The sequence below is a fragment of the Haloterrigena alkaliphila genome (assembly GCF_017352155.2).
GTDB lineage: Archaea > Halobacteriota > Halobacteria > Halobacteriales > Natrialbaceae > Haloterrigena > Haloterrigena alkaliphila.
The window spans coordinates 1,062,256-1,117,942 of record NZ_CP071462.1 but is presented as its reverse complement, the minus strand read 5'-3'; the positions used below and the strand labels follow the sequence as shown (position 1 = coordinate 1,117,942).

Sequence of the window (55,687 nt, the reverse complement as noted above, 5' to 3'; positions counted from 1 at the left end):
TCCGCTCCGCGAGCAATCGGTGCCCTGACGCGAACGATCAGCGCCGCGCCTCGAGTTCCGTCTCGAGGTCCGCGAGGTCCATGTCCTTCATCGAGAGCAGGACCAGCAGGTGGTAGACGATGTCGGCGGCCTCGTAGGCGATCTCGTCTTCGTCGTCGTCCTTGGCCGCGAGCACGAGTTCCGTCGTCTCCTCGCCGAGTTTCTCGAGCACCGCATTCTCGCCCTTCTCGTGGGTGAAGAGCGAGGCGGTGTAGGAGTCCTCGGGCAGCGTTTCCTTGCGATCCTCGATTACGGCGAACAGCTCCTCGAGCGTGTCGTCCATTTACATCTCACCGGAGACGTCGCGGATATCTTGCAGTTCCGAAAACTTCTTGCTGTCGTCTCGCCCGTCGGCGAAGACGTCCTCGGTGACTTCGATCGCGGCGTTCGTCCGGGCCGCCAGCGCCAGCGAGTCGCTCGGTCGGGCGTCGATGACGGTCTCGCCGCGGGGCGTCTCGACGTGGAGGTCGGCGATGTAGGTCCCGCCCTGCCCGTCGTTGCGTTGTTCGATCTCGTTGATGACGACGCGCTCGATCCGGCTTCCCAGCTCCTCCATGACGTCCAGCAGGAGGTCGTGGGTCAGCGGGCGACCGATGTCCTCGGCCTCGAGGCCGCGGGCGATGCTCGTCGCCTCGTTGAATCCGATGAAGATCGGGACCACGTCGTCCTCGCCGTCGACGGCGAGGACCACCACTGGAACCGGTCCCTGCGGAGTGCCCGCGACGCGGACGGCGTCGATAGAAGCCTGCATATCGTAACCCTCGCCTGCGAGGGAGAAAACATGTCCGGTCGCGAATGCATGCACGACGATGACGTTCCGATGTGCGATTCGTGCAGTCCTCGAGTTTCGCGGATGACCTCGAAGCCGAACGACGTGCCAGTACTCCCACTACGTCGCCGGTACTCGCCACTCGAGGGTGCGAATCGAGTACGCTGCTCACACTGGCAACGGGGATTTCCACACCCTCCCCAGCCGATTCGCTCGCTCCGCTCGCTCATCCCTCGCGCACTGTCGTCGCCCGACTTCGCTTTCGCTCAGTCGGCCGACAGCGCGCGCCTCCGCATACGGTTCTCCGGTCCGATCGACCTGCCCCCGAGCCTCCTACGCGTCCTCGAGCGGGGGCACCGCCGCGTCGTCGTTCTCGAAGAAGGCCAGCCCGTGGATGCGGCTGTCGGGGGTCAGTTCGGGGTGGAAGGCGGTGCCGACGACCGGGCCCTGTTTCACGGCGACCGGGCGGCCGTCCCACGAGGCGAGCACCCGGGCGTCCCCGCCCCCGACGTCGTCGATGGCCGGCGCGCGGATGAACACCGCCGGATAGGGGTCCTCGAGGCCGTCGACTGCGAGCGGCGCCTCGAAGCTGTCCTTCTGGCGGCCGAAGGCGTTGCGCTCGACGCTCACGTCGAGCAGGCCGAGTTCGTCGACCCGGTCGTCGTTCGCGTCGCTCGAGGCGACGATCAGGCCGGCGCAGGTCGCGAGCAGCGGTTTCCCGGCCGCGACGTGGTCCCGGATTTCGGGGGCGATGCCCTCGCTGTGAACCAGTCGGGAGATGGTCGTCGACTCCCCGCCGGGCATCGCCAGCAGGTCGCAGTCGGGGACGTGCCCCGCGTCGCGAATCTCGCGGACCGTCACGTCGCGGCCGCGGGCCTCCGCGGCGCGTTCGATGGCGGCGGCGTGTTCCTCGACGTCGCCCTGGACGGCGACGACGCCGGCGGTCAGTGACATGGCCGCCGGTAGGGATGGCTCTCCCAAAAAGGTCGCGTCCCCCGACGACCGATACGGACCGATCCGACAACGCGCGGTGGCGCGCGCTGTGTCGCGCTGAGTAGAAGCGAAGCGCGACACGAAGCCGTGCGAGGGATGAGCGAACGGAGTGAGCGAATCGGCTGGGGAGGGCGTGGCGATTCCTTGTTGCCACGATAGCAGAACGCTTCGTTCCGCGTTCAGCAACACTCCCTCTCGAGTCCTAGTCCGCTCGAAGCCGAATCCGGATCCCGTCCGAATCGGTGATCTCGAGGCCGTCCTCGAGGTCCGTACCCGAGACGCCCTCGCCCTCCAGCCGGGTCCGAATCGACTCGAGTGCGTCGTTCGAGGGCACGACGAGTTCGAACCACTCGAGTCCCCGATGGCCCTCCGCGACGGGACTCGAGCGCCCGTTCCAGGTGTTCACCCCGAGGTGGTGGTGGTAGTCGCCCGCGGCCAGAAACACCGCCTGCGGAACGCTCGTCTTCACGTCGAAGCCGAGCGTCTCGACGTAGAACGAGCGCGCGGCCTCGAGCGAGGCGACCTCGAGGTGGACGTGACCGACCGTGGTCCCCGACGGCACTGCGTCGCTCGAGTCACCGCCGGCGGCCGCCGCGACGGCCTCGAGGTCCAGCGGCCACGTACCGATTCGCGGGTCGCCCGCCTCGTCGCGGGGCCACTCCGCCCGCGGCCGGTCGCGGTAGATCTCGACCCCGTTCCCTTCGGGATCGCGCAGGTAGAGCGCCTCGCTGACGCCGTGGTCGGAGGCGCCCGTGAGTTCCCAGCGGTCCCGGATTCGCTCCAGCGCGTCGCCCAACGCCTCGCGGCTGGTGACCTCGAACGCGGTGTGAAAGAGCCCGGCCGCGTCGTCGGGTCGCGGGGACGCGTCGGGGTCGTGGCGCACCTCGAGCAGCGGCGTGCCACCGGCGCCGAGCGTCGTCGTCGCCGACTCGCGGTTCAGCACGGCGAGGCCGACGACGTCGCGGTAGAACTCGACGGTCGCCGTCAGATCGGCGACGACCAGCGCGGCCCGGCCGAGACGCGTCGCGGCCGGCAACAGCCCGGGAGACTCGTTCATACGGACGATAGGCACTGCCAGCATATAGGCGAACTGCCCGAGTCGTCGGGGGAGAACGGGTCGACGCCGCCGCTGGCCGCGAAACTGGGTCTGAAAAGCGATAGCGGTGCCGGTCTACGCGACGAACGTCAGGAGCTGGACGATGACGCCGACCATGACCCCGGTCGCGATGACCGTCTTGGGGTCGATCTTGATCGCGTTCGAGTCTTCGGAGTCGAAATATCGGACGAGTCCGGCACTCGACATCAGCCCGCCGCTGTTCTGTCCTCGGTCCATACCCGCCACTACGGACGTGGGGAACTAAATCTTTCGTCCCGCACGGTACCGCAGTGCCAGCACGCCGACGCATCGATGCTGGCGCGTCGGCGCCGACGCACGTGAGCGGTTCACTGACGCGTCGACGATCACGGCAAGCCTACCCCGGTGGGAAACCCTTATGCGCGACGCGTCGGAACTAGCGGTGAACCGATGACTGTCACACTCAAGGATTTCTACGCGGACTGGTGTGGCCCCTGCAAGACCCAGGATCCGATCCTCGAGGAACTCGAGGACGACTGGGAGGGCCGATTCGAGGTCGAGAAAGTAAACGTCGACGAACAACAGGATATTGCCAACGAGTACCAGGTGCGCTCGCTGCCGACCCTGATCATCGAGAACGACGACGGCATCGTCGAACGCTTCGTCGGCGTCACGCAGCGCGACGACATCGAAGACGCGCTCGAGTCGGCCGGAGCGTAAGCGCCGGTTCGCTCGAGGCGATCGTTTTCAGCGAATCAGTGAACGCCCAGCGGCGGCACCGATGGTGAACAGCAGCGCTGATAGTGAGTGGCCGCCTTAGTGGTGAAACGGCAGCGCGGGTGGTGAGCGACAGCGACGGCGGCCTCTACGGTTCGTCGGGGTCGACGTCGTCGGAGTCCTCGTCGAACCCGAACTCGTCGTCGGCATCGACCTCGTCGTCGGCTGGCGGCTCCTCGGTGGCACCGAAGACGTCGTCGTCCGTCTCGTCGATAGCGTCCGGCTCGTCGATAGCGTCCGGCTCGTCGATAGCGTCCGGCTCGTCGATAGCGTCCGGCTCGCCGCCAGCGTTTGTCTCGTCGCCGGTATCCGGCTCGTCGTCTATCTCGACGGTCGTGACGGTATCCGTCTCCGCCGTCGCCGACTCCTCGAGGTCGAACTCGTCGGTCGCGAGTTCGTCGCCGCCGACGCTGACGCTGCCCTCCTGAATCTCGATGACGACCTCGTCGCCGTCCGGGGGCGCGTCGGTGGCGAACAGCCCGGTCGCCGCCGACTCGACCTCCTGATTGACCGACCAGATAAAGCGCAGGACCGACTCGAGTTCGGTGCCGGCCTGTCGAACCCCCCGTTGGGGCGAGAGTTCGCCGATGCTCTGGGCCCCTTCGGGGTGGAGGTACTGGATTGGGTGGTTGTTCGGCACCTCGCGGAGGTCGACGTCGAACGACCAGAGGTAGGGGAGCAACTGGACGGCGTACCCCTTCGGTTTCGGCGCTTTGCGCCCGGCGGCCGTCAGGGCCACGCCGAGGGCGGTCGTTCCCGTATCGGTGTCGTAGTAGACGCCCTCGAGGCCCGGAACTGAAACGCGCATACGCGAGGTGAGGTGCCAGCCACTGGTGAGTCTGCACCCGGCACCTGCTACCCGCGTTTTAGGGGGAGAGGGGCGGACGATCGCCGACTACCGTAGGCCCTCGGCCGACCGCCGTCGATTCCCCCTCAGAAGCTGTCGGCGAACTTGTCCCGGCGGTTGACGTCGATCTCGCTCAGACTCGAGCGCTCCCGACTCGCGGCGAAGGTGATGACCTCGGCGACCTCCTCGGGTTCGCTGACCTCGCCTTCCTCGAACGTCTCAGCGAAGGTCGATCCGTCGCTCGTCTCGAACTCCGAGCGGACTTCGGCGGGGTTGACGACGGTGACGCCGACGTCGTCGTCACCCAACTGCGCCGCCACGCTCTTGGCGAACCCGCGGACCCACCACTTCGAGGCGGCGTAGACGGGGTTGAACGACCGCGGGTACTGGCCCGCGAAGCTCCCGACGAAGATCAGGTGGCCGTCGCGCTCGCGGACGTGGGGGATGGCCGCCCGCGTCGCGTAGAAGACGCCGTCGACGTTGGTCTCCTGCATCGTCTCGTACTCCTCGGTGCTCATCGATGCGACGTCGCTCCCCCGCGAGAGGCCGGCGTTGTTCACCAGCACGTCGATTCCGCCGAACGTCTCGACCGTCTCCTCGATCAGCGCGTCGACGTCGCCCTCCTCGCGGACGTTCGTCGGCACCACCAGCGTCTCGACGCCGTGGTCAGCCTCGAGGTCGTCGGCGAGGTCGGACAGCCGGTCCTCGCTGCGGGCGGCGAGGACGACGTTTGCTCCTTCTGCCGCGAGGGTCCGACAGGTCGCCGCGCCGATTCCCGAACTCGCGCCCGTAACGATCGCCGTTTTCCCCGTGAGTGCGTCGTCGGTCATACCCGGAAATCACGTCCGCCGACCCCTAAAACGCGCGGGTTCCGGGACGCTCGTCGGCGCGTGGTGGTATCGTGCCGACATTCTGGCCGTTCAGGGCTGCTTCAACGCTCGGCTCGCGATAGTTGTTCCAGTAGACGTATATAGAAGAAATCCGAACTGTCTCGTACAATGGGGGGCCATTGGGGGACGAGCAGCAGCGCCAGCAGCCGCAGTACCGTTCGCGCGTCGCCGGTCGCCGACGCGCTCGAGAACTGGACCTACTCGACCAGTCCGTCCGACCGGGACGCCGTCGCGCGGCGGCTCTCGGCCGCGTTTCCGGAGGCCGACGTGCGCCGGGGCGACGGCTCGAGGGCCCACGACGCGGTCGTCGACGACGTCCGCGTGCTCATCGTCTCCCGGCTGGATTCGGCGTTCCGGCGGGACTTCTACACGCTCGCCGATCGCTTCGACGACGTCGTGGTCTTCTCGACGACCTGTCACGCGTCGACGCCGAACGAGTGGCGCGAGTTCAAGCACCGCAACCGCGGACGCACGGGCGGGGCGCGAGTCCGGTTCGCCCACCGGCGCGACTCGAGCGAGGGGGACGGTCCGAGCGTCGTCCGGACGCTCGCGGAGCTGGCGGTGCCGGCCGTCGGCATCGTCGCGCTGCTCGCGGCGTCGCTGGGGCTGTTCGGAACGGGCGGGTCGGCGGTGGCCGCGCTCGAGGGGTACGCGCGTGCCGTTGGGACAGTTACCGTTCTCGCGAGCGTCCTGACGATCACGGTCCTGCTGACCCGCCGTCGGGTCTGTGCGTCGGTGCTGCGCCGGATTCCGCACACCTGATCGCGCGACTGGGTCCGCGGTATTTTGTTTTCGGTGGCTCGAGCCGCGTGCGTACCTGTGGCTTCGCTTCGGACCGGCAGACCAGAGTGCGGTGGCGCGCGCTGTGTCTCGGTGAGCGAATAGCGAACCGAGAGACGAAACTGCGCGAGGGATGAGCGAAGGAGCGCAGCGAGTGAGCGAATCGGCTGGGGAGGGCGTGGCAATTCCCTGATGCCACGATAGCAGCACGCTCGCCGTTACTCATCCCGCTACTACGAGACTCGAGGCCGTCACTCGCTCCGCCACTACGGGACTCGAGCGCCAGCCATCGACATACCACACCCCTCCGGTTCGATCTGCGCACTCTAGCCACAACCTTGATCGCCGCGCTCTCGAAACGATGGCGCAATCAATGAGCGGCGACCATTCTACGGGCCGAACGCCGCGACTCGAGGACCCGCTCCTCGAGGAGTACTGGGACTGGGTCGCGGTCGCCTTGTTCCTGTGGCTGGCCGTCGACCTGCTGACCTCCCTGTCGGCGGCGGCGACGGTCGGCCTCGAGGCCGAACTGAATCCGCTGATGGCGTGGCTGCTGGCCCGCCACCTCGCGGTCGTCGTCGCGGCCCATCTGGCGATCGCCGTAGCGGTCGCCGGGCTGTTCGCCGTGCTCTTCGCTCGCGCACAGGCCGTCCCGCGGCGGTTTCAGTGGGCCGTGCAGGTGGGGATCGAGGGCTTTCTGGGAACGCTCGTCGCCGTCGGCCTGTTCGCGTTCGCGAACAACATGACGGTGATCGTTTTCGGTCAGGGGCTGTTCTGATCGCGAAAGACGTGCTTCCGCGTCGCAATCGTTTGCTCGAGGAACGACTGTCTGAGAACGATAGCTCGAGGAACGGTCTCGAGCGTGCTGCTATCGTGGCAACGGTGATTTCCACACCCTCCCCAACCGATTCGCTCACTCGCTCCGCTCCCTCGCTCATCCCTCGCGGTCATCGATCCGCGGCTCACTGTGCGTTCGCCGCGGATCCGCGCGCCCACGAGAAAAGCTGACCCGAGCGAAAAACGCGCCCGAACGTCGCCTCGACGAGTCAGTATTAGTTGAGCCCGTACAGCTCGCCGTACTTCGACTGCACGTACTCGAGGAAGGGATCGGCCGTCAGTTCCTCGCCGGTGGCGCGCTCGATCAGTTCCTGCGTCGTGTACCGTTTCCCGTGCTGGTGGACGTTCTCGCGGAGCCAGCCGTTGAGTTCGTCGAAGTTGCCCTCGCGGATGTCGTCGTCGAGGTCGCCGAGTTCGTCTTCCGCAGCGGCGTACAACTGCGCCGCGAGCACGGACCCCAGCGAGTACGTCGAGAAGTAGCCGAAGGAGCCGTGGGACCAGTGGATGTCCTGCAGGCAGCCCTCCGCGTCGGTCTCGGGGCGGACGCCCAGGTACTCCTCGTACTTGTCGTTCCAGACGTCGGGGACGTCCTCGACCTCGAGGTCCCCCGAGATCAGGTCGCGTTCGATCTCGAACCGGATCGCGATGTGGAGGTGGTAGGTGAGTTCGTCCGCCTCGACCCGGATCAGGTTGTCGTCGTGGACCTGATTGGCGGCCTCGTAGGCCGCTTCGGGCGAGACGTCCTCGAGTTCGGGGAAGCGCTCGCGGGCGATCGGGAGGAAGTGCGCCCAGAAGGGACGGGAGCGCCCGACGTGGTTCTCCCAGAGCCGCGACTGGGATTCGTGAACCGAGAGGTCCCGCGCCTCGCCCAGCGGGGTGCCGTACCCCTCGTCGGGGAGGCCCTGCGTGTAGTTGGCGTGGCCGAACTCGTGGATCGTCGACGTGATCGAGCCCAGCAGGTCGTCCTCCTCGAAGCGCGTGGTCACGCGGGCGTCGAACTGCGTCCCGGAGGAGAAGGGGTGGGGCGCGGTGTCCAGGCGGCCGCGGCCCCAGTCGTAGCCCAGCGAATCGAGGACGTCCCGCGCGAGGGCCTCCTGATCGTCGTCCTCGAACGTGCCCGCGAAGGCGTTCGTTTCGATCTCGGCGTCGCTATCGTCGATCGCGTCGATCAGCGGCACCAGTTCGTCGCGCAGGCGCTCGAGCACGCGCTCGGCCGTCTCGAGGTCGATGTACGGCTCGTAGTCCGAGAACAGCACCTCGTAGGGGTCGGCGTCGGGATCGATGTGGTTCGCGTACTCCCGCTTGAGTTCGACGAGTTTCTCGAGCGTCGGCGCGAACGTCTCGAAGTCGTCGTTCTCCTTGGCCTGTTTCCACTTCGGGTGGGCGTTGGCGGTCGTCTCCGAGATCTCCTCGACGAGTTCCTGCGGGACGCTGGTCTCGCGGTCGTAGCGCCGCCGGACCTCGCGGACGACCGCGGCCCGCTCCTCGTCGAGGTCGCTACTCGCGGTTTCACCGCTCGTTTCTCGAGACGACTTCGTCGTCTCGCCTCCCTCCAGTTCCGCGAGCAGCTCGCCGGTCTCGTCGGCCGTCAGGAGTTCGTGCGCGATCGAGGACAGCGTCGAGAGCTGCTGCGCTCGAGCGGGGGTCCCCTCGTCGGGCATCACGACCTCCTGATCCCACTGGAGGATCCCGGACGCGTTCGAGACGTTCGCGATCCGCCGGACGCGCTCTTCGAACTGCTCGTAGGTGTCGTCGGCCGCCTCGCTCTGGGCCTGATCGGTCGACATGGCCATACCCTAGGCGGGCTCCCGTATCAACGTCGTGGTTCCGGCGGTCTCGAGGGTGGTCGGCGGCGTTCGCGGGTCGACCGAACGGACTCGGGTCAACCGAACGGGCTCAGGTCGATTCTCTCCGTCGCGTCGACGGTCGACCGTCGGGCACCGTGGAACGCATGTCGAGATCAATGACTGTGATACGGTCGGAATCGTGCCGGCTGACGGTCTCTATCGACAGATCTACCGTTCCGGTGATAGCGGTACAGAACTCGCAAGCAGTGGACTGTTCGGGCTTTCTGACGTGTATTCCGATACGATGGTTGTATCCAGTCCAATCGCATCCGCGATCGTGTTCATCGTGAGCCTGCTGATCGGCGCGCTAGGCATCTACGTCGGCGCGCGTATCATCGTCGGCGCCAACGACTACGACCACGCGATCGTCACCGCGGTGATCGGGGCGATCGTCTGGGCGGTCGTCGGCTTCGTCGTCGGATGGATCCCCTTACTGGGGCCGCTGCTGGCGCTGTTGGCGTACATCGCGGTGATCAACTTCCAGTATCCCGGCGACTGGACCGCCGCGGCGATGATCGGTCTCGTCGCCTGGGTGACCGTCCTGGCCGTGCTGTACGCCCTCGCCGTCCTCGGGGTTACCGGCTTCGAAGCGGTCGGCGTTCCGGGCGTCTAACCGGGGTCTCCGTGCGGTTCCGTGACTCCGCGCGGTTCCGTGCTCGATCGTCCCGCGAGCGACGAACGGACAGTCCCGTGCTGATCGGGCGGGAGCGACGACTCGAGCGATCGAACCCCGTGAAACGGGCGTCCGTGGGACCGACGCCGCTCCGTCGGTCGCGAATTTCGTTCACGTCCGCGTCCCCATACTTGTAAGCGGATCCACAACCAAACCCACCACATGACCACTCGCATTCTCGTTCCCACCGACGGGAGCGATTCCGCGACGGCGGCCCTCGAGCACGCGCTGGACGTCGCCGCCGATCGAGACGCGACCGTCTACGTCCTCAACGTGGCGGATACGAACGAGCCGAGCCTCACCCGACTCGGCACCGACGTCGTCGACACGTTAGAGCAGGAGGGCCAGGAGATCGTCTCCGAGGCCGCCGAACTGGCCGCCGACCGCGGCGTGGCCGTCAGCACGCACGTCGTGCAGGGCGAGCCGCGCGAGGTGATCGTCGAGTTCGCGACGACCGGGGTCTCCGAGCCACGGTCGGATGGCTCGGAAGACGGCGGTGTGTCTTCCGGTGTTTCCGATGGACAGTCAAACGACGAGGACGAGACGAGCGTCGCGTTCGACCTGATCGTCATGGGCGCCCACGGTCGGCGCGGCCTGAGCGAGTACGTTCTCGGTAGTATCACGGACTACGTCGTCAACCGGAGCGAGATTCCGGTCCTGACGGTTCGTTCGGCCGACGATGCGACCCGACCGTTGCCGTACACAGACGTGCTGGTTCCGACGGACGGGAGCGTCCACGCGACGGCGGCGGTGGAACTGGGCGCGTCGGTGGCCGCCAGACACGACGCGACGCTACATTTGCTGTCCGTCGTGGACGAACTGCCCGAAGTGCTCGAGGCGGAGGATTCCGAACTCCCCGAAGAGGTCCGGGAGGACCTGCAGGCGACCCTCGACGAGGACGCGGCGACCGCCGAGCGAGCGGGGGCTACCGACGTCACGACGGCGATCGCGACCGGGTCGGTGCCCCGTGAGGTCCTCTCCTACGCCGACGCGAAGGGGATCGACCTCATCGCCATGGGAACGCACGGCCGAACGGGGATCGATCGCCACCTGCTCGGAAGCTTCACGGAGCGAGTGATCCGCACGTCGCCGGTTCCCGTCCTCACGACGCGTCGGGCCGAGGAGATGGACTGAGGCCGCTCGTCGAAAATCGGTTCGCCCGCTGAACAGGTCGGAAAATTGGATATTCTTCTACATCAGGTCCGACAGAGTGGACGAGAAGACCTATAAGCGGACCGGACAGCGACATTCGTAACTTACGGGCGGGGATACCCCGTCGTTCTACCGATGACCACGCGAACGAATGCGAACGGAGGTGAGCGGCTATCGAGCGACAGACGCTGATCGCGCTCGGGGCGGTGGCCGCCGTGTTCGTCGTCCTGGCCCTCGGATCGGTCGCCGCCACGTCGCCGGGCGACGGCGCGAGCGATCGACGGCAACCGATGGTGTCGGCCGGCGACGATTCGTCGCTGTGGCCGTACACGAGCCCGACGACGGCGTTCGAGGACCGGACGCTCGCGATCAACGTGTTGGTCAGCGGCGATCCGGCGGAGACGCGCCGGCACCTGGAGGAGCGAAGCGACGGCGAGTGGAACGAAACCGCCCCCGAAGAGGAAGACGTGAGCGACGCGGGGACCGACGAACGCGTCGGCACGTCGACGGCCTGGGGGACCGCCGACGGCTCGACGCGGTACCTCTACGCCACCACCGACGGCGACCCGTCCGGCGGGCGCTGGATCGACGAGAGCTACCAGCTCCACGACGGCGACTACCTCGGCTCGCGACACCACATCCGGGCCTACGAATCGCCCGATCCCGACGACGAGTGGACCGCGATTCAGGCCCACGGCGAACACTGGGACTGGTTCCGACTCAGCCACACGGTCGACAGCGTCGAGCGCTCACAGCAGTACGTCGAACGCGAGTTCATGGGCCGCCACTACGTGACGGACGTCACGCGCGTCCACCTGGGGAACGACCGCGGCTCCGACGCCGACGGCTGGGTGACGATCGTCGACCTCGACGGCGGCGATCCCCCGTTCCACCTCGCGTTCCTCGGTCTCCTTCCGGGCGCGATGCTGGCGACCCGGGTCTCCTCACGGAACCCGCTCGACGCGCTGGTCGCCGCTCGAGTCCCGCGCGCGCTGCTGTTGGCGGGGTCGCTGATCGCGCTCTACTTCTTCGTCCGGTTCGGCGCGATCGCCGTCGAGACGCGGCTTCACGGCGTGGACCCGCGGTTCATCGCGGGGGCGTTCTATCCGTTCCTCGCCGTCGGTCTGCCGGTCTGTACGTACTACTTCGCGCGGTCGCTCGATCGGCCGACCGCCTTCGCCGCCGGGTCGATCGGCTTCGCGACCGCGATCCTCCTCGATTACACCGTGCTGGGCGTGACGCGACTCCCGGTCAACGTCTTCGTCCACCGGTTCTCGACGGCGATCGCGCTCGGATTCATCGCCGTCGGTGCCTCACACACCGTGCGGGTCGACCCGGAAGACCACGATTTCGTCCGACTCGGTGCGCTCCTCTGGATGGTGACGTTGCTCGTTCCCCTGCTGCGATTCCTGTAGCTCATCTCCTCACTCGGATTCCTGAAACCCGTTCCTTCGTTCGAATTCCTGTAACTCGTTCCTCGCTGCGATCCCTATCGCTCGGTTCCTTGCTCGGATTCCTGTCGCTGTTGTCCGTCCGCGCCAGCGCCTCGAGGGAGAAATATAGTGGCTCGTGGAAGACGCGTGGATGGTCGTCCTCGCGGTCGGCGAGAAACGCGGGAGACGGGGTCGGGGTTCGTGTGAGACGTCCGTTACGGTCCGTGTTAGCGCTCCTCGGGACTCACGTACGGCCGCGACCAGGGCGACGTCACGTGCGTGTAGCCGACCACGCCCACGAAGGTGACGACGTAACACAGCCAGCGCGGGAGTCCGTACCCCTGCACCCAGATCGTCATCAGCAGCGCCCAGGTCGTCAACACGGCCGCGTCGCGACAGATCCGTTCCCCGTTGTGCCGGAGGTACGCGGTCAACCGCCGCCGTCGGGACTCGAGGACCGGGCGATCGTCGCCCACCGTCGTGGCGGCGTCGCGATCCGTCCTCGAGTGCGTCGTTTTCGTTTCGGTCACGGTTGCCGAGACATACCAGAGCCATTGCATACGCTTTTTGGTCGGCGGAGTCGATCGGTCGGGGACCCTGATCGGTGGTCGTCGAAACAGGTCACAAAAAACTAATACGTCGCTTGGGAAAGCACAGGTAATGGGTTCCCAGTTGCCGTGTTGGCACTCGAGGGTGATCGATCGTGAGTGAGCGTTCGTCCGACGCGCTCGCGGGCGCTCGATCGGGGCTGTCCCGGTTTCGATCGGCACTCTCGCGGAATAGCCTCCGAATCGTCTTTCTCGTGATCATCCTCCTCTCGGCCGCCGCCGTGGTCAGCGCGTCGATGGGCAACGAGCTCTCGACCGCGTCCCAGGAGGAGGTCCCCGAGGCGCCGGCGACGGAGAACCACACGGTCGTCACCGAGTCGGGGCGTGCCGGGACGATCACCGTCTACTCGCCCGACGGCGAGGTGCGATACTACGATAACAGCCGCACGAAGTACTTCGACGCCGATCCCGTCGAGGGCGATCCGATGACCATCGAGTACACGGCGACGGACACGATCCACTCAGAGGGGCCGACGTGTACCGACCCGCCGTGTGCGCTCAACGTGATCGAACGCGTCGACCTCGAGGCGGAGAATCCCGAACCCGAGGTCGTCTACGAGCGCTACGACTACAAGGAGACCGCCGGCGAGTGGCACGACGCGGACCGCATCAACGAGACGCACGTCGTCGTCGCCGACATCGTCGCCGACCAGGTGTTCGTCGTGAACACCGAGACGGAGGTCGTCGACTGGCTCTGGGACGCCCAGAGCGACTTCCCCGTCGAGGAAGCCGGGCCGTACCCCGAGGATTGGGCCCACATCAACGACGTCGAGTACATCGACGAGGAGGGCGATCCGAACGACGGACGGATCATGGCCAGTCTCCGCAACCAGGATCAGGTCGTCTTCCTCGATCGAGAGGAGGGGCTGGTCGAGGACTGGACGCTCGGGAGCGAGAACGAGTACGACGTCCAGTACGAACAGCACAACCCCGACTACATCCCCGAATCGCAGGGCGGGCCGGCCGTCGTCGTCGCCGACTCCGAGAACGGCCGCGTCCAGGAGTTCCAGCGCGAGGACGGCGAGTGGACGCGCACCTGGGAGTGGCAGGACGACGTGATCCAGTGGCCCCGCGACGTCGATCGCCTCCCCAACGGGCACACGCTCATCGCCGACTCCCACGGCAACCGCGTGATCGAGGTCGACGAGTCCGGCGAGATCGTCTGGGAAGTCGGCTCGACGCTGCCCTACGAGGCCGAACGCCTCGAGACCGGCGCCGAGAGCGAGGGCGGCCAGAGCGCCCAGGCACTCGGCCTCGAGTCCCGGACGGACGACGATAGCGGCGGCGGAGGCGGGGGCGGTGACGACGGCCTCTTCGGCTTCGACCCGCTCGGCTGGGCCGGCGACGTCCTCGAGAACATCCTCCCGCACCGGGTCCACAACGGCCTCCTGTTCGCGACGCCGATCTGGATGGGGGCGAACGAGTTCGCCGCCATCGGTATCGCGCTCCTGGCCGGCCTGGCGTGGCTCGGCCTCGAGATCACCTGGCAACTTCGCGACGCCGGCGTCCGGTTCCGACTGCCGTTCTACCGGCAGGGCGACTGATACCGTCCGATAGCGCCGTCGGATCTCCGTTCGTTCGATCGTCTGACCGTCCGCCCGTCCGACGGTCTCGATCGCTCGAGGATACCGTTCGCTGAGCGGTGTCGCAGCGATCATCCCCGTTCGACGTAGTAGACGACCACCTCGGCGCGCTGGGACTCGACGAGCGGGCCGGAGGGCAACCGAATCGCGGACTCGGCGCGGACGCTCTCGCGGGATCGAATCTCGTCGCCGATTCGCGGCGGGTCGGTGCCGACCGGATGCGAGACGCGAACGATGACTCGTTCCGGCTGGCGGATCGGGACCGGATCGTCGTACTCGACCGTGACGTCGATGAGCGAGAGCTCGTCGTGCTGGGGCGACTCGACGATGTCGGTCACGTCCCCGTTTACCTCCTCCTCGTACATCCCGGTTCGGTAGGTGTCGTAGGTCACGACCCCGAGAAACGCCGAGAGGACGACGATCGTGACGGCGAGGGCGACGGCGCGTTTTTCCGTCGCGACGCGGGCCTCGTCCTGTTGGAACCAGTTGTCCGGCCGATACCCCTTGTACCAGAGGACGCCGAGGCTGGTGATGTTGATCGTAACCATGTTCACGAGCACGAGGACGCTCGCGGCGATGGCGACCCCCGGAAGACCCCACGCGATGCCGATGCCGACGACGCCCAGTGGCGGAACGACGGCGACGGCCATCATGACGCCGACGAGAGCGGTCGCCGTGCCCGCTGTCAGCGTCCACGCGCCCGCCACGCCGGCACCGATCGCGATGACCAGCGAGAGCAAGTCCGGGGTCAACCGGCCCTCGATCTCCGAAATCGCGAAGAGATCGATCGTCGGCGGAACGAGCGCCGTCGTCCGGACGACGAACGCGAAGGCCGACGCGGTGACGACACCGACGGCGAGCCCGACCGCCTGCTGCTTGATCGCGCGGCGAAACAGCGCGTCGTCGTCGATCACCGTCCCGACGCTCGCGCCGAGCGCGGGTCCGATCAGGGGCGCGATCACCATCGACCCGACGACGACCGCCGGCGAATCGAGTAACAGACCGGCGGTCGCGACGAACATGCTCAACACCATCATGACGACGTACGTGCTGAATCGAGGCGTGAGATCCTTCGCCCGAGCCCGCATCTCCTCGCGGGAGATCCGCGCGGTGTTCTGCGCGTATCGCTGCTCGAGTTCGTCGTACTGTTCGGAGACGACGGTTTCGGCCTCGACGACCACGGTGTAGGAGTTCTCTTCGAGTCCCGCGTTCCGGAGGTCGTCGAGGACGGACTCGACGGCGGGTGCCGGCAGCGGGAACGTGATGACGACCGAGGGCTCCTCGCGACTCTCCTCCGTAATGAGCGTGTAATCGAGCCCTTCCTCCTCGAGCGTCTCTTCGACGATTTGCCGCTTCTCTTTCGGGATCAGGATCTCCACGAGGCGCATGGTCGCACGTCCACAATGCCGTGGAAAAACGTTCGTCCGGCACTGCGTCGAATCAATGGGGAACTGCGGCGCGTCTCGGCTACGCGCCCACCGGTCTCCCGACCGAGCGTCCGAGTCGCTTCGCACGCGGCCCGTTCAGCGGGTCGCCTTGTACGCGAGGAACACCGCCGTCCCGAGCGCCGCGGCGTACCAGAGCGTCCCCACGCGGATCACGACCGTCGCGGCCGCCGCGATGGCTTCGGGGTAACCGAACGTGAGCAGCACGCCGACCATCGACGCCTCCGCGGCGGCGAGGCCGCCGGGCAGCATCGACACCGCGCCGACGACCGACCCGAGACCGAAGACGAACAGGCCGATGACGACGGTGGCTTCGACGCCGAACCCCTCGAGGACCAGCCAGAGCGCGATACCCTCTAACCCCCACGCCGCGAGGCTGAGCAGCGTCGCGACGACCAGCGGTCGGAGCTGGAACAGCCGGTACGCGCTCTCGTAGAACCGCTCCAGTTCGGTCGCGTACTCGCCGAGGACCGGGAGCGACTCGAGTCGTCCGAGGATCGCCAGACAGGCCCGCCGCCACTGGAGCAGCCCGATGCCGACCGCGATGGCGCCGAGGACGGCGACGATGGGAAGCGACGACCGGCTGTAGACCAGCAGGCCGAGCGCGGCCATCGCGCCCAGCGCGACGAGGTCCGTGATTCGCTCGGCGCCGACGACGGAGGTGGTCTCGCTGGCCGGCACGCCGCGCTTGTCCCGGAGGAACCACGCCTTCCAGACCTCGCCGGCTTTCCCCGGCGTGACGACCATCATCAGCCCGCTGAAGAAGGTGATCGCGCTCGCGTCGAGCGGAACGTCCGCTTCGAGACGCCGGAGGTAGTAGTGCCACTTGGCGAAGCGGAAGCCGTAGCCGACGGTCGTCAGGCCGATGACGGCCCCGAACGTCCGCCAGCGCAGCGTGGCGAGGGCGCTCGTCACGTCGCCGACGTCGGCGTAGGCGGCGAGGCCGAGGAAGACGGCGACCGAGAGCAGCGCCGTCAGCCAGACGCCGTGGTCGCGGACGACCCGCCGGCACCGATCGACGACCGTCCCCCCGACTCCGCCGGCCTCGCCGCTCGCCGTCACGGAAACCGCCCCGACGTGAGGGTCCCGACGGCGCGACCGGAGGCGGTGCGGAACTGGTGGAGTTTCGTCGCGACGTGCCCCGAGAGGTAGCGTCCGCGACCGCCCGGCCGCACGCGTCCCTCGCGGACGGCGTCCGCGAGCGACCCGTCGCCCTCGACGATCGTGTAGGCGCGGCCGACCTCCATCGGGAAGTGGGCGTCGCTCCCGCCGGTCGCCGGCAGGTCGCGGGCGGCCGCGAACGACGCCGCGCGGTCGTTGAACCGGCGGCGGACGCAGCGGGAGTTCACCGCTTCGACCCCGTCGACGGCCTCGGCGAGGGCCTCGAGGTCCGTCTCGTAGAACTGCCGCAGCGTGTCGAAGGGGTGTGAGAGGATGGCGACGCCGCCTTGCTCGTGGACGCGGTCGATCACCGTCAGCGGATCCGTTTTGGGCGGTGGCTCCGCCACGTCGAGGGCCAGGAGGTGTCCCTCGGTCGTCGTCACCTCGACCCCGGGAATCACTGCGAGACCGTCCGGCGCGGCGTCCCGAACGGCGTCGACGTTGGCGAGCGTGTCGTGGTCGGTGACGGCGACGCCGTCGAGTCCGGCGTCGGCCGCCGCTTCGGCCACGCGTTCGGGGGGCGTACTCGAGCAGGGCGAGGCGTTCGTGTGGATCTGGAGATCGTATCGTCGTGTCATGGTTGGCTCGGTGCGGAGCGCGGTGAGACGGTCATCTCGGTGCGGTGTGGGGTGAGACGGTCACGCGATCACCTCGACGAGACGGGCCGGAACCCCGTAAAGGACGGCGACGACGAGGAGTCCCCAAAGGACGAGGTTGACGAAGAACGGGGGGTCGCCGAAGAGGAACTTCGGGTCGCCGCCCAGGTTCCGCGTGTGGGCCAGGAAGTGGTAGCGGAAGGCCGCGAAGAACGCGAACGGGAGCGTGGACATCATCCACAGTCCGCCGCGGAAGAACGTGTAGAGCGAGTAGGAGACGAGCAACGCCGCGAGGACGACGACGAGCAACTGGTCGAGCGTCTCCTCGGTGTACTCCGCGAGGGTCGCGCGCGACGCGGCCGGATCGTCGCTGACGGTCATCTCGTGGCGGCGCTTGCCGAGCGCGAGCATCAGCGCCCCGAGGAACGTACAGACGACGAGCCAGGGACTCAGGTAGACGTCGATGGCGACGACGCCGGCGACGGCCCGCAGGACGAACCCGATGGCGATGACCATCACGTCGACGATGACGATATCCTTCAGCAACGCGGAGTAGAGCGCGTTCTGGGCGAGGTACGTACAGACGACGAGGAGGAACAGCGGACCGAGGAACCAGGAGAGGCCGAGCCCGCCGACGAAGAGCAGGACGGCGAACGCGACTGCCACGGAGACCGGGACCTGGCCGCTGGCGATGGGCCGGTGTTTCTTCCGCGGATGGTTGCGGTCCTCCTCGAGATCGGCGATGTCGTTGCCGATGTACGTCGCGCCCGCGACGGCACAGAAGGCGACGATCCCGACGGCGACGTTCGTGACGGCGACCGGATCGAACAGGCTCCTGGAGAAGACGAGCCCCAGCAGCAGGATGCCCTGCTTGTACCACTGCCAGGGGCGCATCTCCTTCACCAGACCCGAGACGGTCCCCACGAACCGGCTCCGATCGGCGTAGGCGCGGGCCATCTGTCTGTCCACCTTCCCACACAGGCCGACAAAAAGATCCGGCTTGCTTGTAGCCGGTTCAGGGGAGCTACGGGGACGCTAACCGGTGCTGGGCGACTGAGTGCGCGATCGCCCTCATCGAGATCGGAATACAAGCGCTCACTGTGGATTGGTAACGGGAGCCATCCGATCGCGCAACAGTCGGTCGTGAGCGAGCGAGTATCACAACGCATCGTTAGAAGGCGGATTACCGCCACCGTAGCGACCGAACGGCTCGGTTTCAGCGAACCATCCCATCGATCGCCTCGGGTCCGCCGGCGCGATCACTCGCCGAGGACGTGCCGCTCGGTACAACGCGTCACTGTCCCGTACTTCCCCGTTCACCGAGGGCGATCAGCCGATTACGGGCCGCGAAACGCCGACACACTATTGAAGCGCGGTGTGGACGTCTCGCTTGATATCACGATGAGCGATAGTGAGCGCGCCGGCGACGATTCGAACGGAACGCTGCTCGTCACCGGAGGCACCGGATTCCTCGGTCTGCACACGTGTCAGTACTTCCGCGATCAGGGATGGGACGTCACCGCGTTGGATCTCAAACCCTTCGAGCCGGAAGACGACACGGACGGTATCGACTTCGTCGAAGGAGACGTTCGGAGCGAGGAGTCGGTGGCCGACGCGCTCGAGGAGAGCGACGCCACCGCGGTGGTGCACACTGCGGCCGCGCTCCCGCTGTGGGACGCCGATCGCATCCGCGAGACGACCATCGACGGCACGCGAAACGTGCTCTGGGCGGCGAAGGAACGCGACGTCGACCGGGTCTGTTACATCTCCTCGACCGCGGTCTACGGGACCCACGAGACTCACCCCATCACCGAGGAATCGCCCCTCGACGGGGTCGGTCCCTACGGCGAGGCCAAGATCGAGGCCGAGAAGGTCTGTCGGGACTTCCGCCGGATGGGGATGTGCGTCCCCATCCTCCGCCCGAAGACGTTCATCGGTCCGCAGCGACTCGGCGTGTTTCAAGTGCTGTTCGACTGGATCGAGGACGGCGCGAACGTCCCGCTCGTCGGCTGGGGGAACAACCGCTATCAACTGCTGCACGTTCACGACCTCGTCACCGCCATCGAACTGGTGCTCACCGGCGACGAGGAGGCGGTCGACGACACGTTCAACGTCGGCGCCGACGAGTACGGCACGATGAAGGCGGACTTCCAGGCTCCCATCGACTACGCGGGGACGGGGAAACGCACCATCGGAACGCCCGCCTTCCTCACGGTCGCGGTCCTCCGCGTTCTCGACAGGCTGAACCTCTCGCCGCTGTATCCGTGGGTCTACGAGACGGCCTCCGAGGACTCCTACGTCTCCGTCGAGAAACTGAAATCCCTCGGCTGGGAGCCCGAGTACTCCAATCGGGAGGCGCTCGTGGAGACGTACGAGTGGTACCTCGAGAACTACGACGCCGACGAGTCGACCGACGAGACCGGTCTCGACCACCGCGTCGCGTGGGACCAGGGCGCCCTCGCCATCGCGAAGAAGGTATCGCAGCGGATCTGAGATGGTCTCACGGTCACGTATCCGGGGTCGCATCGACTGGCTCGTCGTCCTCGGGCCGATCGTCGCCGTCCTCTTCGCCGCCGGCCTCGGCAGACACCTGCTCGTCGCCTGGCCGGCGCTCGCGACTGACCCGGCGTTCTTCCAGCACACGGGCTGGTACGTCCTCGAGGGCGGCGTTCCGTACGTCGACGTCTGGGACGTGAACCCGCCGGTTCCGTTCGGAATCACGGCCGTGCTCGCCGCCCTCTCCGGCGGGGACATGCTCGTTTTGCACGCGCTCGGAACGACGCTCACGGTGCTCGTCGCGGCCGCGAGCGTCCTGCTCGTCGGGTGGGTGGCGTACCTCGTGACTGAAACGGACGCCGCAGCGGTCGCCGCCGGCCTGACGATGCTCGTCGTGCCTGAGCTCTTCCTCCTCTCGCCGGAGGGCGTCCGGGCGCAGTTCTACGCGCTGTTCTTCGGCGTCCTCGCGCTCGCGCTGGTTCTCCGCGATCGGCCGTTCCTCGCGGGGGCTATCGCGGCGCTGAGCGCCGGCTCGTGGCAATCGGGGGGCGTCTTCGCGCTGCTGATCGTCGGGATGGCGTTCCAGCGATCCGGGCGGCGGGGCGCGCTCTCGGCCGTCGCGGGCGGCGGCGTCGTGACCGGCGTCGTCGTCCTCGCGTTCGCAGCCGCGGGCGCGCTCGTTCCCATGTTCGTCCAGACGGTCGTCGCGACGCTGACCGCCGGATCGTCGTACACGCTGGCCGAGCGCGGCTACACGATACTGCTGGTGTTCGGCTACGGGGCGGTGCTCCTCCCAGTCGCGCTCTATGGCTGGGCGCGCGCCGCCGTCCGCGATATCCGGGAGCGGTGGTGGATTCCGGCGGGCGGCCTGCTCCTCGCCGCGCAGGTGGTGTTCGTCGACCTGGACGGCTCGACGGACGCGCTCCTCTGGCTCGCCTTCGTCGCGCTCGGCGTCGCCGTCGCCGTCGAACGCGTCACCACGCGGCAGTCGGTACCGACGGATCGTCTCAGTGGCGACGCGTCCCGGACGACCCGACACTGGGTGACTGCCGTCGCGGTCGTCGTTCTCCTTGCCGCGCTCGTTCTCTCGGGACTGGTCTGGCACTTCGGGTCGTCGCCCCAGCAGTCGACGCTCCGGACGCTGCAGGAGGGGGCCGAGCCGGAGGGGGAGTCCCTGCCGATCTCGCCGAGCGACGCGGACGTGCCGTCGATGCAGACGATCTACTGGGAACAGGCGAAACCGGAGACCTGCCACTACCGGCTGAGCTGGAACGAGGTGCGGTGGGTCGCGATGACCGACGACCGACTGGACAGGCGGCAGTGCGACGGGTGGCCGAGCCGAACCGATCGCGGCTAAGGAGCGGCGCGTTCGGACTCGAGCGAGCGTGACCGACGAGCGGGCCGTCGCCGGCGAGTCTAGCCGCCGTCCGACGTCCGCTCGAGTCGGACCACGGCGATGCCGTTGTATTGGTTCACTTCAACGGGCCCGCGGTAGTCGTCGCGGCTCTCCACGGCGTCGACGATCCGCTGGTTGGTCGACGAACTGGTGTACGAGAGGACGATCCAGACGTCGTCGTGCCCGTCGACGGCCGCCCGTATCTCGTCGCCCGACGCGTCGGGCGGGACCCGGACCGTGGGCACGTCCGGCCGGTCGAAGTAGAAACCGAACGTCCGCTCCGTGAACGGTCTGCTCACGAGGACGACGTCGTCGCCGTCGACGGTCGACTCGACGTCGGCGGCGGCCCCACGCCACTGCTCCTTCTGGTCGTCCTGGTAGTACGTCGGGAGCGGCGCTACGAGACCCACGAGGAGCACCCCGACGACGACGTACCGGAGCGACGGCCGGGAGAGCGTCCGGATCCCGACCGCGATCAGGAGGAAAAACGCCAGCGACGCGCCGATCGAGTACCGATCCACGAAGATGGGCGTGACGACGTGCGAGAGGACGATCGGAACGAGTATCGGCACGACGAACCAGAGGACGACCAGGTAGACGGCGTTTACCGGTGGGTTCTCGCGGTCGTCCTCCGTCGCTGTCCCGCGCTCAGTCTCCCTCGCCGTATCGCGGTCGACACCCGCCCACGCGTTTCGGCCGCTCGAGAGCGCGAGCACCAGACAGCCCACGACGACGAGCGAGACGAGAATCGGGAACGACTCCTCGAACAGGTAGGCGCCGAGATACGCCGCGAACGTCTCCCCGACGGTCTCGGCCGTCGGCAGGGGGATCCACGAGACGTTGGTCGTCTCACCTGCGCGCGCCGCCAGCATTCGACGAACCAGTTTCACCAGCCACGGCGCGAGTAGCAGGGCGGTGATCGCCTCGAGTTCGAACCAGCGGCGGAGCGTCAGTCGCGACCGGGGGACGATCCGGACGAGCGGTCGGGAGAAGACGTAGGCGTTCTGGGCGAGTATCGCGAACAGCCCGAAGACGTGGGTGTAGCCGAGCAGGACCGTGGAGACGACGTACCCGATCTCGTTTCGAAACCCGGACTCGTCGGTCGATCGGTCCGTCTGTATCCGCACGAAGTAGTAAAAAGAGAGCGCGGTCAGCAGCGCGAGCGGGTTGTACATTCGGACCTCCTGTGCGTACCACACGTGGAACGGCGAGACGGCGACGAGCACCGCGGCGATCGCTCCGACCTCCCTGTCGAAGAGTCGCCGCCCGATCCCGTAGAGGACGACCACGGTGGCGATGCCGGCGAGGGCAGACAGCAGTCGCGTGGCTAGTTCGCTCGTACCGAAGAGGGCCGTCCAGCCGGACAGGAGGAGATAGTAGAACGGCGGGTGGGGATCGTTCCCCGGCACGCTGATCAGGAGTTCGATCGGCGTGTTCGACGTGGCGGTGGTCACCGAGACGACTTCGTCGACCCAGTAACTCTCGGACTCGAGCCGGAAGAGCCGAAGCGCGGCCGCGACGACCGCGATCGGATACAGTTCGATCGGGACTCCCGCCGGGGACCGATCCCGGACTCTCTCCCCGTCGGTCTCGGTCGGCGGAGCCGGCGCCATGAGCCGACTGCAACGACGTGTGGCATGAATGTTGACCGACTAACGGGGTGATTTGGCCGACCGTACGGCTCTACGGACGTGGCGTGCCCGAGACGAGATGAGACGACCACGCCGTCCGTCGGGCGACTCACAGCGCCAGCAGGTAGCCGCCGAACAGGTAGAGGGCGGCGAGGATCGACTGGAAGGACAGCGACCCAATCGCCGACAGGGCGACGAACGTCCGACCGTCCATCTCCGAGAGCCCGGCGGGAACGGTGAGCAGCCCTCTGACGACCAGCATCGTATTGCTCACGGCGACGGCGATCCCGCCCCAGCGGTCGAACCAGCCGTCGAAGCGCTCGAGGCGCGACTCGGTGAGCGGAAACCACCGCTTCTGGACGACGTACTCCCGGCCGGCGCGCCGGACGAGACAGAACAGGAAGAACTGGCCGATCGTCGTCCCGATGACAGCGACGGCGACGATCGCGGAGACCTTCGGAATCGAGGACCCCATCAGCGCCAGCGCGGCCGGTACGACCAGTTCGCTCGGCATGAACCGCAACATCATCGCGCCCTCGAGGATGCAGATCCCGAGCAACACCGCGAACGCGAACTCCGACGCGAACAGCGACTCGAGCCAGGACGGCAGTCCCTCGAGTTGAAGCGGTTCCATCACTCGCGGATAGTCCGTCCCGAACGTAAGCGTTGTTGGTTTCCGGTGGCTGCCGGCGTGTCGCGTCGCTGTCCGCGATCGAAATCCGACGCCTCCGTGTGCGACCGAATCACAAACTACGTGTGGGTGTCGTCCGAAGGAGCCGCTAATGGAGCTGGGACGGGTCGCCTTTCTCGCCGGCGCGTTCGCCACCCACGCCGTCGTCGGCTACGCCCTCGCCCGCGGGTTCACCGACGCCGACCCGCGGGTCGGGCTCGTCTTCGGACTCCTGCCGGACGCGGACTTCCTGTTCCCCGCGGCGTGGGGCTGGCCGCTTGTTCACCGCGGACTCACCCACACGCCGCTGTTCGCTGCTGCGGTCGTCGTCGGAACCTACGCGATCCGTCGGAACCGAGACCTCACTCTCGCCGTCGGGTTGGCGATCGGTTCCCACCTCGCGATCGACTCGCTCTCTCCCTTGGGAATCGACTGGCTGTTCCCCGTCGCGGCGACCGCCGGTCCGGGCGTTCCCGTTCACGGGCCGGCGATGACGGGGGCGCTCTGGGCGGCGTCGATCGCCATCCTCGCGTGGCGAACGGACGCCCTGCGGTCGCTTCGACGGCGAGTGGCGTCCTCGAGCCGGTCCTGACATCCGGTGTCGGCCGCCTCGAGCGAGACGCGTCGTCGAAACGTCGATTCGGCCGGTTAGAGGGCCGGCACGCCGAGCCCCGCTCTCCCCTCGATCGTCAGGAGCAACGACCCGAGTAACACGACCGTTCCGACGAACAGGACGCTCTTGTTGATCCGGCCGTTCTTGGATTTGAACCAGTCGAGCGTCACGTGGGTCCGCGAGAGCGGGGCCAGCGGGCTGATCCCCATCGGGGTGACGACGTCGCCCGCGAGGTGGGTGAGAACGCTGGCGGTCCCGACGACGAATCCGAACCGGAAGGCGACGGGCGTCGAGGGGACGACCAGCGTCGTCCCGACGCCGGCCGCGAGTCCGACGAAGACGGCGAACCAGAGCGTGTGCGTCGGGCCGCGGTGGCGAATCCGCGGGAGCGGCTGATCGATATCGGGGAGGTTGGCCAGTCCGACGGCCAGCACCGCTCCAAGGACCGCCAGCTCGAGCGACCAGTACCGGCTCACCAGGGGGACGAAGGGGGCGTACAGCAGCGCGTTGAATCCGACGTGACCCTCGCGGTACATGGCGGGTGGTCGTCCGACCGTCCGCGCCGGACGGGGATCAATCGCTCGGTCGATCCGGGATTCGCGGTCACTCGAGCGTCTGCACGCCGAACGCCGACACCGACACGCCGCCGATCAGGACGGGCATCCAGTAGATCGCACCGCGGAAGATGAGGACGGCCGCCGTGACTGCCGACGCCGGGATGCCGGTCGTCGGCACGAGCAGCGTGACGAACGCCGCCTCGATCCCGCCGAGGCCGCCGGGCAGGGGCGCCGCGCCGGCGAGGTTCGCCAGCGGGATCACGAACAACAGCACGTACGGCGGAACGCTGTAGCCTACTGCGGCGAACGCGGCCGTGAGCGCGGCCACCTGAAGGAGCCAGCCGGCCAGCGAGAGGCCGACCACGGCGGAGAGTCGTCCCCGATCCGTCGCGACGCGCTCGATGTTCTCGAAGAACCGCCCCATCCGATCCGCCAGATTTGCCTCGAACGTCTCGGGATCGGATCCGATGAACCCGAACCGCCCGATCCGGGGGGCGATGACGGCCGGAAGGCGCTCGACGATCGCGTGCCGATGCCGCCAGACGAACGCCATCGCGAGGACGATCGCCGCGATCAGCGCGATGGCCGAGCCGACGGCGGTCTCGAGGCGCTCGCCGACGGCGGCGGTGGTGGCGTAGTAGCCGACCCCGGCGAGAATGAGCGAGATCGAGGGGACGACGTTGAGCACGTCGACGCTCGCGATGCCGGCCAGCCCGGTCTCGTAGCGCGCGTCGGAGACCTTCGAGATGAGCAGCGCCGCGACCGGTTCCCCGCCGGCCTGACCGAACGGGGTGACGTTGTTGGCGAAGACGGCGCCGGCGTAGACGAAGAACGCCTTTCCGGCCGGTACGTGGACGCCGAGGGAGCCGAGGACGGTCCGGAGCATGAGACTCCACGCGGCCAGCCAGCACAGCGCGAGAGCGAAGGTCGCGACGACCAGCGAGGGCGTCGCCGAGAGCAGCGAGTCGACGATGTCGCGCGCGCCGACGAGGAAAAACAGCACGGCGAAGACGGCGATCGTGCCGAAGCCGCCGATGAGGAGTGCCCGCCGGTTTCGCTCGTCCATAGCAGGTGTGGATCATCAGCGAACTTGAAACGTCTGATTACGTCCGGCCTACTCGCCAGCCCTCGGGTTCGCGGCCGGCGCCGATGAACGCGTAACGATCGCCCGCCCGACGGCGCACGGGCAATCGACCGACCGTTCGATAGTGCGAGACAGTTGGTCTGATAGCGCGAGACAGTTGATTCGTTTTATTGGGATGGACTCAGTTGTTCCACCTAATGGACGAGACGCAGCAGTCGAACGTGCTCTTCGTCGTGCTGGATACGGTCCGAAAGGACCGCCTCGAGCCGTACGGCTACGATCGGGGGACGACGCCCGAACTCTCCCGGTTCGCCGAGGAGGCGACCGTCTTCGAGTCGGCGGTCGCGCCCGCGCCGTGGACGCTCCCGGTTCACGCCTCGCTGTTCACCGGCCGGTATCCGAGTCAGCACGGGGCCGATCAGGGGAGTCCGTACCTCGACGACGAGACGACCCTCGCGTCGGTCCTCTCGGCGGCCGGCTACGACACGGCGTGTTACTCCTCGAACGCCTGGATCACCCCCTACACCGGCCTCACCGACGGCTTCGAGGAGCAGGACTCGTTCTTCGAGGTGCTCCCCGGCGACGTCCTCTCGGGGCCGCTGGCCAGCGCGTGGCAGGCCGTCAACGACAACGACTACCTCCGCGAGCTGGCGTCGAAGCTGGTCCACCTCGGCGCGATGGCCCACTCCAAGCTCGCCAGCGGCGAGGGAGCGGACTCGAAGACGCCCTCGGTGATCGACCGGACGAAGTCGTTCATCGACGACAGCGACAGCGACGAGGGCTGGTTCGCCTTCATTAACCTGATGGACGCTCACCTGCCCTACTATCCGCCCGAGGCGTACCGCGAGGAGTTCGCGCCCGGCGTGAACCCCGACGACGTCTGCCAGAACTCCAAGGAGTACAACTCCGGCGCGCGCGACATCGACGACGAGGAGTGGGAGGCCATCCGCGGCCTCTACGACGCCGAGATCGCCCACATGGACGCCGAACTCGGCCGCCTGTTCGACTGGCTGCGCGAGACCGGCCAGTGGGAGGAGACGACCGTCGTGGTCTGTGCCGACCACGGCGAACTCCACGGCGAACACGACCTCTACGGCCACGAGTTCGCCCTCTACGACCAGCTGATCAACGTCCCGCTGCTGGTCAAACACCCCGCGCTCGAGGCCGATCGGCGCGAGGACCTCGTCGAGTTGCTCGACTGCTATCACACCGTGCTGGACGCGCTCGAGACAGACCCGGCGACCGCAGTCGAGACGCCGGGGGACGGCGACGCGGTCGCGCTCGACCCGACGCGCTCGCTGCTCTCGAGCGAGTACCGCGACTTCGAGGGCGCCGAAACGCCGGATCTCGGCCAGCGAGCGGTGCTCGGGAGTAGCGAGGTGTCGGACGACGGCGAGGAACGTAGTCCCTCGAGCGATCGGACGCAATCCGATGACGACGGCGAAGGCGACTACGCGTTCGTCGAGTACGCCCAGCCGGTGATCGAACTCCATCACTTGGAGGAGAAGGCAAGCGAGGCCGGAATCGACCTGCCCGACGACCACCGGGCCTACTCGCGGCTGCGCGCGGCCCGCAGCACCGACGCGAAGTACGTCCGCGCGGATCGCATCCCAGACGAGGGGTACCGGCTCGACGAGGATCCCGCGGAGTCGACGGCGCTCGATCCGGCGGACGACGACGTCGTCGCCGCGGCCGAACGCGCGCTCGCTCGCTTCGAGGCGGCCGCTGGCGGCGCGTGGGACGATCCGACCGAGACGGACGCCGACCAGGCTGACGCGCTGGCCGAGGCCGACGAGGAGACCCGCGACCGACTGCGCGAACTCGGCTACCTCGAGTGACGCGGTGGGCCGACCGCTGAACCCGAGTAGCCAACGTCTCTCACGGGAAGAAACGATAGCGAATCGACAGTGACTGTCTGCACACCAGTAAGCATAGGTGGGTAGACTCGAAAGTCGGAGGTAACCGATGGAGGACCAACAGTTCCTGGAGTCAGAGTGGGACTACTGTCTGGTGCTGGACGCGTGCCGGTACGACGTCTTTCGCGACGTCTACGACGAGTACCTCGACGGCTCTCTGGAGAAACGGCGGAGTATCGGTTCGTCTACGCCGGAGTGGGCCTACCGAACGTTCACCGGCGACCACGACATCGCGTACTTCTCCGGGAACCCCTTCATCAACGACCTCGGGATCCCGTTGAACGAACTCAAGTGGGGCGCCAGTTGCGACTACGAGTGGACGGCGTCGGACCACATCAGCGACGTCTTCGACGTCTGGAAGACCGGCTGGGACGACGACCTCGGAACGGTCCCGCCGGAGAGCCTGGCCGAGGCGTTCCGCGAGCAGTCGGCGACCGTCGAGCGGGCCGACCGGACGGTGCTCCACTACATGCAGCCACACGCCCCCTACCTCTCCCGCGGGAAGGGGCAGAAGCTCAAGCAGATCCAGAAGGGGATCCGGCGACAGGAGGAATCGGAGAAGGCGGCCGACGGCGGGGGCGGCGCGCTCTCGTCGCTTGGCGATACGATCCGGCCGAAAGTCGAGCAACGACTCGAGGGCAGCGAACTCGCCCAGAAGGCGGGGCTGTGGCTCGAACTCGACCCCGCGGACCTCGTCAGAAACGGGACCCGGGAGGCCGCGCTGGAGTTGTACGAGGAGAACCTGCGGATCGCGCTCGAAGCCGTCGCGGACCTGATTCCGGAACTGGACGGGAAGGTCGTCGTGACCGCCGACCACGGCGAAGCCTTCGGCGAGGAGGGCGTCTGGGAACACCACATCGAGACGCACATCCCGCCGCTCGTGGAGGTCCCGTGGCTCGAGGTCGAGTAGGGTCTCGCCAGCAGCCACCGACACACGGTCATCACGACCGTCGAATCCGCCACCGCGATCACCGCCACCACAGCCACGAGGCGTCCGGAATGAAGATCAGCCACTACTTCGAGCTCGAGGACCACGTCACCGGCGGCATCCGCGAATCCGTCGCCCACCAGCGAAAGATGCTGGACCGGCTGGATCTGCGGTACACGACTAAGCCGACGCTGTCGGCCGACGTCCTCCACTGTAACCTCATGGGCCCGCGCTCGGTCTGGTACGCGAGGCGGGCGCGCTCGCGGGGCGTCCCCGTCGTCGCCCACACGCACGTCACCGCCGAGGACTTCGGGGACAGCTTTCGCTTCACAAATACCCTCGCGAAACCCCTGAAACCGTACCTCGAGTGGGCCTACGGGCTGGCCGACGCGCTGATCTGTCCGTCGGAGTACAATCGCAAACTGATCGAGACGTACGCCGACGCGCCGACGACCGTCGTCTCGAACGGCGTCGACCGCGAGAAACTCGAGGGGTTCGAGTCCCTCGAGGCCGAGTACCGCGAGCGCTACGACCTCGAGGCGCCGACCGTCTTCCTCGTCGGGCACGTCATCAAGCGCAAGGGACTCGAGACGTTCGTCGAACTGGCTCGACGGCTCCCCGATCTGGACTTCGCGTGGTTCGGGCCGATCGACCGCCGGCTGAAGGGCCGGGAGACGACCCGGCTGATCGACGACTCGCCCGACAACTGCACGTTCACCGGGTACGTCGACGACATCCGCGGCGCGTACGCGGCGGGCGATATCTTCTGTTTCCCCACCCACGAGGAGAACGAGGGGATCGCGCTGCTCGAGGCGATGACCGCCGGCAAGCCGGTCCTCGTCCGCGACATCGAGACGTTCTCGTGGCTCGAGGACGGCGAGGACTGCCTGAAGGTCGCGGGCGGCGTCGACGCGTTCGTCGACGCGCTCGACCGACTCGAGGACCCCGAGCGACGCCGTCGCCTCGGATCGAACGCGGCCGAGCGGAGCGAGGCGTTCTCGCTCGATTCGGTCGCGAACCAGTACCGGACGCTCTACAGCGAGGTGGCCTGAATGAAAATCGGCTTCTTTACGGACAGTTACTTCCCCGAGATCGACGGCGTGACGTATACGATCAAGCTCTGGCGCGAGGAGTTGGAACGCGACGGCCACGAGGTGTACGTCGTCTACCCGGACGGCGACTACGAACCCGGCGAGCGCGAGCTCCCGGTCAAATCGGTGTCGAACCCGTTCTACCCGGGGTATCGGATCCCCCTCCTCAGGCGGCCGTCGACGCTCCCCGACCTGGACGTCGTCCACTGCCACGGGCCGGCGCCGGTCGGCATTCTCGGCCGCTACTACGCCCGCAAACACGACCTGCCCGCGGTCTACACCCACCACACGCCCCTCGAGGAGTACTTCCACCAGAACGTCAAGTTCGAGTCGGTCGCCGCCGCGCTCTCGAAACTGTACGTGCCGATGGAGAACGCGTTCCTCCGGAGTTTCGACGTCGTGACCGCCTCCACGAGCCGAATCGAGCGCGACGTGGAACACGTCCAGCTCCCGGTCGGCATCGACATGGACTTCTTCCAGCCGGCCGCCGAGGACTGGTACCCCGACCGGACGGTGATCGGCTACAGCGGTCGACTCAGCATGGAGAAGAACGTCCACGAGATCCTCCGCCTCGCCGAGGACCTCCCGGAGTACGACTTCGTCGTCGTCGGCGACGGCCCCTATCGCGACTCCCTCGAGCGAAACGCGCCGGACAACGTCGAGATCCGCGGCTTTCTCCCCCGCGAGGAGCTCCCGATCTTCTACTCCTCGATCGACGTCTTCGTCACCGCCTCGACCGCCGACACCCTCGGTCTCTCGACGCTCGAGGCCAACGCCTGCGGGACGCCGGTCGTCGCGACGGACGCGGCGCCGTTCGACAAGACCATCGGCCCCGACAACGGCGAGCGGTTCGCGTACGGCGACCTCGAGGCGATGGTCGCGGCGGTCGAGACCTGTCTCCGAACGGACCGCGACACCAGAGCGGCCGTCGAGCGCTACGACGTTCGACGCACGATGGACAACCTCGAGCACATTTACCGGAGCGTGCGGTCCTCGGCGACCGGCACCCCGACGGAGGTTACCGACGACTGGTTCTCCGACGAATCCCACCGCTCGCCGAAGTGAGCAACGCGCTGATGCGAGCAACGCGGCGAAGTGAACGACTCCTACGCCGGCCACGACTCCGCTACCCGCTGGTAGGTCTCCCGACACCGCTCGAGCACCTCGAGCGAGACGCTTTCGTCTTCGGTGTGTGCCTCGCCGGGTTCGGCGGCGCCACAGATCACGCACTCCGTCCCGGCTTCGGCGAGCCACCCCGCGTCGGTCGCGTGGGGCTTCGTCACGAGTTCCGGCGTCCCTGACTGGGCGCTCGCCGCGGCTTCGAGCACCGTCTCGGCGAACGCCTCGTCGTCGCAGCGCATCGGCGGCAGATCCTGGTCGACGGTCCACTCGACGCCCTCGAGGTTCTCGACGCGCTCGAGTTCGGCCCGTTCGCCGGGTACTGTCCGCTCGTCGACGGTCAGTTCGCAGCGGTCGGGGACGACGTTCATCGCCGTCCCGCCCTCGATTTCGGTGACGACGAGGCTGCCCTCGAGGCGTTCGCCCGCCGCCTCCACCGAGGGGGGCTCGAGGTCTCGCACGCAGTCGACGGCGTCGGTCGCGCGGTAGATGGCGTTCTCGCCGGCGTCGACCTCGCTGGCGTGGGCGGCGGTCCCGCGGGCGGTGATCGTGCTCCCCCGCCGGCCCTTGTGGGCGACCGCGACGTCGGTGACGCCCGGACTCGAGTACCCCGTCGAGCCCTCGCCGACGACGGCGTAGTCGGGGTCGAAGCCGCGCTCGATGGCGTGGCGCGCGCCGACGCCGCCGACCTCCTCGCCGACGAAACTCGCGAAAACGAGTTCGCCGGCCGGATCCGCATCGCGGAAAGCCAGCATCGCGGCCGCGACCGCGCCCTTCATGTCGGCCGCCCCGCGGCCGTAGAGTCGGCCGTCGCGCTCCTCGAGGACGTACTCGACCGCGCCGTCGTCGGCCCGCCGCACCTGCGACGCGGTCGGGTCGACGACGTCGTGGTGGCCCACGAGGGCGAGCGTCTCGTCGCCGGTCCCCTTCCGGGCGAGCACGTTACCGGCGTCGTCTCGCGTCACGTCAGCGTCGGTCTCGCGGCGCAGCCACTCCTCGATGTCGTTCCCCGCGGCCGTCTCGTTTTCGTGGCTCGGGATCGAGACGAGTTCGCGGGTCAACTCGCGGACGGTCATGCAGTCGACTACGGGGTCCGGCGTGTTGTGTCCATCGTGATCCGTTACGTGGCGAGTGCCTCTGCCGCCGTCTCTCGAGGCCGTACGTGTGCGCTCGCCGGTGGAACACCCTTATAGGCGTCCGTCGACCAGATAGCGTATGAACGTCGTGCCGGATACGAGCGTGGTCATCGACGGCCGCGTCTCGGCGACGATAGACGACGGGCAGTTCGAGGGAGCGACGATTTCGGTGCCGGAAGCCGTCGTCGCGGAACTCGAAGCGCAGGCCAACGACGGGATCGATACCGGGTGGGACGGCCTGGAGGAACTCCAGCGTCTCGCCGACCTCGCCGACGAGGGCGTCGTCGACCTCGAGTACGTCGGCGAGCGACCCAACGCCATCGAGCGGGGCCACGCCTCCGAGGGCGAGATCGACGCCCTCATCCGGGACATCGCGGAGGATCTCGGCGCCACCTTCCTGACCAGCGACGTCGTGCAGGCCGAAGTGGCTCGGGCGAAGGGGCTCGACGTCCAGCACGTCTCCCCGGAGACCCGCGAGGTGGAGACGCTCACCGTCGAGAACTACTTCGACGACCGGACGATGAGCGTCCACCTCAAGACCGGTGCCGTCCCGAAGGCCAAACGCGGCGAACTCGGCGCGATGCGCTACGAGCGAATCGCCGACGAACCGCTCGAGGAGGCGACGATGGACGAGTACGCCCGCGAGGTCGTCGACGCCGCCAAGGAGTCGCCCGAGGGCTTCCTCGAGCTCTCGGAGCCGGGGATGAAGATCGTCCAGTTCCGCGACTACCGGATCGCCGTCGGTCGGCCGCCGTTTTCCGACGGCATCGAGATCACCGCCGTCCGGCCGATCGCCCAGACCGACATCGAGGACTATGAGAACGCCGACGAGTTGAAAGACCGGCTGCTCGAGCGCCAGCGCGGCGTCCTCATATCGGGCGCCCCCGGAGCGGGGAAGTCGACGTTCGCGCAGGCGGTCGCCCGGTTCATCTCGGATCACGACTACGCGGTCAAGACGATGGAGAAACCGCGGGACCTGCAGGTCGGCCCCGACATCACCCAGTACACCGAACTGGGCGGGCAGATGGCCAAGACGGCCGACGCCCTGCTGATGGTCCGGCCCGACTACACGATCTACGACGAGGTCCGCAAGACCGACGACTTCGAGGTCTTCGCGGACATGCGACTCGCGGGCGTCGGCATGATCGGCGTCGTCCACGCGACCCGACCGATCGACGCCCTCCAGCGCCTCGTCGGCCGCGTCGAACTCGGGATGATCCCGCAGGTCGTCGACACCGTCGTCTACATCGAGGCCGGTGAAGTCGAGACGGTCTACGACGTGAAGACCGAGGTCAAGGTCCCCGCCGGACTCACCGAGGAGGACCTCGCCCGCCCCGTCATTCAGGTCACCAACTTCGAGACGGGCGAACCCGAGTACGAGATCTACACCTTCAACAGGCAGGTCGTCACCGTTCCCCTGAAGGACGAGGACGGCGGCCCCGCCAACGAGTCCGGCGTCGACCGCATCGCCAAGCAGGAGATCGAACGCGAGATCCGCTCGATCGCCCGCGGCTACGTCGACGTCGAACTCAAGAGCCAGGACAAGGCGGTCGTCTACGTCGAGGACGACGACATCTCGAGCGTCATCGGCAAGGGCGGCGGCCGGATCACGGACGTCGAGAATCGCCTAGGGATCGACATCGACGTCCGGACCCACGACGAGAACCCCAACTACGGCGCGGGCGGTGGCGGCAGCGCCAGCGCGGACGGTGCCGGCGCCGCCGCAGGCGGTGGCGGCCAGAGCCCCGCGGGCCAGATGGTCACCCCCGAGATCACCTCGCGACACATCGTCATCCCCGTCGACGGCAACCACGGCGAGACCGTCGAGGTCCAGGCCGGCGGCGAGTATCTCTTCACCGCGACGGTGAGTCGCGGCGGCGAAATTCAGGTGTCTCGAGGGAGCGCAATCGCCGACGAGTTGGAGCAAGCGATCGACCGGAAGGATCCAGTGACGGTCGTCCCGTCGTAGTCGTACCGCGAACGAACGGAGTGAGTGAGCGGCTCTTTTTGGGAGATTTTTGCGTGAGTGAGATTCAGGTGTCTCACGGGAGCGCGATACCGACGGTGGTGGCGAGAAACAGGACCGTGGAGACGAACGCGAACAGGACGTCGACCGCGAGACGGCGCGGTCGCTCGCGTGGCTGTGTGCCGAAACCGAACACAAGCGAACGATGCCGCAGACGCCGGGGATCGCCGGGCGCGACGGCGGCGAGTGACCGGACGCCGAGCGCTCCATCCGGGACGCCGACTCGCTCGACGCGGACGGTCAGCGCTCGCCCATCTCTCGGTAGAGGTCGGTGTTGCGCCACCAGAACAGCCCCCACGAGAGCATGAATCCGGCGGCCATGGCGGCGATATCCTGGACGAACCGTGGAAGGCCGACGCCGACGATGGCGACGAGCGCGATAGCCGACCCGGTCGCCGCGCCGGCGACGATAAACAGCAGGTCGCCGACGACGTGCTCGCGGCTGTGCTCCCAGTACCGCTGGCGGTCCTCGTCGTACCAGATCCCGACGTAGATCAACACCGGGGCCATCGCGGTGATCACGGTGATCACCTGAAACTGCTCGGGCACGCCGGCCGGGCCGATCACGGTCGCGTTGAGCAGGCTCGCGACGATTCCCATCGCGAACAGCCCCACGAGCAGCCAGCCCCACCGCGGCAACGTCTCCTTGTCCATGCTCGAGGACGGTGACCGCGTGAAAATAATCCTCCCGCTTTCCGGCCGGCTACTCCGCGCAGCAGGCGTCCTTTTTCGGCGACTCCTCGACGCCGTTCCCGTCGGCCGCCATCGGCTCCTCGAGCCGATAGAGGCTCTGGCGAGCGTCCGCAAAGTAGATGTCCTCGTCGACGATGCCGATCTCCTCGAGTCGCTCGAGCGCGTAGCGGACGGTCCGGGCAGACAGCATCGATTCCTCGACGATCTGTTTCTGCGTCAGCGGCCCGTCGTACTCGAGAACCTTGAAAACCAGTTTGGCGCTCGGTGGCAAATCTTCGATGTCCTCCCCGTCAGTCTCTGCCATACTACGAATCGAAAACCCCCAGGAGTATAAAAGTTGAGCCTTACGAGGGATCCGCGTCATCAAATATTACGATAGACTCGCGGTAGTAAAGTGGGGTGATACGGCTCGTACTCTCCGATATCGATATCTGACTCGAGAGTCAGCTTTCCGCGAAATCCGCGGGAACCGAGTCGAACGCGACCGCATTCACCGCGGCGAGGCCCCGATCGACCGCGACGCACTCGCAACTCACTCGCGACCCACGCTACAGTTTCTGCCAGACGTCCTCGTCGTCGTCGAACCCCTCGTCGTCGGGGTCGGCGAACTCGTCGCTGCCCTCGAGCTCGAGGTCGTCCGTCGACAGCGGCTGGTCGGCGTCGACGGCCGCGGGCTGGCCCTCCAGATCCATCTCCGGCCAGGCGGTCTCCTCCCAGAGTCCGCGGTCGCTGTAGTAGTAGACGACGCCGTCGTTGACGACCGCGAACAGGCCACGTTGCGTGTCGTGGACGACGCGCTCGTTCGTGTCGATCGCGACGTCGACGACGTCCTCGAGGGTGTCCAGCGAGACGTGGTAGTCGCCGATCCACATCGGGATCGACCCGCGCGAGATCCACTCTGCGTACCGCCGTTCGTGGACCGCTCTTCTGGCGGCCTCCTCGTCGATGGAGGATCGACGGGCGACGACGGCGCCCGCGAGCGAGAGCGTCCCGAGCAGGGAGAGGCCGCCGATAGCCGTGAGGTTCCGCGATTCGGTCGTTCGGTCCGTCCCCGTCTGATAGGTGTTCTCGTCCGTCGCCGACAGCGGCCCCTCCAGCCAGTACGCGTCGTCGGTCACGTGAAGCGTCGTCGACGCCTGCTGTGTCCCCTGACTCGCCCCCGTCTCGTACTCGACGTGAAGCGTGACTCGGAGGTCGACCGAACCGACGCCGGAGATAGCGCTCTCGAGTTCCGTCTGGCGCTCGCGGTAGGATTCGACGTCGATGGTCGCTTCCGACGTCGCGACGCCGTCGCGGACGGTCGGCGAGATGACGCCTTCGGAGTGCGTCTCGTTCCAGAACACCTCGCCGTCTCGCGTCGCCTCGAACCGAAGCACGATCTCGTGGGTGACCGTTCCGTCGATCGGCGTCCCGCCGGTCCCGTTGACCAGCCGGGTCGTCGGTTCGAGGGTCAGTTCCGGCGAGGCGTTGAGCATGTAGACCCCGCTGTTCTCGAGTCGGTCGCCCTCGTTCCACAGCGTTCCGTTATTCACGACGACCGCGCTCGTGTCGACGTCGCTGGCGACGCGTTCGTCGGCGTACTGTGGCGTCGTCGACGTCGTCGGGTTGGCGACCGCCCACCCCGACGCGAGGAACGCGACGGCGCCGATCGCGATCAGCGCGATCACGACCGGGCGGCCGTATTCGGCGAGTATCAACTCGAGACGCGGATTATCGATCACGATCAGGACACCCCGACTGGCCACTCAACGCGGCCACGAACCCCCAGTGGTCCCGAACCGATCCGGGACCGCGGATCGGTCGCAGGAGACGCATATCTACGTTCAGGGTTTTCGACCATTATAACGATACCGGCCGTCTGCGACTCCTTGACTACCGCCACTTTCGGAGCTTTCGCTCGAGACGCGTCGACAGCGGGACGTGATCGCCCGCGGAGCGAAATCGGAGATCGGTGTGACCGAAGACGAGCAGCACGATCGCGACGGCGAGACCGACGATGACACCGTTTACGGCGGCAATCGCGGCGAGCGGGTGGAGCCCGTGGAGCGAGACGAGTACCGACGGCGGGAGCACGGTGAGATACCGATACTCGCCGACGTGTCGCGTGTACTCGCCGGTCGCTTCGGGGGCCGTGAGCGAGACCGTCGCGGTTCCGCTCGAGCGGATGCCGACGGTCTGGGACCCGGGTTCGACCGCGACGTTGTTGCTCCTGACCTCGTGGACGGTCACGATCGGGAGATAGCCCGTGTTGTCGACGGTTCGCTCGAGTTCGCCCGTCTCGCCGGGCGCGAGTACCTGCGGATCGTCGGTCGGCGAGTTCGTACTCACGAGTCCGTACTCGGTCGTCCCGGACGGGATCACCATCGCTGCAGTCGCGAACGTCACGAACACGAGCAGGACCAACCCCAGCGCGGTCCAGAACGCGATCACGTTTTCGCGGGAGCGCGAGCGATGCGTCTCGCGTCGCCCAGGTCCGACCCGCTCGAGCAGTGCGCCGAATCCGAGCAGCGCGACGCCGAGGGCGACCAGCAACGCACCGATCCCCTCCGAACCCGCGGTGGTCGTGAGGCCGAAGACCGGCGCAATCGTCCCGTAGGCCGACTTCGCGACGCTCTGAATTCCCATAACGGCCGTTCCGAGGCCGGGGATCGTCACCACGTCGCCGTTCACCTGTAGGGCCGTCGCGACGATCTGGCCCTTCGTGACGTGTGGCTCGCCGCCGTCCTGGTCCGTGAACGGGTTCGCGTCGCCCTTGGTGACGTACCCCTCGTCGGTCTCCCCGACCACGCGGTGGGTCGTCAGCCCGCCGCCGTGGAGTTCTCGAGCCTCGAAGACGACGACGTCACCCTCCTCGACCTCCCCGGCCGCGACGCTCGGAATCGCGACGAAGCCGTCGCCGGCCTCGAGGGCGGGTTCCATGCTCCCGGTCGCGACGTAGCCCAGCAGGATCGGCTGTCCGAGGAGTTGGCCGACCAGCAACAGGACGACGACGAGGGCGACGCCCAGTCCCAGGGCTCGCTTGAGAAGCGTCGCCTCCGTCATCGTTGCGCCTCGAGGAATTTCATGGTTTATTTACTGATTGGTTCGGACACCTGTTTGGATTCGATCACCATAAAGGCCCCGCGAGCCGGGAACGACGCTTCGAGCCTGTCATCGGCTCGGGAGGAACGACCAGCGGCGGTTCGCCGCGGCGCCCAGGAACAGCAGTCCCGTCGCCAGCGGCGGCGCGAGCGCGGCCGTCGTCGCCGCCGAGAGCTCGCGGTCTTGGAGCAGGTACGGACCTGGTTCGGAGACAGTGACCGTGCCCGCCTCGACGCCGCTGACCGAGACCTCGTACGTCCCCGCCTCACCAAAGGTGTGCTCGAACGCCACCGTCGTCGTTCCGTTGGGCTCGAGCCGAACCGTTCGGGTGTCGACGACGACCCCGTCGACGGCCAGCTCGAGAGTTCGGGTGACGGCCGTCCCCGTGGGATTGCTGACGGTCGCCTCGATCGTTCCCGTCTCGCCGGCCGTGAGCGCCGTGTCAGTGACCGAGGCCTCGAGGACGTCGATCGGCGGCCCCGTGACGGTCACCCGTTCGCTCGCTGTCCCGTCGACGCTGACGTCGTACCGGCCGGGCCACTGCATCTCGCGGCCGAAGACGACCGATTTCGTCTCGCCGGGCTCGAGTTCGATCGGTTCGGTGTCGACGACGGTGCCGTCGATGGTCAGATCGGAAGTCAGCTCTTTCGTCTCTGGGCCGTCGTTCCGATAGGTCGCGTTCACCGTTACGGAGCCGCCCGTTTCGACTGTGGTCGGGGTGACTGAGAGGGACTCGAGGGAGACGCCCTTCGGGGTTGGCGGCTCGAAGTCATTGCCGTCCTCGTAGGCAACGTGGATCGTGAACGTCTCCGTGTCCGCGTGGTCGACGTGAGTATCGACGACGACGCCGATGTCGATTGTTTCGCCGGCGCTTGATTCGAGGGGGTTGGATTCAGTTATTCGGGCCGATGGGTCGTCGGATTCGTAGAACTCGAGGCCCGTGACATCGTTTTCGATCCAGACCCGTTGGACTGCATCGTCGGTAACTGTGATCGTGAAAACGTCATCGGCGGTGGTGACCGCGCGATCGTTGAGTGCTTTAAGGTCGAGTTGAAGTTGGTCGCCTTTGATCGAGGCGTACTGGCCATTAGCACTCGTAGAAGAAGCGAGTTCGACATGAGTATCCGCTTCGACGGGGTCACTCGCGCTGAGCACCACTGCGCCGGTCGGAATCGCGAGCCCGATCGAGAGAACGACGAGACCGACGATTAGCGGCCACGAGAGAGATGACATTGCTGAGTCAACGCTGCTGTATACCTGACGTCTCCGGTTTATTAGGCGTTGTTGTACTGATCGGCGGATGCCGAGATTCGGATCGAGTCGACGGCGGTCGGATCGTCGCCGCTCCGTCCGTCAATTTCGATGTCGACCTGACAAGTTCCGTCGATGGCCAGATTGTGATCGTCACCGTTCGCGGTCGGATAGCTCTCCAGATCTTGGGTGTTCGCGTTCGTTTCCCAGGTGATCCCGCTATTGGAGATCACATTTCCGTTCGTATCGAGTTCCTCGATTTTGATTCCGACCCCGTCATTTCCGTTGTTCGTGACGGTGAACACGCCGTCGAACCTCGTCAGTGCGTTCTCGTTGAGTGCGTCGATAGTGAGGGTGAGTTGGCCCGAGCCGGCACCGCTCGCGATATTGTCGTTATCCACGCTGAGACCGAGATATGCATTCGCGTCGTTGGTCGTCGAGACGGTGATATCTCGATCCGCTTGCACGCTACTAAATGCACCCGTACCAAGTGCGGCTCCTCCGCCCGCGACGATTGTTCCCAGTCCCACTAACACGTTGCGTCGATTCATTCTCATGTTTACTATCTCCATACAACCGCGCTGATCTCCGTCGGCAACACCGACGGATTCTGAACGCGGTCCTTACTCACTCCCAGAGACCCCACCCACTTTGTATTAGGTAACCAGAAGGACTGAAGGCACGATAATACATCTATTCAAGACTATCTTGAACGGGGATCAATGGTTGGAAATACGCTTGAGATGACCCTATTAGCTGTCCAGACGATCAACTACTTGCTAGCATATCACAACTCGGCAAGAAGTGTTATGTATCAATAGACAAATTACTCCTACTGAACACGGGGATGGCGACAACTAGTGAGAGCCAACTCACGCAAGGTGGGAACGCGGATCCGGACAGCCGATCGAAGCAGGGCGAAATTTTCGATCTGCTGAGTAACCATCGTCGACGGTACGCCGTCCACTACTGCAAGCGCGAGGGCGAACCCGTTACCCTCGGCGACCTCGCCGAACACGTCGCCGCTTGGGAACTCGAGAAGGAAGTCGAGGAGATCACTTCCGCCGAGCGCAAGCGCGTCTATACGTCGCTTCAGCAGACGCATCTGCCCACGCTCGAGCGCGCCGACATAATCGAGTTCGACGACCGAACGATCGAACTCACCGACGAGGCGGCGGAACTGGACGTCTATCTCGATGTCGTCCCGTCGGACTCGATTCCGTGGGCGTTGTACTATCTCGGGCTGACCGTCGTCGGTGCAGTCGTAATGGGGGGATTGTGGCTCGAGGTCGTCCCGACGGAGACGGTTCCGGAACTGGGCTGGGCAACGCTGGTGTTCGCGCTGTTTGCGATATCGGCGGTCGTGCACGTGGTCCAGAGCCGGCGGATGCGACTTGGTGAGATGGAACGGCCACCATGACGAATACGTTGACGAAGCTCGGGGTCGCGTTTGTACTGCTCGGCGTCGTGGCGATGGTCGGGCCAGCATTCGGAATCACGTCGTTGACTGCCGACAGATCCATGCAGGTGAGTGCAGCCGACACTCCGGCGACCGCGTATCTCGGGATCAGCGACCGGAATCCGAGCGAAATCAATCGTTCCTGTACGTACTTCATCACGAACTCCTGTGACAGTAACGAGGTCGAAACCATCGACCTCGAGAACAACGTCGACGTCTCGTTCAATACCGTAACGGTCGAAGTGGCCTCAGTAACCGGAGCGGACGACTCGATTCTACGAGTTGCTAATGATGCCGAACTCACCGAACTCGATCCGGAGGATCCACCACAGTCGGTGAAACTGGAGTGCGGGAAGGGGGGTGGAACGGCTACCGACACTGAGGTGACGCTGCTTCTCAATGCGGCCGGACCCGAGGTTTCCGTGGCCGAAGCCACGCACACCGTGGACGGGATCTCGTACGACTGTGACGAAGACGACAGCGCCGGTGATGGGAAACTCACCGATGATCCGGTTCCGATCGATAGCGACCGGATCGCGCTCCAGTTGGTTGAGGGGACGCCCGAAGCCGAAGCGCCGACCGGATTGGACTCGAGTCAGGGGGACAGCAGGGTCGCGTTCGAACTTGAAAACGCTGGGAGCGGGGAGATGACCGTAACCGGGATCACCGTAACTGATGCCACCGATGCGACCCATGTCAATATGATTGATGGATTCATATGGCCCTCTGACGGCGACGAAGTGACGATTACGAACGATGCGACCGGCGAGACCGCGACAATCAATCTTGAGGGGAGTCTCTCGGTCAGCACCGATCGGTACGATTTATCGAGTTCCGCGACGGCCGGCAGCGGAGAGCGACTGCTGCTCGGTCTCGAGCAGTTCCGCGATGGAGAGAACGGAGGCACTCGCAATCAGGTGGATATGAGCGGCGAGTCCGTAACTGTCGTTCTGTACGTGGAGGGGGCAGACCCGAACCATCCGACCGAGGAGATTCCGGTCGAAATTCCCCTCGATCTGTAACGACCGTCCGACGGTGCACGAAACCGCCACCCCTGTCACCGGGTGACAGTACGACGATCGTCGCTTCCCTCTTCGCAGCCGACGTCACCCCGAATGTGGCCATTGACCTACCGATCGACTCGATACCCACATCTTCTCCGCTCGCTGAACAGTAATAAACGCAGTGAACGGTTTGGAAGATAGACTGTGTTTTTACCAGAACAATTCGATTGAACCCGTAACGAGGGGTATCGGAGACCGAATCCGAGATACGGATTGGACGCACGCGGTGGGGGAATACGATGCATCTGAACGCGATTACGAAAGTCGGGGTCGTAGCGTTGCTCGCGGGGTCGCTACTACTGGCTGGACCGTCGTTCGGATTCAGCTCGTTCGCTGCCGACAGGGGGGTGGATATGACGACCGCCGACGATGCGGAGGCGTATCTCGGGATCGAGAGCGAAGGGGACGTCAGCGGGACCCAGCTTCGGGGCGACAGCGACCCGTTGCGGGTCGGTACGCTTCATAATAACGCCGGAGCGGACCTCGAGGTTCGAAGCGTCGTCGTCGACTCGATCGGTGACGACACTGTTAACGACGATATCGTGACCATCGCCGCACCGAATCCGGGCAGGACTATCGAACGAAACGATTCGACGGCCGTTACGATCGAATGTAACGACGATACGACCGTTGGCGAACAGGAAATCGTCGTTCGCGTCGCTCGCGTGACCGGGACCGGCATCAGTATCGCAGAGCCGACGTTCACTGCGACGGTCGACATTCAGTGTGGCAAGGGCAAGTTCAGCGGTTCGGCCGATCTGAACGTGAGCGACGTTGGGACCGGCGACACGACCCAGACCGTCTCGTTCGACGTCGGTGCGGTGAAAAACAAGGACGAGGTGACGATCGACTTCTCGAACCCGCAGCAGAACGGTGGCGTCGACTATTCGGGGGTTACCGACGGGGACCTGACCGTTCAGAGCCAGGGTCACGGTGGGACTGTCGCGTTCGATTCGGAAACGTCACGGCTCACGTACAGTCCGCAGGGGAACGAAGACGGGACGATAACGATCGAAATCTCTGGTATCGACGTCGTCGGCAATCCGGGTGAGTCGTATCCGGTGTCGTATTCGGACACGACGGGCCGCGACGACGGTGATTTCTTCGACATCACGTAAGGACGAGATGCGCCCAGCGGGCAATTCTCGGTCCCTTTCCGCGAGCAGCGACGTCGAATCGGATGCGGCAGATGCCCAATGCGAACGCCTTTTTAGCCCCGCCCCCGGATTTCCTCCTATGTCGACCGAATCGATCAGTGACCGACGCGAGCACATCCGCTCGGTCAGCGTGACGGCGTTGTCGGCGTTGCTCGGCGTCGCCGCGGCGTTCGCCTCAGTGGAGATCACCGGCGGTCTCCCGGCGGCCGAGGCGGCGACCGACAACCGGACGCTGTTGCTCGTCGCCGGAGCGGTCCTCGCGCAGTTCGTCCTCTACGACTTCACGGACATCTACAGCGACGACGAGGTCGGGGCGAAACACTACCTGTTTATCGTGTTCATGACGTTCTCGCTGTGGTTCGTGACGTGGGGCATCCTGCTCACCACGGGGGCGGCCGGCTAACCATGGCCGACGACAGTATCGCCGTCGTCGACCTCGATCGCTGCCAGCCCGATCGCTGTGGCTACGAGTGCAAGAACTACTGCCCGCCCAACCGCACCGGCAAGGAGTGTATCACCCTCCGGGGCGAGGAGGCCGACGAGGGCCAGCCCGACCAGATCCACATCTCCGAGGAGATCTGCCTCGGCGAGACCTGCGGCATCTGCGTCGAGAAGTGCCCCTTCGACGCCATCGAGATCATCAACCTGCCGAAGGAACTGCAGGACGACCCCGCCCACCGCTACGGCGAGAACGCCTTCTCGCTGTACGGTCTACCGGCGCCACAGGAGGGACAGGTGACGGGGATCCTCGGACCGAACGGGATCGGGAAGACCACCGCCGTCCGCATCCTCGCGGGCGAACTCGAGCCCAATCTCGGCCGGCACGCGGACGCGGACGAGATCGGCTGGGACGAAGTCCTCGAGGCTTACCGGGGCACGGAACTACAGGACTACATCGCCGACGTCCGCGACGGCGAGGTGACCGTCGCACGCAAACCCCAGTACGTCGACCAGATTCCGAACACCTTCGACGGCAACACGCGCGAACTGCTCGAGCGCACGAACGAGCGAGACGCGCTGGACCACCTGGTCGAGCGGCTCTCGATCGGTCCCGTCATGGAGCAGTCGATCGACGACCTCTCGGGCGGGGAACTCCAGCGGGTCGCCCTCGCGGCGACGCTGGCCCGCGATACGGACTTCTACTTCCTCGACGAGATCACGCCCTACCTCGACATCGGGCAGCGCGTGACCGCGGCGCGACTGATCCGCGAACTCGCCGAGGAGGAGGGCAAATCGATGCTGGTCGTCGAACACGACCTCGCGATCCTGGACCTGCTGGCGGACACGCTCCACGTCGCCTACGGTGAGCCCGGCGCCTACGGCGTCATCACGGCGCCCAAATCCGTCCGCAACGGCATCAACGAGTACCTCTCGGGCTACCTCGACAACGAGAACATGCGGATCCGGCCGGATCCCATCGAGTTCGAGGAACACGCCCCCCGCAGCGCGACCCGCGGCGACACCCTCGTCGAGTACCCCGATCTCACCAAGAGCTACGGCGACGGCGAGTTCACGCTCGAGGTCGAGGGCGGCGAGATCCGGGAAAACGAGGTGCTCGGCATCGTCGGTCCCAACGGGATCGGGAAGTCGACGTTCGCGAAGTTGTTGACCGGCAACCTCGAGTCGGACGAAGGCGACGCCGACCTCGATCTGGACATCTCCTACAAGCCCCAGTACGTCACGATCGACCAGCACATGCGGGTCGACGCCTTCCTCTCGTCGATCACCGACCAGTTCGGCTCCTCGTACTGGAACACCGAGATCGCCCAGCCCCTCCAGTTAGAGCGGATCATGGAGCAGAACCTTTCGGACCTCTCGGGCGGGGAGCGCCAGCGGGTCGCCATCGCCGCGTGCCTCTCCGATTCGGCGGACCTCTACCTGCTGGACGAACCCTCCGCCCACCTCGACGTCGATCAGCGGGTGCAGGCGACCAGCGCGATCCGCCGCTACGCCGAACAGCAGGACGCGACGGTCATGGTCATCGACCACGACATCTACATGATCGACCTGCTGGCCGACCGGCTGATGGTCTTCGACGGCGAACCCGCCGTCCGCGGCCGCGCGGGCCAGCCCCAGCCGATGCGCGACGGCATGAACGAGTTCCTCGCGAACCTCGAGGTCACCTTCCGCCGCGACGAGCGCACCTCGCGGCCGCGGATCAACAAGCCGGCGTCGCAACTCGACAAACAGCAGAAACAGGACGGCGAGTACTACTACGCCCCCTGACTGATTGTCGACCCGATCGCTCTAATTTTTGGGAACTTCTTTGGTGATTCGGACGAAAATTCCGGCCGAATGGATTGGGGGATGACGAACACCAGCCGACAGTCGATAGCTGCCCGCTCGGCCCACGGCGGGCACCGACGCCGAGAACCGCAGGGTGTGTGTGGTGACGCAGACGGGCCGCCGGTTCCGCTCGCGACCGATACCGCACGTCTCGTCGAAACGGTTTCCGCCTCGAGTCGCCGTCGCTACTCGGCAGTCTGGCCACGTTTGCGAGCCGCGTATGACGACGGATAACGGCTTTTCGGGACCCGCGGACGACGAGCGAACGGAGCCGCCGCCGTCGGTGCGGACCGGTTCGGACGGAGAGCCGATCGAGGAGCGAACGGTCGAGACGGACGACGGGTCGTCGCACGTGCTCCTCCTCGAGGACGACGACTCGCTCCGGCGACTGCTGACGCACAAACTCGAGTCCAGCGGGTACGAGACGACGGCGCTGGCCGACGGACGGGAGTGCTGGTCGTTCCTGACGAACGAAGCGCCGCCGGATCTGGTCCTGCTGGACGTTATGGTGCCGGGGCTGGACGGGTTTCGGCTGCTCGGCCGGATCCGCAACGACGACCGCCTCGCGGACGTTCCGGTCATCGTCCTGACCGCCCGCAGCCGGGAGGAGGACGCCGCCAAAGGGTTCGATCTGGGCGCGGACGACTACGTGATGAAACCGTTCAGTCCGTCGGCGCTCGTCGCTCGAGTCAGGCGTGCGATCTCGGAGTCGTGACGCCGACGGGTCCGCCAGCGGGTAATTTTTCGGGCGTAACTGGGGGTGGGGGCGCCACCACCGGTCGATCAGCGCCGTCGCTCCGAGGTCGGGCGACGATCGAATCCGTCTCGAGAACGACCGAATCAGTCGAACAGGCGCTGACAGCTGCCACAGAGGTTCTCTTCTTTGATGTCGACCTCGCGGACCGTCGGCGAGAAGTTCATGACGCAGCGGTTGTTGTCGCAGTGTTCCAGCCCGTAGGTGTGGCCGATCTCGTGGACGATCTCCTTGCGGACTCGATCCTCGAAGATTTCGGCGGCGCTCTGGTTCGAGAAGCCGCCGTCGCTCGAGGTCTGGAGCCGGTAGGTCGAGACGACGCTACCGCTGCCGTCGAGGTAGGCCAGTCCGAAGACGTAGTTGCGCCGCCGGTAGAAGAGGTCGTGGGGCGTGATCGCGATGTTCTTCGTCCCGCGGCCGACCCGCTCGGCGAGCTGGATGAACGTTTCGGCGGAGTACTGGTTCCGGTCGGAATCGTACGCACCGTTGGGCACCGACTGGGCGTCGTTGACCGTGACGTCGCAGTCGTAGACCGATCGCAACGCGGAGGAGGCCGCCCGCTTGACCTCTGCGGGGACGTTGCCGACCGGCACGATATCGACGAGCATGGCAAGGGCTATGGCCGCGGGTGGCATAAACGTCCCGCCGTGTCCCACTCTCGCCGTAACTCGGAGCCGCTCCTCGAGGCGCTGACCGAATACGACCGCGTCGTCGAGGTCGGCATCGGTCGTCGGACCGACGTGGCGGCCGCGCTGGCCGACCGCGGCGTCGACGTCACCGCGACGGACGTCCACGACCGCGCGGTTCCAGAGGGGGTGCGATTCGTCCGCGACGACGTCGTCGATCCTGACCCCGCGGTCTACGCCGATGCCGAGGCGATTTACGCGTTGAACCTGCCGCCCGAACTCCACCGTCCCGCGCTCGAGGCCGCCCGCGGCGCCGTCGCCGACTTCCTGTTCACGACGCTCGGCGGCGACCAGCCGGCGGTGCCGGTCGAACGACGGAGGATCGAGAGCGGGACGCTGTACGTGGCTCGAGCGATGGATCGGTGACGCGAGCGAGGGTGGTGACCGGGAGACGTTGCTCGAGCGACGGAGCGATGACGCGGGAGACGGTGCGACTCGAGGGAGTCGTTCTCGGTCGACAGAATTACCACCAACCGGAACAGTTCGCCGATCGATGATTCCCGACTCCGTTCCGCCCGCCGTCGCGATCGCGCTCGGTATCGTGGCGCTCGCGGCGGTGCTGGCCGTCCTCAGTTCGCTGTCCCGGATCGCGATACGACTCGCGAGCGCACCCGGGGTCGTCGTCCACGAGTTCGCCCACAAACAGGCCTGTCACCTCGTGGGCGTCCCCGTCACGGCGGTTGCCTACTTTCGGTTCGGCGAGCCGCCGGGCTACGTGCGCCACGAGCAACCCGAGCGGTACCGCGAGTCGTTTCTCATCAGCGTCGCGCCGTTTCTCGTCAACACCGTCGTCTCGCTGCTCGCCTTTCTCGGGGCCGCCGCATTGGCGGCCTCGGTTGGGATCGGCGACGCCGGGTTCTCGGGTAGCGCACTGGTGGCCGACCTCCGGGCCGCCTCGAGGACGGAGCTCGCGACCCTCGGCGTTCTCGGCTGGCTCGGCCTCGCGGTCGGCGCGCAGGCGTTTCCGAGCACCGGCGACGCGAACTCGCTCTGGAGTCGGTCTCGAGCGGAGTGGCGCCGGTCACCGGTCGTCCTGCTGGGGATTCCGGTCGTGATCGTGATCTACGTCGCGAACCTGCTCTCGAGGCTGTGGGCGGACGTGTTCTACGCGCTGGGGCTGGCCGCGGTGGCGTTCTACGCGGTCGGCGCGGTCGGTTTCTGAGGGGGTTCGAGGCACAGCCGCCATCGGCTGCCCTCAGCCCGATTCCGTCTGCCGAATTCGGTCCGGAACGGTCCGGTCGCGGAGCAGTACTGCGACCGTCCAGCAGAGGACGGCAACTTCGGAGACGAGGAGGAGCGGATGGAGCGTGTGAGCGAGGTCGATCAGCGGGACGTCGATCGTGACGGAGGGAAACGTCTGGTGCAGGTTCTCCGGCGGCGCGAGGTACAGGACGTAGTAGGGCGTCTGTGCGAGCCCTTGCGTGGTCACCACGTTCAGGAAGTCCGCCAGGAGGTGGCCGAGCCAGCCGATCGCCAGCGCGACGCCCCCTCGTCCGAGGATGGCGATCGCGAGAGCGCAAGCCGGGACGGCTACCGCGATCGAGTGGCCGAGCGCGTGCGTCGACGGCGCCAGTCCGAGCCAGTAGAGGGGTCGATCGGCGATATCGGGTAGGATCGAGCCGAGAACGAGGTAGGCGACCGGCAACTTGCTGTAGATCCCCAGGAGGTAGCCGACCGCCAGATGCGTCGGAAACATCAGGTGTAACATTCGGCTGTACCGAGGTCCACCACGTTCTGGTACTTGAACCGCATTCCAAAGATAGACGGGAGTGCGGACGCTCGTACTGTTCGGACCGTATTCCACCCTCCATCGTCGTCGCCCGCCACCCTCAATCGTCGCCCGCCACCCTCAATCGTCGTCCGCCACCGTCAATCGTTACCGGCCACCGTCCGTCGTCGCCGAGCGAATCCGACCGCCTTTATTCCCGTCGGCCCGTCCGGACGGGTATGAACGCAGACGCCGTCGTGCTCGACGTCGACGGAGTGTTCGTCGACGTCGCCGACTCTTACCGGCGCGCGATCGTCGAGTCCGTCGAGCGCGTCTACGACCGAACGATCCGCAAGGACGACATCCAGCGGTTCAAGGACGCCGGCGGGTTCAACAACGACTGGGAACTGACCTACGCGGCCGCGCTCTACGTCCTCGCGACGAGCGAGGGGTACGGCGAGTCGATCGACGACTTCACGGACGCGATCGCCGCCCGCGGCGGCGGTCTCGAGGCCGCCGAGGACGCGATCCGCGAGGCGCTCGGCGCCCGGGCGACCCAGCGGGTGCTCGAACGGTGGGATAGGGAGCGCCTCCGGGACGTCTTCCAACAACTGTACCTCGGGGCCGATCTCTATCGGGGCCTCGAGGGCGGCGACCCCGATATCGAGACCCGCGGGTTCATCCACGACGAACCGATCCTGCTCGAGGAATCGACCCGCGACGCGCTCGTTGAGTCCGACGCGCTCGCCGTCGGCGTGCTCACGGGCCGACCAGAAGCCGAGGCCGAAATCGCCCTCGAGCGCGTCGGCCTCGAGAGCGCGATCCCCCTCGAGCACCGGTTCACGATGGACGACTGGGAGGAAGGCAAGCCCCACCCGCGGGCGCTGACGACGCTCGCCGAGCGGTTCGACGCCGACGCCGTCGTCTTCGTCGGGGACACGCTGGACGATATCCGAACGGCGAACAACGCGCGCGAAGCGGATTCGGAGCGCGAGTATCACGGCGTCGGCGTCCTCACGGGCGGGCTGACGGGCGAGGAGGGACGGCGGAAGTACGAGGCCGAGGACGCGTCGGCGGTCCTCGAGTCGGTCAACGACCTACCCGACCTGCTCGAGTCGTAGGGTTTTCGAGAGGGGAGGTTTCGGAGTCGGAGGATTTCTGAGACGGAGGGTTTCGGAGTCGTCGGGTCTCCGAGAGGGAGCGGTTATCGAGCGCTCGAGCACGCTCCCAGGCCCGGATAGTCGGCGATGATCCCGTCGACGCCCGCGTTCGCCAGCGCCTCGAACTGGTGCCAGTTCGTCGCCGTCCAGACGTTGACCGTCCGGCCCGCCGCGTGGGCTTCCTCGAGCACGTCGATTTCGGGTGGCGTTTCGTCGAATCCGGCGTACGCAGTGTCCGCGAGGGCGGTTCCGTCGATCGCGTTTCTGGGCGGGTGGATCGCCTCGCAGTCGTAGCGGCGGGCGGTCTCGAGGCCCGCCTCGAGGTCGTCCCAGACGAGCGTCGCGGCGGCGTAGCGGGGCGCGACCGCGCGGAGGGCCGCCAGCGCGCCCTCGTAGAACGACGAGAAGAGGAGTTCGCCGTCGAAGGCGTCGCACGCCGCGACGACGCGCTCGACGAACGGTTTCCAGACCGCGCGGTGCTCGTTTCGGGCCGTCTCGGTGGGGAGCGACTCGGAGAACCGCAGGTCCGTCGTTCCCGAACCGGTCGTCCCTGGACTCTTCAGTTCGACGTTGACGCCGACGGTTTCGGGGACCGCCTCGAGCAGTTCCGCGAGCGTCGGGACCGTCTCGTCGGTGCCGAGGACGCGGGTCGACCGGAGGTCCTCGAGTGGGATTTCCCGGACGAAGCCCGAGGCGTCGGTGAGGGGACGGCCGTCGCGGACGCGGTCGCCCTCGAGGCGCTCGTCGTGGATCACGACCGGGGTGCCGCAGGCGGCTGGTTGGACGTCGATCTCGAGCATCGCCGTTTCGTCGTGGCGTGCAGCGGTTTCAGCGGCTGCGACGGTGTTCTCGGGTGCGACGCCGGCGTAGCCGCGGTGGGCGATGACGGCCGGACTGGTCATACTCGGGCGACGACGGCCGGGGTAATGGAGGCTGTGTTTGCTTCGGATAACCGTCTCGAGTTCGTTTTGAAGGTGGGAGGAACAGCGGTGAACACGCTTTTTGCCGGGGAATAGCGGTGAACACGCTGCTACCGTGGCAACGGTGATTTCCACACCCTCCCCAGCCGATTCGCTCGTTCCCGTTGGTCACTCGCTCATCCCTCGCGCACAGTTATCGACCGTCCTCGTTTTCACTCGGACGGTCGACAGCGCGCGCCACCGCACGCCGGTTCGTCGGTTCGAGTGTCGTCCTATTCGCGCGGCTCGAGCCCCACCGCGTCGGCCAGCAGTTCGTGCGATCGAAGCGTGGTCTCGGGATCGGCGTGCTGGCTCTGGATCACGACGTGGTCGACGCCCGTCTGCGACGTCATCCGGTCCAGTAGCTCCCGAGCCGTTTCCGGGCTACCGGAGACCTGTCGGGGCCAGTCGCCGGCCTCGAGGTCCGTCGGCGTCGGCTCGGGAACTCCGCCGAGGACGTCGATCGCCCGCTCGACCGAGCGGACCGGAAGCTGATCGATCTGCCCGCTGCGGAGCAGTCGCGACGAGGCTTCGGCGGTCGCCCGGAGCCGCGCCGCCTCCGCGTCGGTCTCGGCGCAGGTGACGTTCACCGCGATGGCGCCGTAGGGTTCCTCGGGGCCGGCACCCTGCGGCGAGGGCTCGAAGTGGTCGTGATAGGTCTCGAGCGCCTCTACCGCCGGTCCGGGGCGAATGAACGCGGCGAAACAGTACGGGAGGCCGAGTTCGCCGGCCATCTTCGCGCTCTGTGGACTCGAGCCGTGGACCCAGATCTCGGGGGTGGAGTCGCCGGATCGCGCGATGTCGAGACCGCGGAACGGGTGGTCGTCCTCGAACCCGCCGTGGAGGTGTTTGACGACCTCGTCGATCTTCTCGGCCTGATCGTCGCCGGTCCGGCGGCGCTGGCTTCGATCCGGTTGCAGGGCGAGGTCGCTCGCCGGATTCCCCGTCGCCCGCCCCAGTCCGAGGTCGATACGGCCGGGCGCGAGCGCGTCGAGGACGCCGAACGTTTCCGCCACCTTGTACGGGCTGTAGTGGTTGAGCAGCACGGTCCCGGAGCCGACCCGGATGTCCTCTGTCTTCGCGGCGATGTGGGGGATCAGCGCTTCGGGCGTCGTGCTCGCGACCGAGTCGGTGAAGTCGTGGTGTTCGGCCACCCAGAACCGCGAGTAGCCGAGTCGCTCGGCCCGCCGGGCGCGCTCGACGGTGTGTTCGAACGCGTCCGTCGCGGTGCCGTCCTCCGGAACCGGCGCGAGGTCGACGATCGAGAGCTCCATACCGGGTGGTGGGGGCAGGGCGGCAAGTGTGTACGCTTTCGGCGAGCCCTTGCCGACTCTCGTCCGGATGCTGATCCCGTCGCCCGACTATTGACGGGCCAGCATTCACCCCGCTCGCCGTCGAAGCCGTGCCCATGACCGAGACCACGCTCGAGGACGTCGAACGGAGCCTCGACCGCGCGACCGACCTCGAGACCGAGGAGGCCGTCTCCGTCCTGCGGACCGCCCGGCAGGACGTCGCCGATCTGGGGAGTAACCCGGACGTCGACGAGCAGCGGCGCCGCGAACTCGAGGACCGACTCGACCAGCGCATCCGCGAGGTCAAAGAGCGCGACGCCTACGACAGCGGGCTGGGAGCGGCGATGAATCCGGAGGACGACGAGGCGCCCTAGGCGGGAAGCGGTTTGGCCCGGCGGGCCGCAGCCCCCGTCCGGCGGGTCGTCGCCCCGTCCAGTCGGCCGCTGCTCCCGTTCGGTCGGACCCCCGCTCTCGTCCGGTCGGCTTCCGCCGGCGTCCGAGAACCCGGCGAGAACGGCCGCCCTCCACCCCTTTTATTCGGATGCCGTCCCGAGAGTCGCGTATGCGAATCGCACTACTCGGCGGAACCGGCGACATCGGACAGGGGCTGGCCCTGCGCTTTGCCCGCGATACGGACCACGAGATCCTCATCGGCTCGCGCGATCCCGAGAAGGCCCGCACCGCGGTCGAGACCTACGAGGCCGAACTCGAGAGTCGCGGCGCCGACGCGGATCTCAAGGGCTTCGCCAACGAGATGGCGGCCGACCGGGCCGACGTCGCGATCCTGAGCGTGCCGCCGTACTACGTCGGCGACACCGTCGAGGCCATCGAGGACGTCCTCGATTCGGACACGATCCTCGTCACCCCCGCGGTCGGCATGCAGGGCGACGAGGACGGCCTGCACTATCACCCGCCTGGAACCGGCAGCGTCACCCAACTCGTCGCCGAGCGCGCGCCCGACGCGGTGCCCGTGGTCGGCGCCTTCCACAACCTCGCGGCCGACGCGCTCTCGGATCTCGACAACGACCTCGACCTCGATACCCTCGTCGTCGCGGACGACGACGACGCGAAGCGAACCGTCCGGAACCTCGCGAGCGAGATCGAGGGCCTGCGCGCGCTCGACGTCGGCCCGCTGGCCAACGCGGCCGAAGTCGAGAGCGTCACGCCGCTGGTCATCAACATCGCGAAGTACAACGACGACCTCCACGACGTGGGCGTGCGGTTCCACTGAGTCACGTCGCCGCTCGAGAACCACCCCGACGCTCGAGGGGCGCCTCGCCACTCGAGAGACACCTCGCCGCTCGACGTCGTTCTCGAGACTGGTTATTGAACGAGAATAGTTAAGTACTCTAGTCGGCGAGTCAGGTGATATGCGTAGTTCAGAACTGCGACGGCGGGACGTCCTCGTCGCAGCGTCGGCCGGCTCGCTCTCGCTTGCAGGGTGTACGGAGGGCGAATGGTTGTCCGACGAGGAATCGTCCGTCCAGCACGGGTACGGAACGGCGTACGGCCAGGGATACGGACGGGGGGCCGAGTAACCGTGGCCGATCGCACCCCGCGTCTCGGGCTGGGAACGTTCGAACAGGGCGACGAGTGGGACCACACCGATACGGTCGAGGCGGTCGACGAGCACGCGATCGTTCGCGGCCCGATCGCCGACCGCCCGGCGGACGGCGAGTACGACGACGAACTCTACCACGCGACGGACCAGGGGATCACCTGGCGCTGGGACGCCTCGAGCGGCGACTGGACGTACTTCAGCGGCGGGGGCAGCGCCGACCAGCCGGTGCCGGGGACGAGCCACTTCGAGGCGGCGGAACTCGTTCACGCCCGAACCGCGGAGAGCCCCGTCTGGAACGTCGAGGCCCACGGCATCGAGGGCGACGGCGAGACCGAGGTCGGTCAGGCCGTCTACGACCTCCTCGAGCGGGTCCATCGGGCCGGCGGCGGAATCGTCTACTTCCCGCCCGGCCGGTACCTGCTCGAGCGGACGCCGCTGATCGGCGACGACACGATCGTTCTGGGCGCGGGTCGCTCGACCGTCCTCGAGGGGGTGCGGGCCGACGGCGAGGAAGGCCGGGCCCTCATCTCGAACAGGGGCTACGACGCGGTCGACTACGGCGGCGCGTCGAACTGGGGCGTCCGCAACGTCCGCATCGATTCGCCGGCCTCGAACGGGATCATGCCCGCACACGCGGACAACGTCCGGTTGGAGAACGTCTACGGCGACCGAATCTACTACCATCACATCGACGTCGTCTCGTCGAAGAACGTCGTCATCGACGGCTACTGGGCGACTCGAGGCGGCGACGCCGGGTCGAACGCACCGATCCAGTTCGACAACCAGACCTCGGAAATCGCGTCGAACAGCGTCTGGGACGGAACCGACGAGCGACTGGCCGGAAGCGACGGGACGCCGACGCGGAACTGCACCCTCGAGAACTTCGAGATCGATCCGGCGAACGGCCCCGAGTACGGCGTCCACATGCACCGAAACGGCAACGAGTCGATCACCATCAGGGACGGGTACATCACCGGTTGCCTGCACTCGGCGATCAGGGGCGACACCGGCGACGAGATCACGGACCTGACGATCGACGGCGTCTCGTGTATCGAAAACGCGAGGGGAATCTCGCTCGGACAGATCAAGGGCGGCCGTCGCGAGCTGACGATCAGCAACGTCACGATCAGGACCGACAACCGGGGGCTGGCCGCCGGATCGGGAATTTACGCAGGTGGATTCGACGGCGCCCTGCTCTCGAACACCATCGTCGACGGCGCGTTCACGAACGCGATCCTCTTCGACGACATGGTCGATCTGAAACTGAGCGCCGTGACGGCCAACGGCGCGCAGGATCAGGCCTTCCGGTTCCGGGAGAACGTCGACGCGACGCTGACGACCGCTCGAGCGGCCGATTGCGGCGGCGCGGGCATCTACTCGGGCCCCGGCAGCAGCGTCGCCTACGGCGGCGTCACGTTCGACGACGTCGGGCGCGAGGTCGTCGTCGACGGCGAGACTCGCGAGTGGGTCACGTCGTCGTCTTCGTAACACCGCTGCCGCCCTCCTCCCCGAGCGTTCCTCGAGGCGCCCGTTTTTCTGCCCCCCGGCCCTACACTCAGCCATGCGAATCGTCACGACGCTCCCCTCGGCGACCGAAACCGTCGCCGCGCTCGGAATCGAACCGGTCGGCGTCTCCCACGAGTGCGACTACCCGCCCGGCGTCGAGTCGCTGCCCGCGGTAACTGACTCGAGAATCGACGCGGACGCCTCGAGCGGAGAGATCGACCAGCAGGTGCTCGAGACCGCGGACGCCGGGGGCGTGTACGACGTCGACACGGACCTGCTCGAGGACCTCGAGCCGGACCTGATCGTCACCCAGGGGATGTGCGACGTCTGCGCGGTCGACGAAGCGGTCGTGGAAGCGGCGGTCGAGGAAATCAACGAGGCGCGACGCGCCTCGAGCAGTCGGACGCAGTCCGACGACGATGCAGACCCCGAGATCCTCACTACCGATCCCCACAGCGTCGCGGACGTTCTGGACGACCTCGAGCGGATCGGCCGCGTGACGGGCCGCGAGGAGCACGCTCGCGAGGTCCGTTCCAGCCTCGAGTCCCGCATCGACGGCGTCCGGGAGCGAACCGCCGACGCTAATCTCGAGCCTGACGACCGCCCGCGCGTCGCCATTTTCGACTGGACCGATCCCGTCATGGTCGCGGGCCACTGGACGGCCGACCTGGTCGAGTGGGCCGGCGGCGAGTACGGACTGGCCGACGCGGGGCAGCGCTCGAGTCCCCGCGAGTGGGACGAGATCCGCGAGTACGACCCCGAACTGGTCGTCGTCGCGCCCTGCGGGTTCGACCTCGAGCAGACCGCGGCAAACGCAGCGGACCTCACCGAGCGCGCGGGTTGGGAGGATCTCACCGCGGTTCGGGAGGGCCGCGTCTGGGCGATGGACGGCCACCACTATC

At 66.8% G+C, this 55,687-nt stretch carries 57 protein-coding genes and 1 pseudogene (1 of these 58 cut by a window edge); 30 read left to right on the top strand and 28 right to left on the bottom strand.

The annotated features are described in order from the left end of the window. Nucleotides 1-37 precede the first annotated feature (37 nt). From hisE to J0X25_RS24285, 5 genes are all read right to left on the bottom strand, one after another. On the bottom strand, nt 38-322 hold the full coding sequence (gene hisE, locus J0X25_RS24305) for a phosphoribosyl-ATP diphosphatase (protein WP_207290135.1): 285 nt from the start codon (nt 320-322) through the stop codon (nt 38-40). After that, the gene (locus tag J0X25_RS24300; RefSeq protein ID WP_207290134.1) at nt 323-790 is read right to left on the bottom strand and encodes a bifunctional nuclease family protein; all 468 of its coding nucleotides are present in this window, start codon (nt 788-790) and stop codon (nt 323-325) included. Nucleotides 791-1,141: 351 nt separating this feature from the next. Continuing rightward, nucleotides 1,142-1,762: a pyridoxal 5'-phosphate synthase glutaminase subunit PdxT gene (gene pdxT / locus J0X25_RS24295; RefSeq protein ID WP_207290133.1), complete on the bottom strand. Its 621-nt coding sequence runs from the start codon at nt 1,760-1,762 to the stop codon at nt 1,142-1,144. A 241-nt stretch (nt 1,763-2,003) separates the two neighbouring features. Further along, the gene (locus J0X25_RS24290) at nt 2,004-2,858 is read right to left on the bottom strand and encodes a VOC family protein (RefSeq protein WP_207290132.1); all 855 of its coding nucleotides are present in this window, start codon (nt 2,856-2,858) and stop codon (nt 2,004-2,006) included. A gap of 114 nt (nt 2,859-2,972) precedes the next feature. Next, nucleotides 2,973-3,134: a preprotein translocase subunit Sec61beta gene (locus J0X25_RS24285; RefSeq protein WP_207290131.1), complete on the bottom strand. Its 162-nt coding sequence runs from the start codon at nt 3,132-3,134 to the stop codon at nt 2,973-2,975. 192 nt (nt 3,135-3,326) lie between these two features. Between J0X25_RS24285 and J0X25_RS24280 the strand changes: the two genes are divergently transcribed. Beyond that, a complete protein-coding gene (locus tag J0X25_RS24280) occupies nt 3,327-3,596 on the top strand; it encodes a thioredoxin family protein (RefSeq protein ID WP_007110841.1) in 270 nt (89 codons plus the stop codon). A gap of 145 nt (nt 3,597-3,741) precedes the next feature. Here J0X25_RS24280 and J0X25_RS24275 read toward each other — a convergent pair whose 3' ends face one another. Continuing rightward, on the bottom strand, nt 3,742-4,461 hold the full coding sequence (locus J0X25_RS24275; RefSeq protein ID WP_207290130.1) for an ICP22 family protein: 720 nt from the start codon (nt 4,459-4,461) through the stop codon (nt 3,742-3,744). Between the two features lie 125 nt (nt 4,462-4,586). Next, entirely contained in the window at nt 4,587-5,330 is a 744-nt protein-coding gene (locus J0X25_RS24270; RefSeq protein ID WP_207290129.1) for an SDR family oxidoreductase, read from the bottom strand. Between the two features lie 168 nt (nt 5,331-5,498). On the opposite strand from J0X25_RS24270, the gene J0X25_RS24265 reads away from it, so the two are divergent. Both J0X25_RS24265 and J0X25_RS24260 read left to right on the top strand, forming a co-directional pair. Continuing rightward, entirely contained in the window at nt 5,499-6,152 is a 654-nt protein-coding gene (locus J0X25_RS24265; protein ID WP_207290128.1) for a hypothetical protein, read from the top strand. Between the two features lie 391 nt (nt 6,153-6,543). Beyond that, on the top strand, nt 6,544-6,948 hold the full coding sequence (locus tag J0X25_RS24260) for a hypothetical protein (RefSeq protein ID WP_207290127.1): 405 nt from the start codon (nt 6,544-6,546) through the stop codon (nt 6,946-6,948). A gap of 274 nt (nt 6,949-7,222) precedes the next feature. On the opposite strand, the gene J0X25_RS24255 is transcribed toward J0X25_RS24260, so the two are convergent. Continuing rightward, complete coding sequence (locus J0X25_RS24255) at nt 7,223-8,794, bottom strand: carboxypeptidase M32 (protein ID WP_207290126.1); 1,572 nt, start codon at nt 8,792-8,794, stop codon at nt 7,223-7,225. 304 nt (nt 8,795-9,098) lie between these two features. Here J0X25_RS24255 and J0X25_RS24250 point away from each other — a divergent pair, with 304 nt between their 5' ends. The 3 genes from J0X25_RS24250 to J0X25_RS24240 all read left to right on the top strand — a co-directional run bounded on the left by J0X25_RS24250 (nt 9,099) and on the right by J0X25_RS24240 (nt 12,094). Next, complete coding sequence (locus J0X25_RS24250) at nt 9,099-9,467, top strand: hypothetical protein (RefSeq protein ID WP_207290125.1); 369 nt, start codon at nt 9,099-9,101, stop codon at nt 9,465-9,467. 222 nt (nt 9,468-9,689) lie between these two features. Next, on the top strand, nt 9,690-10,661 hold the full coding sequence (locus J0X25_RS24245) for a universal stress protein (RefSeq protein ID WP_207290124.1): 972 nt from the start codon (nt 9,690-9,692) through the stop codon (nt 10,659-10,661). Nucleotides 10,662-10,894: 233 nt separating this feature from the next. Next, complete coding sequence (locus J0X25_RS24240; protein ID WP_207290123.1) at nt 10,895-12,094, top strand: hypothetical protein; 1,200 nt, start codon at nt 10,895-10,897, stop codon at nt 12,092-12,094. Nucleotides 12,095-12,339: 245 nt separating this feature from the next. Here the strand turns inward: J0X25_RS24240 and J0X25_RS24235 are convergent, their stop codons facing one another. After that, a complete protein-coding gene (locus J0X25_RS24235) occupies nt 12,340-12,642 on the bottom strand; it encodes a DUF8119 family protein (RefSeq protein ID WP_225896731.1) in 303 nt (100 codons plus the stop codon). Between the two features lie 173 nt (nt 12,643-12,815). Here J0X25_RS24235 and J0X25_RS24230 point away from each other — a divergent pair, with 173 nt between their 5' ends. Continuing rightward, nucleotides 12,816-14,264: an aryl-sulfate sulfotransferase gene (locus J0X25_RS24230; protein WP_207290122.1), complete on the top strand. Its 1,449-nt coding sequence runs from the start codon at nt 12,816-12,818 to the stop codon at nt 14,262-14,264. A gap of 110 nt (nt 14,265-14,374) precedes the next feature. Here J0X25_RS24230 and J0X25_RS24225 read toward each other — a convergent pair whose 3' ends face one another. From J0X25_RS24225 to J0X25_RS24210, 4 genes are all read right to left on the bottom strand, one after another. Next, nucleotides 14,375-15,691, bottom strand: a complete 1,317-nt coding sequence (locus J0X25_RS24225; RefSeq protein WP_207290121.1) for a TIGR00341 family protein — start codon at nt 15,689-15,691, stop codon at nt 14,375-14,377. Nucleotides 15,692-15,826: 135 nt separating this feature from the next. After that, entirely contained in the window at nt 15,827-16,810 is a 984-nt protein-coding gene (locus J0X25_RS24220; protein ID WP_207290120.1) for a lysylphosphatidylglycerol synthase transmembrane domain-containing protein, read from the bottom strand. Then, nucleotides 16,807-17,487 carry a PHP domain-containing protein gene (locus tag J0X25_RS24215; protein WP_207290119.1) on the bottom strand — a complete coding sequence of 227 codons (681 nt, stop codon included), beginning with the start codon at nt 17,485-17,487 and terminating at the stop codon, nt 16,807-16,809. The genes J0X25_RS24220 and J0X25_RS24215 overlap by 4 nt, the downstream gene beginning before the upstream one ends. A 60-nt stretch (nt 17,488-17,547) precedes the next feature. Further along, the gene (locus J0X25_RS24210; protein WP_207290118.1) at nt 17,548-18,462 is read right to left on the bottom strand and encodes a decaprenyl-phosphate phosphoribosyltransferase; all 915 of its coding nucleotides are present in this window, start codon (nt 18,460-18,462) and stop codon (nt 17,548-17,550) included. A 444-nt stretch (nt 18,463-18,906) separates the two neighbouring features. Between J0X25_RS24210 and J0X25_RS24205 the strand changes: the two genes are divergently transcribed. Continuing rightward, nucleotides 18,907-19,998 carry an NAD-dependent epimerase/dehydratase family protein gene (locus J0X25_RS24205; RefSeq protein ID WP_207290117.1) on the top strand — a complete coding sequence of 364 codons (1,092 nt, stop codon included), beginning with the start codon at nt 18,907-18,909 and terminating at the stop codon, nt 19,996-19,998. Between the two features lies 1 nt (nt 19,999). Further along, nucleotides 20,000-21,358 carry a DolP-mannose mannosyltransferase gene (locus J0X25_RS24200; protein WP_207290116.1) on the top strand — a complete coding sequence of 453 codons (1,359 nt, stop codon included), beginning with the start codon at nt 20,000-20,002 and terminating at the stop codon, nt 21,356-21,358. 59 nt (nt 21,359-21,417) lie between these two features. Here J0X25_RS24200 and J0X25_RS24195 read toward each other — a convergent pair whose 3' ends face one another. Both J0X25_RS24195 and J0X25_RS24190 read right to left on the bottom strand, forming a co-directional pair. Then, nucleotides 21,418-23,010, bottom strand: a complete 1,593-nt coding sequence (locus J0X25_RS24195; RefSeq protein WP_207290115.1) for a glycosyltransferase family 39 protein — start codon at nt 23,008-23,010, stop codon at nt 21,418-21,420. Between the two features lie 127 nt (nt 23,011-23,137). After that, a complete protein-coding gene (locus tag J0X25_RS24190) occupies nt 23,138-23,662 on the bottom strand; it encodes a DedA family protein (protein ID WP_207290114.1) in 525 nt (174 codons plus the stop codon). A 148-nt stretch (nt 23,663-23,810) separates the two neighbouring features. On the opposite strand from J0X25_RS24190, the gene J0X25_RS24185 reads away from it, so the two are divergent. Further along, nucleotides 23,811-24,290 carry a metal-dependent hydrolase gene (locus J0X25_RS24185; RefSeq protein ID WP_207290113.1) on the top strand — a complete coding sequence of 160 codons (480 nt, stop codon included), beginning with the start codon at nt 23,811-23,813 and terminating at the stop codon, nt 24,288-24,290. A 56-nt stretch (nt 24,291-24,346) separates the two neighbouring features. Here the strand turns inward: J0X25_RS24185 and J0X25_RS24180 are convergent, their stop codons facing one another. Both J0X25_RS24180 and J0X25_RS24175 read right to left on the bottom strand, forming a co-directional pair. Then, complete coding sequence (locus J0X25_RS24180; RefSeq protein WP_207290112.1) at nt 24,347-24,847, bottom strand: metal-dependent hydrolase; 501 nt, start codon at nt 24,845-24,847, stop codon at nt 24,347-24,349. 67 nt (nt 24,848-24,914) lie between these two features. After that, nucleotides 24,915-25,934, bottom strand: coding sequence for a lysylphosphatidylglycerol synthase transmembrane domain-containing protein (locus J0X25_RS24175; RefSeq protein WP_207290111.1), 1,020 nt, complete (start codon nt 25,932-25,934; stop codon nt 24,915-24,917). A 215-nt stretch (nt 25,935-26,149) separates the two neighbouring features. Between J0X25_RS24175 and J0X25_RS24170 the strand changes: the two genes are divergently transcribed. From J0X25_RS24170 to J0X25_RS24155, 4 genes are all read left to right on the top strand, one after another. Then, nucleotides 26,150-27,790: a sulfatase gene (locus tag J0X25_RS24170; protein ID WP_207290110.1), complete on the top strand. Its 1,641-nt coding sequence runs from the start codon at nt 26,150-26,152 to the stop codon at nt 27,788-27,790. 127 nt (nt 27,791-27,917) lie between these two features. Beyond that, nucleotides 27,918-28,778, top strand: coding sequence for a hypothetical protein (locus tag J0X25_RS24165; protein ID WP_207290109.1), 861 nt, complete (start codon nt 27,918-27,920; stop codon nt 28,776-28,778). An 89-nt stretch (nt 28,779-28,867) separates the two neighbouring features. Beyond that, nucleotides 28,868-29,848, top strand: coding sequence for a glycosyltransferase family 4 protein (locus tag J0X25_RS24160; protein WP_207290108.1), 981 nt, complete (start codon nt 28,868-28,870; stop codon nt 29,846-29,848). Beyond that, the gene (locus tag J0X25_RS24155; protein ID WP_207290107.1) at nt 29,849-30,952 is read left to right on the top strand and encodes a glycosyltransferase; all 1,104 of its coding nucleotides are present in this window, start codon (nt 29,849-29,851) and stop codon (nt 30,950-30,952) included. 41 nt (nt 30,953-30,993) lie between these two features. Here the strand turns inward: J0X25_RS24155 and J0X25_RS24150 are convergent, their stop codons facing one another. After that, nucleotides 30,994-32,082, bottom strand: a complete 1,089-nt coding sequence (locus tag J0X25_RS24150; protein WP_207290106.1) for a M20 family metallopeptidase — start codon at nt 32,080-32,082, stop codon at nt 30,994-30,996. A gap of 139 nt (nt 32,083-32,221) precedes the next feature. Here J0X25_RS24150 and J0X25_RS24145 point away from each other — a divergent pair, with 139 nt between their 5' ends. Together J0X25_RS24145 and J0X25_RS24140 are read left to right on the top strand one after the other, a co-directional pair. Then, on the top strand, nt 32,222-34,111 hold the full coding sequence (locus tag J0X25_RS24145; protein WP_207290105.1) for a PINc/VapC family ATPase: 1,890 nt from the start codon (nt 32,222-32,224) through the stop codon (nt 34,109-34,111). Nucleotides 34,112-34,247: 136 nt separating this feature from the next. After that, nucleotides 34,248-34,358: pseudogene (locus tag J0X25_RS24140) on the top strand (NAD(+) synthetase); the annotation flags it as partial. A 50-nt stretch (nt 34,359-34,408) separates the two neighbouring features. On the opposite strand, the gene J0X25_RS24135 reads toward J0X25_RS24140, so the two are convergent. From J0X25_RS24135 to J0X25_RS24110, 6 genes are all read right to left on the bottom strand, one after another. Then, entirely contained in the window at nt 34,409-34,822 is a 414-nt protein-coding gene (locus J0X25_RS24135; RefSeq protein ID WP_207290104.1) for a hypothetical protein, read from the bottom strand. A gap of 49 nt (nt 34,823-34,871) precedes the next feature. After that, complete coding sequence (locus tag J0X25_RS24130; protein ID WP_207290103.1) at nt 34,872-35,165, bottom strand: MarR family transcriptional regulator; 294 nt, start codon at nt 35,163-35,165, stop codon at nt 34,872-34,874. A 244-nt stretch (nt 35,166-35,409) separates the two neighbouring features. Beyond that, a complete protein-coding gene (locus tag J0X25_RS24125; protein WP_207290102.1) occupies nt 35,410-36,582 on the bottom strand; it encodes a DUF5305 domain-containing protein in 1,173 nt (390 codons plus the stop codon). A 151-nt stretch (nt 36,583-36,733) separates the two neighbouring features. After that, nucleotides 36,734-37,903: a signal peptidase I gene (locus J0X25_RS24120; RefSeq protein WP_207290101.1), complete on the bottom strand. Its 1,170-nt coding sequence runs from the start codon at nt 37,901-37,903 to the stop codon at nt 36,734-36,736. A gap of 108 nt (nt 37,904-38,011) precedes the next feature. Continuing rightward, nucleotides 38,012-39,175, bottom strand: coding sequence for a CARDB domain-containing protein (locus J0X25_RS24115; RefSeq protein WP_207290100.1), 1,164 nt, complete (start codon nt 39,173-39,175; stop codon nt 38,012-38,014). Nucleotides 39,176-39,216: 41 nt separating this feature from the next. Then, on the bottom strand, nt 39,217-39,594 hold the full coding sequence (locus J0X25_RS24110) for a hypothetical protein (RefSeq protein WP_207290099.1): 378 nt from the start codon (nt 39,592-39,594) through the stop codon (nt 39,217-39,219). Between the two features lie 446 nt (nt 39,595-40,040). On the opposite strand from J0X25_RS24110, the gene J0X25_RS24105 reads away from it, so the two are divergent. The 6 genes from J0X25_RS24105 (at nt 40,041) to J0X25_RS24080 (ending at nt 45,874) form a co-directional block, all read left to right on the top strand. Next, entirely contained in the window at nt 40,041-40,613 is a 573-nt protein-coding gene (locus J0X25_RS24105) for a DUF7344 domain-containing protein (RefSeq protein WP_207290098.1), read from the top strand. After that, the gene (locus J0X25_RS24100) at nt 40,610-41,674 is read left to right on the top strand and encodes a hypothetical protein (RefSeq protein WP_207290097.1); all 1,065 of its coding nucleotides are present in this window, start codon (nt 40,610-40,612) and stop codon (nt 41,672-41,674) included. The genes J0X25_RS24105 and J0X25_RS24100 overlap by 4 nt, the downstream gene beginning before the upstream one ends. Before the next feature lie 395 nt (nt 41,675-42,069). Further along, nucleotides 42,070-42,834, top strand: coding sequence for a hypothetical protein (locus J0X25_RS24095; protein WP_207290096.1), 765 nt, complete (start codon nt 42,070-42,072; stop codon nt 42,832-42,834). Between the two features lie 118 nt (nt 42,835-42,952). Beyond that, the gene (locus J0X25_RS24090) at nt 42,953-43,276 is read left to right on the top strand and encodes an EMC6-like membrane protein (RefSeq protein ID WP_207290095.1); all 324 of its coding nucleotides are present in this window, start codon (nt 42,953-42,955) and stop codon (nt 43,274-43,276) included. Nucleotides 43,277-43,278: 2 nt separating this feature from the next. Next, nucleotides 43,279-45,099, top strand: coding sequence for a ribosome biogenesis/translation initiation ATPase RLI (locus tag J0X25_RS24085; protein WP_207290094.1), 1,821 nt, complete (start codon nt 43,279-43,281; stop codon nt 45,097-45,099). A 280-nt stretch (nt 45,100-45,379) separates the two neighbouring features. Further along, entirely contained in the window at nt 45,380-45,874 is a 495-nt protein-coding gene (locus J0X25_RS24080) for a response regulator transcription factor (protein WP_207290093.1), read from the top strand. Between the two features lie 125 nt (nt 45,875-45,999). Here J0X25_RS24080 and J0X25_RS24075 read toward each other — a convergent pair whose 3' ends face one another. Further along, nucleotides 46,000-46,521 carry an archaemetzincin family Zn-dependent metalloprotease gene (locus tag J0X25_RS24075; RefSeq protein ID WP_207290092.1) on the bottom strand — a complete coding sequence of 174 codons (522 nt, stop codon included), beginning with the start codon at nt 46,519-46,521 and terminating at the stop codon, nt 46,000-46,002. Nucleotides 46,522-46,560: 39 nt separating this feature from the next. Between J0X25_RS24075 and J0X25_RS24070 the strand changes: the two genes are divergently transcribed. Then, a complete protein-coding gene (locus tag J0X25_RS24070; RefSeq protein WP_207290091.1) occupies nt 46,561-46,965 on the top strand; it encodes a UPF0146 family protein in 405 nt (134 codons plus the stop codon). A gap of 127 nt (nt 46,966-47,092) precedes the next feature. Continuing rightward, complete coding sequence (locus J0X25_RS24065) at nt 47,093-47,761, top strand: metalloprotease family protein (RefSeq protein ID WP_207290090.1); 669 nt, start codon at nt 47,093-47,095, stop codon at nt 47,759-47,761. Between the two features lie 33 nt (nt 47,762-47,794). Here the strand turns inward: J0X25_RS24065 and J0X25_RS24060 are convergent, their stop codons facing one another. Then, nucleotides 47,795-48,295, bottom strand: coding sequence for a hydrolase (locus tag J0X25_RS24060; RefSeq protein WP_225896730.1), 501 nt, complete (start codon nt 48,293-48,295; stop codon nt 47,795-47,797). Nucleotides 48,296-48,546: 251 nt separating this feature from the next. Here J0X25_RS24060 and J0X25_RS24055 point away from each other — a divergent pair, with 251 nt between their 5' ends. Then, complete coding sequence (locus J0X25_RS24055; RefSeq protein ID WP_207290088.1) at nt 48,547-49,428, top strand: TIGR01548 family HAD-type hydrolase; 882 nt, start codon at nt 48,547-48,549, stop codon at nt 49,426-49,428. Between the two features lie 83 nt (nt 49,429-49,511). Here the strand turns inward: J0X25_RS24055 and J0X25_RS24050 are convergent, their stop codons facing one another. Together J0X25_RS24050 and J0X25_RS24045 are read right to left on the bottom strand one after the other, a co-directional pair. Further along, nucleotides 49,512-50,369, bottom strand: a complete 858-nt coding sequence (locus tag J0X25_RS24050) for a glycerophosphodiester phosphodiesterase (protein WP_207290087.1) — start codon at nt 50,367-50,369, stop codon at nt 49,512-49,514. 290 nt (nt 50,370-50,659) lie between these two features. After that, on the bottom strand, nt 50,660-51,700 hold the full coding sequence (locus tag J0X25_RS24045; RefSeq protein ID WP_207290086.1) for an LLM class flavin-dependent oxidoreductase: 1,041 nt from the start codon (nt 51,698-51,700) through the stop codon (nt 50,660-50,662). A 134-nt stretch (nt 51,701-51,834) separates the two neighbouring features. On the opposite strand from J0X25_RS24045, the gene J0X25_RS24040 reads away from it, so the two are divergent. The 5 genes from J0X25_RS24040 to J0X25_RS24020 form a co-directional block, all read left to right on the top strand. Beyond that, entirely contained in the window at nt 51,835-52,092 is a 258-nt protein-coding gene (locus tag J0X25_RS24040; RefSeq protein WP_207290085.1) for a hypothetical protein, read from the top strand. Between the two features lie 188 nt (nt 52,093-52,280). Then, on the top strand, nt 52,281-52,949 hold the full coding sequence (npdG, locus tag J0X25_RS24035; RefSeq protein ID WP_207290084.1) for an NADPH-dependent F420 reductase: 669 nt from the start codon (nt 52,281-52,283) through the stop codon (nt 52,947-52,949). 139 nt (nt 52,950-53,088) lie between these two features. Continuing rightward, a complete protein-coding gene (locus tag J0X25_RS24030) occupies nt 53,089-53,256 on the top strand; it encodes a hypothetical protein (RefSeq protein ID WP_207290083.1) in 168 nt (55 codons plus the stop codon). 2 nt (nt 53,257-53,258) lie between these two features. After that, nucleotides 53,259-54,767 (top strand): glycosyl hydrolase family 28-related protein, encoded by a 1,509-nt coding sequence (locus J0X25_RS24025; RefSeq protein WP_207290082.1) that lies wholly within the window; start codon nt 53,259-53,261, stop codon nt 54,765-54,767. A 73-nt stretch (nt 54,768-54,840) separates the two neighbouring features. After that, nucleotides 54,841-55,687: the 5' portion of an ABC transporter substrate-binding protein gene (locus J0X25_RS24020; protein ID WP_207290081.1), read on the top strand. The gene runs 161 nt beyond the window's last position; 847 of the gene's 1,008 nt are visible here — the first part of the coding sequence; the start codon lies at nt 54,841-54,843; its stop codon lies off the right edge, out of view.

Bases quoted from the DNA above. Each gene is read 5' to 3' on its own strand.
- hisE (WP_207290135.1), bottom strand. From the start codon at position 322: ATGGACGACACGCTCGAGGAGCTGTTCGCCGTAATCGAGGATCGCAAG.
- J0X25_RS24300 (WP_207290134.1), bottom strand. From the start codon at position 790: ATGCAGGCTTCTATCGACGCCGTCCGCGTCGCGGGCACTCCGCAGGGA.
- pdxT (WP_207290133.1), bottom strand. From the start codon at position 1,762: ATGTCACTGACCGCCGGCGTCGTCGCCGTCCAGGGCGACGTCGAGGAA.
- J0X25_RS24290 (WP_207290132.1), bottom strand. From the start codon at position 2,858: ATGAACGAGTCTCCCGGGCTGTTGCCGGCCGCGACGCGTCTCGGCCGG.
- J0X25_RS24285 (WP_207290131.1), bottom strand. From the start codon at position 3,134: ATGGACCGAGGACAGAACAGCGGCGGGCTGATGTCGAGTGCCGGACTC.
- J0X25_RS24280 (WP_007110841.1), top strand. From the start codon at position 3,327: ATGACTGTCACACTCAAGGATTTCTACGCGGACTGGTGTGGCCCCTGC.
- J0X25_RS24275 (WP_207290130.1), bottom strand. From the start codon at position 4,461: ATGCGCGTTTCAGTTCCGGGCCTCGAGGGCGTCTACTACGACACCGAT.
- J0X25_RS24270 (WP_207290129.1), bottom strand. From the start codon at position 5,330: ATGACCGACGACGCACTCACGGGGAAAACGGCGATCGTTACGGGCGCG.
- J0X25_RS24265 (WP_207290128.1), top strand. From the start codon at position 5,499: ATGGGGGGCCATTGGGGGACGAGCAGCAGCGCCAGCAGCCGCAGTACC.
- J0X25_RS24260 (WP_207290127.1), top strand. From the start codon at position 6,544: ATGAGCGGCGACCATTCTACGGGCCGAACGCCGCGACTCGAGGACCCG.
- J0X25_RS24255 (WP_207290126.1), bottom strand. From the start codon at position 8,794: ATGTCGACCGATCAGGCCCAGAGCGAGGCGGCCGACGACACCTACGAG.
- J0X25_RS24250 (WP_207290125.1), top strand. From the start codon at position 9,099: ATGGTTGTATCCAGTCCAATCGCATCCGCGATCGTGTTCATCGTGAGC.
- J0X25_RS24245 (WP_207290124.1), top strand. From the start codon at position 9,690: ATGACCACTCGCATTCTCGTTCCCACCGACGGGAGCGATTCCGCGACG.
- J0X25_RS24225 (WP_207290121.1), bottom strand. From the start codon at position 15,691: ATGCGCCTCGTGGAGATCCTGATCCCGAAAGAGAAGCGGCAAATCGTC.
- J0X25_RS24215 (WP_207290119.1), bottom strand. From the start codon at position 17,487: ATGACACGACGATACGATCTCCAGATCCACACGAACGCCTCGCCCTGC.
- J0X25_RS24210 (WP_207290118.1), bottom strand. From the start codon at position 18,462: ATGGCCCGCGCCTACGCCGATCGGAGCCGGTTCGTGGGGACCGTCTCG.
- J0X25_RS24205 (WP_207290117.1), top strand. From the start codon at position 18,907: ATGAGCGATAGTGAGCGCGCCGGCGACGATTCGAACGGAACGCTGCTC.
- J0X25_RS24200 (WP_207290116.1), top strand. From the start codon at position 20,000: ATGGTCTCACGGTCACGTATCCGGGGTCGCATCGACTGGCTCGTCGTC.
- J0X25_RS24195 (WP_207290115.1), bottom strand. From the start codon at position 23,010: ATGGCGCCGGCTCCGCCGACCGAGACCGACGGGGAGAGAGTCCGGGAT.
- J0X25_RS24190 (WP_207290114.1), bottom strand. From the start codon at position 23,662: ATGGAACCGCTTCAACTCGAGGGACTGCCGTCCTGGCTCGAGTCGCTG.
- J0X25_RS24185 (WP_207290113.1), top strand. From the start codon at position 23,811: ATGGAGCTGGGACGGGTCGCCTTTCTCGCCGGCGCGTTCGCCACCCAC.
- J0X25_RS24180 (WP_207290112.1), bottom strand. From the start codon at position 24,847: ATGTACCGCGAGGGTCACGTCGGATTCAACGCGCTGCTGTACGCCCCC.
- J0X25_RS24175 (WP_207290111.1), bottom strand. From the start codon at position 25,934: ATGGACGAGCGAAACCGGCGGGCACTCCTCATCGGCGGCTTCGGCACG.
- J0X25_RS24170 (WP_207290110.1), top strand. From the start codon at position 26,150: ATGGACGAGACGCAGCAGTCGAACGTGCTCTTCGTCGTGCTGGATACG.
- J0X25_RS24165 (WP_207290109.1), top strand. From the start codon at position 27,918: ATGGAGGACCAACAGTTCCTGGAGTCAGAGTGGGACTACTGTCTGGTG.
- J0X25_RS24160 (WP_207290108.1), top strand. From the start codon at position 28,868: ATGAAGATCAGCCACTACTTCGAGCTCGAGGACCACGTCACCGGCGGC.
- J0X25_RS24155 (WP_207290107.1), top strand. From the start codon at position 29,849: ATGAAAATCGGCTTCTTTACGGACAGTTACTTCCCCGAGATCGACGGC.
- J0X25_RS24150 (WP_207290106.1), bottom strand. From the start codon at position 32,082: ATGACCGTCCGCGAGTTGACCCGCGAACTCGTCTCGATCCCGAGCCAC.
- J0X25_RS24145 (WP_207290105.1), top strand. From the start codon at position 32,222: ATGAACGTCGTGCCGGATACGAGCGTGGTCATCGACGGCCGCGTCTCG.
- J0X25_RS24135 (WP_207290104.1), bottom strand. From the start codon at position 34,822: ATGGACAAGGAGACGTTGCCGCGGTGGGGCTGGCTGCTCGTGGGGCTG.
- J0X25_RS24130 (WP_207290103.1), bottom strand. From the start codon at position 35,165: ATGGCAGAGACTGACGGGGAGGACATCGAAGATTTGCCACCGAGCGCC.
- J0X25_RS24120 (WP_207290101.1), bottom strand. From the start codon at position 37,903: ATGACGGAGGCGACGCTTCTCAAGCGAGCCCTGGGACTGGGCGTCGCC.
- J0X25_RS24115 (WP_207290100.1), bottom strand. From the start codon at position 39,175: ATGTCATCTCTCTCGTGGCCGCTAATCGTCGGTCTCGTCGTTCTCTCG.
- J0X25_RS24105 (WP_207290098.1), top strand. From the start codon at position 40,041: ATGGCGACAACTAGTGAGAGCCAACTCACGCAAGGTGGGAACGCGGAT.
- J0X25_RS24100 (WP_207290097.1), top strand. From the start codon at position 40,610: ATGACGAATACGTTGACGAAGCTCGGGGTCGCGTTTGTACTGCTCGGC.
- J0X25_RS24095 (WP_207290096.1), top strand. From the start codon at position 42,070: ATGACGACCGCCGACGATGCGGAGGCGTATCTCGGGATCGAGAGCGAA.
- J0X25_RS24090 (WP_207290095.1), top strand. From the start codon at position 42,953: ATGTCGACCGAATCGATCAGTGACCGACGCGAGCACATCCGCTCGGTC.
- J0X25_RS24085 (WP_207290094.1), top strand. From the start codon at position 43,279: ATGGCCGACGACAGTATCGCCGTCGTCGACCTCGATCGCTGCCAGCCC.
- J0X25_RS24080 (WP_207290093.1), top strand. From the start codon at position 45,380: ATGACGACGGATAACGGCTTTTCGGGACCCGCGGACGACGAGCGAACG.
- J0X25_RS24075 (WP_207290092.1), bottom strand. From the start codon at position 46,521: ATGCTCGTCGATATCGTGCCGGTCGGCAACGTCCCCGCAGAGGTCAAG.
- J0X25_RS24065 (WP_207290090.1), top strand. From the start codon at position 47,093: ATGATTCCCGACTCCGTTCCGCCCGCCGTCGCGATCGCGCTCGGTATC.
- J0X25_RS24060 (WP_225896730.1), bottom strand. From the start codon at position 48,295: ATGTTTCCGACGCATCTGGCGGTCGGCTACCTCCTGGGGATCTACAGC.
- J0X25_RS24055 (WP_207290088.1), top strand. From the start codon at position 48,547: ATGAACGCAGACGCCGTCGTGCTCGACGTCGACGGAGTGTTCGTCGAC.
- J0X25_RS24050 (WP_207290087.1), bottom strand. From the start codon at position 50,369: ATGACCAGTCCGGCCGTCATCGCCCACCGCGGCTACGCCGGCGTCGCA.
- J0X25_RS24045 (WP_207290086.1), bottom strand. From the start codon at position 51,700: ATGGAGCTCTCGATCGTCGACCTCGCGCCGGTTCCGGAGGACGGCACC.
- J0X25_RS24040 (WP_207290085.1), top strand. From the start codon at position 51,835: ATGACCGAGACCACGCTCGAGGACGTCGAACGGAGCCTCGACCGCGCG.
- npdG (WP_207290084.1), top strand. From the start codon at position 52,281: ATGCGAATCGCACTACTCGGCGGAACCGGCGACATCGGACAGGGGCTG.
- J0X25_RS24030 (WP_207290083.1), top strand. From the start codon at position 53,089: ATGCGTAGTTCAGAACTGCGACGGCGGGACGTCCTCGTCGCAGCGTCG.